The 53,794-nt window shown below is 51.4% G+C and carries 47 protein-coding genes and 2 rRNA genes (1 of these 49 running past the window's edge); 32 read left to right on the top strand and 17 right to left on the bottom strand.

Features of this window, described 5'->3' with window-relative positions; genetic code table 11:
- From BLW37_RS06255 to BLW37_RS06240, 3 genes are all read left to right on the top strand, one after another.
- Window positions 1-147: ribosomal RNA gene (locus tag BLW37_RS06255) — 23S ribosomal RNA — on the top strand; the annotation flags it as partial.
- Window positions 148-221: 74 nt separating this feature from the next.
- Window positions 222-336, top strand: a 5S ribosomal RNA gene (gene rrf / locus BLW37_RS06250).
- A gap of 590 nt (window positions 337-926) precedes the next feature.
- On the top strand, window positions 927-2,534 hold the full coding sequence (locus BLW37_RS06240; RefSeq protein ID WP_091341033.1) for a serine hydrolase: 1,608 nt from the start codon (window positions 927-929) through the stop codon (window positions 2,532-2,534).
- Window positions 2,535-2,540: 6 nt separating this feature from the next.
- Here the strand turns inward: BLW37_RS06240 and trpA are convergent, their stop codons facing one another.
- The 6 genes from trpA to BLW37_RS06210 are packed head-to-tail and all read right to left on the bottom strand — an operon-like array spanning window position 2,541 to window position 9,097.
- Window positions 2,541-3,347 (bottom strand): tryptophan synthase subunit alpha, encoded by an 807-nt coding sequence (trpA, locus tag BLW37_RS06235; RefSeq protein ID WP_091341031.1) that lies wholly within the window; start codon window positions 3,345-3,347, stop codon window positions 2,541-2,543.
- Window positions 3,344-4,549 (bottom strand): tryptophan synthase subunit beta, encoded by a 1,206-nt coding sequence (gene trpB / locus BLW37_RS06230; protein ID WP_091341030.1) that lies wholly within the window; start codon window positions 4,547-4,549, stop codon window positions 3,344-3,346. The genes trpA and trpB overlap by 4 nt, the downstream gene beginning before the upstream one ends.
- On the bottom strand, window positions 4,536-5,921 hold the full coding sequence (trpCF, locus tag BLW37_RS06225; protein ID WP_091341028.1) for a bifunctional indole-3-glycerol-phosphate synthase TrpC/phosphoribosylanthranilate isomerase TrpF: 1,386 nt from the start codon (window positions 5,919-5,921) through the stop codon (window positions 4,536-4,538). The genes trpB and trpCF overlap by 14 nt, the downstream gene beginning before the upstream one ends.
- On the bottom strand, window positions 5,914-6,924 hold the full coding sequence (trpD, locus tag BLW37_RS06220; RefSeq protein WP_091341027.1) for an anthranilate phosphoribosyltransferase: 1,011 nt from the start codon (window positions 6,922-6,924) through the stop codon (window positions 5,914-5,916). The genes trpCF and trpD overlap by 8 nt, the downstream gene beginning before the upstream one ends.
- The gene (locus BLW37_RS06215; RefSeq protein ID WP_091341025.1) at window positions 6,921-7,514 is read right to left on the bottom strand and encodes an aminodeoxychorismate/anthranilate synthase component II; all 594 of its coding nucleotides are present in this window, start codon (window positions 7,512-7,514) and stop codon (window positions 6,921-6,923) included. The genes trpD and BLW37_RS06215 overlap by 4 nt, the downstream gene beginning before the upstream one ends.
- On the bottom strand, window positions 7,511-9,097 hold the full coding sequence (locus tag BLW37_RS06210; protein ID WP_091341023.1) for an anthranilate synthase component 1: 1,587 nt from the start codon (window positions 9,095-9,097) through the stop codon (window positions 7,511-7,513). Before BLW37_RS06210 ends, BLW37_RS06215 begins: the two co-directional genes overlap by 4 nt.
- Window positions 9,098-9,503: 406 nt before the next feature.
- Here BLW37_RS06210 and BLW37_RS06205 point away from each other — a divergent pair, with 406 nt between their 5' ends.
- The 6 genes from BLW37_RS06205 to rluB all read left to right on the top strand — a co-directional run bounded on the left by BLW37_RS06205 (window position 9,504) and on the right by rluB (window position 14,136).
- The gene (locus tag BLW37_RS06205; protein WP_139243671.1) at window positions 9,504-10,127 is read left to right on the top strand and encodes a hypothetical protein; all 624 of its coding nucleotides are present in this window, start codon (window positions 9,504-9,506) and stop codon (window positions 10,125-10,127) included.
- A gap of 51 nt (window positions 10,128-10,178) precedes the next feature.
- Window positions 10,179-11,039 carry an RNase RNM gene (gene rnm / locus BLW37_RS06200; protein ID WP_091341019.1) on the top strand — a complete coding sequence of 287 codons (861 nt, stop codon included), beginning with the start codon at window positions 10,179-10,181 and terminating at the stop codon, window positions 11,037-11,039.
- Window positions 11,040-11,109: 70 nt separating this feature from the next.
- Entirely contained in the window at window positions 11,110-11,730 is a 621-nt protein-coding gene (locus BLW37_RS06195; protein WP_091341017.1) for an L-threonylcarbamoyladenylate synthase, read from the top strand.
- An 8-nt stretch (window positions 11,731-11,738) separates the two neighbouring features.
- Complete coding sequence (locus BLW37_RS06190; protein WP_091341015.1) at window positions 11,739-12,566, top strand: segregation and condensation protein A; 828 nt, start codon at window positions 11,739-11,741, stop codon at window positions 12,564-12,566.
- On the top strand, window positions 12,563-13,180 hold the full coding sequence (gene scpB / locus BLW37_RS06185) for an SMC-Scp complex subunit ScpB (protein WP_091341013.1): 618 nt from the start codon (window positions 12,563-12,565) through the stop codon (window positions 13,178-13,180). Before BLW37_RS06190 ends, scpB begins: the two co-directional genes overlap by 4 nt.
- The gene (gene rluB / locus BLW37_RS06180; protein WP_091341011.1) at window positions 13,177-14,136 is read left to right on the top strand and encodes a 23S rRNA pseudouridine(2605) synthase RluB; all 960 of its coding nucleotides are present in this window, start codon (window positions 13,177-13,179) and stop codon (window positions 14,134-14,136) included. Before scpB ends, rluB begins: the two co-directional genes overlap by 4 nt.
- Window positions 14,137-14,190: 54 nt before the next feature.
- Here the strand turns inward: rluB and galE are convergent, their stop codons facing one another.
- Together galE and BLW37_RS06170 are read right to left on the bottom strand one after the other, a co-directional pair.
- Window positions 14,191-15,207, bottom strand: a complete 1,017-nt coding sequence (gene galE, locus BLW37_RS06175) for a UDP-glucose 4-epimerase GalE (protein ID WP_091341010.1) — start codon at window positions 15,205-15,207, stop codon at window positions 14,191-14,193.
- Between the two features lie 9 nt (window positions 15,208-15,216).
- Complete coding sequence (locus tag BLW37_RS06170; protein ID WP_091341008.1) at window positions 15,217-15,516, bottom strand: YciI family protein; 300 nt, start codon at window positions 15,514-15,516, stop codon at window positions 15,217-15,219.
- Window positions 15,517-15,672: 156 nt separating this feature from the next.
- Between BLW37_RS06170 and BLW37_RS06165 the strand changes: the two genes are divergently transcribed.
- Both BLW37_RS06165 and BLW37_RS06160 read left to right on the top strand, forming a co-directional pair.
- Window positions 15,673-17,082 carry a sodium-dependent transporter gene (locus BLW37_RS06165; RefSeq protein WP_091341006.1) on the top strand — a complete coding sequence of 470 codons (1,410 nt, stop codon included), beginning with the start codon at window positions 15,673-15,675 and terminating at the stop codon, window positions 17,080-17,082.
- A gap of 266 nt (window positions 17,083-17,348) precedes the next feature.
- Window positions 17,349-18,971: a methyl-accepting chemotaxis protein gene (locus tag BLW37_RS06160; RefSeq protein ID WP_091341004.1), complete on the top strand. Its 1,623-nt coding sequence runs from the start codon at window positions 17,349-17,351 to the stop codon at window positions 18,969-18,971.
- A gap of 105 nt (window positions 18,972-19,076) precedes the next feature.
- On the opposite strand, the gene rne is transcribed toward BLW37_RS06160, so the two are convergent.
- Window positions 19,077-22,373, bottom strand: coding sequence for a ribonuclease E (gene rne / locus BLW37_RS06155; protein WP_091341002.1), 3,297 nt, complete (start codon window positions 22,371-22,373; stop codon window positions 19,077-19,079).
- A 495-nt stretch (window positions 22,374-22,868) separates the two neighbouring features.
- On the opposite strand from rne, the gene rluC reads away from it, so the two are divergent.
- Together rluC and BLW37_RS06145 are read left to right on the top strand one after the other, a co-directional pair.
- Window positions 22,869-23,822: a 23S rRNA pseudouridine(955/2504/2580) synthase RluC gene (rluC, locus tag BLW37_RS06150; RefSeq protein WP_091340999.1), complete on the top strand. Its 954-nt coding sequence runs from the start codon at window positions 22,869-22,871 to the stop codon at window positions 23,820-23,822.
- A gap of 1 nt (window position 23,823) precedes the next feature.
- Window positions 23,824-24,501 carry an HAD-IA family hydrolase gene (locus BLW37_RS06145; protein WP_245785629.1) on the top strand — a complete coding sequence of 226 codons (678 nt, stop codon included), beginning with the start codon at window positions 23,824-23,826 and terminating at the stop codon, window positions 24,499-24,501.
- Window positions 24,502-24,507: 6 nt separating this feature from the next.
- Here BLW37_RS06145 and BLW37_RS06140 read toward each other — a convergent pair whose 3' ends face one another.
- Window positions 24,508-25,104: a Maf family protein gene (locus BLW37_RS06140; RefSeq protein WP_091340997.1), complete on the bottom strand. Its 597-nt coding sequence runs from the start codon at window positions 25,102-25,104 to the stop codon at window positions 24,508-24,510.
- Window positions 25,105-25,236: 132 nt separating this feature from the next.
- Between BLW37_RS06140 and yceD the strand changes: the two genes are divergently transcribed.
- The 8 genes from yceD (at window position 25,237) to fabF (ending at window position 31,468) form a co-directional block, all read left to right on the top strand.
- Entirely contained in the window at window positions 25,237-25,761 is a 525-nt protein-coding gene (yceD, locus tag BLW37_RS06135) for a 23S rRNA accumulation protein YceD (RefSeq protein WP_091340994.1), read from the top strand.
- 17 nt (window positions 25,762-25,778) lie between these two features.
- Entirely contained in the window at window positions 25,779-25,943 is a 165-nt protein-coding gene (rpmF, locus tag BLW37_RS06130; RefSeq protein ID WP_091340992.1) for a 50S ribosomal protein L32, read from the top strand.
- Window positions 25,944-25,949: 6 nt separating this feature from the next.
- A complete protein-coding gene (gene plsX, locus BLW37_RS06125; protein WP_171907561.1) occupies window positions 25,950-26,990 on the top strand; it encodes a phosphate acyltransferase PlsX in 1,041 nt (346 codons plus the stop codon).
- 6 nt (window positions 26,991-26,996) lie between these two features.
- Window positions 26,997-27,956 (top strand): beta-ketoacyl-ACP synthase III, encoded by a 960-nt coding sequence (locus tag BLW37_RS06120; protein WP_091340990.1) that lies wholly within the window; start codon window positions 26,997-26,999, stop codon window positions 27,954-27,956.
- Between the two features lie 41 nt (window positions 27,957-27,997).
- Complete coding sequence (gene fabD / locus BLW37_RS06115; protein ID WP_091340988.1) at window positions 27,998-28,933, top strand: ACP S-malonyltransferase; 936 nt, start codon at window positions 27,998-28,000, stop codon at window positions 28,931-28,933.
- An 18-nt stretch (window positions 28,934-28,951) separates the two neighbouring features.
- Window positions 28,952-29,698 (top strand): 3-oxoacyl-ACP reductase FabG, encoded by a 747-nt coding sequence (fabG, locus tag BLW37_RS06110; RefSeq protein WP_091340986.1) that lies wholly within the window; start codon window positions 28,952-28,954, stop codon window positions 29,696-29,698.
- Window positions 29,699-29,825: 127 nt separating this feature from the next.
- Window positions 29,826-30,062 carry an acyl carrier protein gene (acpP, locus tag BLW37_RS06105; protein WP_091340984.1) on the top strand — a complete coding sequence of 79 codons (237 nt, stop codon included), beginning with the start codon at window positions 29,826-29,828 and terminating at the stop codon, window positions 30,060-30,062.
- Between the two features lie 167 nt (window positions 30,063-30,229).
- Window positions 30,230-31,468 (top strand): beta-ketoacyl-ACP synthase II, encoded by a 1,239-nt coding sequence (gene fabF / locus BLW37_RS06100; RefSeq protein WP_091341108.1) that lies wholly within the window; start codon window positions 30,230-30,232, stop codon window positions 31,466-31,468.
- Between the two features lie 65 nt (window positions 31,469-31,533).
- Here fabF and BLW37_RS06095 read toward each other — a convergent pair whose 3' ends face one another.
- The 3 genes from BLW37_RS06095 to acs all read right to left on the bottom strand — a co-directional run bounded on the left by BLW37_RS06095 (window position 31,534) and on the right by acs (window position 34,508).
- Complete coding sequence (locus tag BLW37_RS06095; protein WP_091340982.1) at window positions 31,534-31,785, bottom strand: DUF1289 domain-containing protein; 252 nt, start codon at window positions 31,783-31,785, stop codon at window positions 31,534-31,536.
- The gene (locus tag BLW37_RS06090; RefSeq protein ID WP_091340980.1) at window positions 31,772-32,452 is read right to left on the bottom strand and encodes a LuxR C-terminal-related transcriptional regulator; all 681 of its coding nucleotides are present in this window, start codon (window positions 32,450-32,452) and stop codon (window positions 31,772-31,774) included. The genes BLW37_RS06095 and BLW37_RS06090 overlap by 14 nt, the downstream gene beginning before the upstream one ends.
- A gap of 100 nt (window positions 32,453-32,552) precedes the next feature.
- On the bottom strand, window positions 32,553-34,508 hold the full coding sequence (acs, locus tag BLW37_RS06085) for an acetate--CoA ligase (protein WP_091340978.1): 1,956 nt from the start codon (window positions 34,506-34,508) through the stop codon (window positions 32,553-32,555).
- A gap of 257 nt (window positions 34,509-34,765) precedes the next feature.
- Between acs and BLW37_RS06080 the strand changes: the two genes are divergently transcribed.
- From BLW37_RS06080 to BLW37_RS06065, 4 genes are all read left to right on the top strand, one after another.
- The gene (locus BLW37_RS06080) at window positions 34,766-35,929 is read left to right on the top strand and encodes a DcaP family trimeric outer membrane transporter (RefSeq protein ID WP_091340976.1); all 1,164 of its coding nucleotides are present in this window, start codon (window positions 34,766-34,768) and stop codon (window positions 35,927-35,929) included.
- Between the two features lie 75 nt (window positions 35,930-36,004).
- A complete protein-coding gene (locus BLW37_RS06075) occupies window positions 36,005-36,676 on the top strand; it encodes an RluA family pseudouridine synthase (protein ID WP_091340974.1) in 672 nt (223 codons plus the stop codon).
- A gap of 139 nt (window positions 36,677-36,815) precedes the next feature.
- The gene (locus BLW37_RS06070) at window positions 36,816-39,287 is read left to right on the top strand and encodes a S9 family peptidase (RefSeq protein WP_091340972.1); all 2,472 of its coding nucleotides are present in this window, start codon (window positions 36,816-36,818) and stop codon (window positions 39,285-39,287) included.
- Between the two features lie 174 nt (window positions 39,288-39,461).
- Window positions 39,462-40,262 carry an NF038132 family protein gene (locus BLW37_RS06065; RefSeq protein ID WP_091340970.1) on the top strand — a complete coding sequence of 267 codons (801 nt, stop codon included), beginning with the start codon at window positions 39,462-39,464 and terminating at the stop codon, window positions 40,260-40,262.
- Between the two features lie 40 nt (window positions 40,263-40,302).
- On the opposite strand, the gene rrtA is transcribed toward BLW37_RS06065, so the two are convergent.
- A complete protein-coding gene (gene rrtA, locus BLW37_RS06060) occupies window positions 40,303-40,899 on the bottom strand; it encodes a rhombosortase (RefSeq protein ID WP_091340969.1) in 597 nt (198 codons plus the stop codon).
- A gap of 108 nt (window positions 40,900-41,007) precedes the next feature.
- Between rrtA and ggt the strand changes: the two genes are divergently transcribed.
- Window positions 41,008-42,747, top strand: coding sequence for a gamma-glutamyltransferase (gene ggt / locus BLW37_RS06055; RefSeq protein ID WP_091340967.1), 1,740 nt, complete (start codon window positions 41,008-41,010; stop codon window positions 42,745-42,747).
- Window positions 42,748-42,762: 15 nt separating this feature from the next.
- A complete protein-coding gene (locus tag BLW37_RS06050) occupies window positions 42,763-43,506 on the top strand; it encodes an enoyl-CoA hydratase (protein ID WP_091340965.1) in 744 nt (247 codons plus the stop codon).
- 28 nt (window positions 43,507-43,534) lie between these two features.
- Here BLW37_RS06050 and BLW37_RS06045 read toward each other — a convergent pair whose 3' ends face one another.
- On the bottom strand, window positions 43,535-43,984 hold the full coding sequence (locus BLW37_RS06045) for a hypothetical protein (RefSeq protein ID WP_091340964.1): 450 nt from the start codon (window positions 43,982-43,984) through the stop codon (window positions 43,535-43,537).
- A gap of 126 nt (window positions 43,985-44,110) precedes the next feature.
- Window positions 44,111-45,079 carry a cysteine synthase A gene (cysK, locus tag BLW37_RS06040; RefSeq protein ID WP_091340962.1) on the bottom strand — a complete coding sequence of 323 codons (969 nt, stop codon included), beginning with the start codon at window positions 45,077-45,079 and terminating at the stop codon, window positions 44,111-44,113.
- Window positions 45,080-45,268: 189 nt separating this feature from the next.
- Here cysK and BLW37_RS06035 point away from each other — a divergent pair, with 189 nt between their 5' ends.
- The 3 genes from BLW37_RS06035 (at window position 45,269) to BLW37_RS06025 (ending at window position 48,567) form a co-directional block, all read left to right on the top strand.
- Window positions 45,269-46,108 (top strand): AAA family ATPase, encoded by an 840-nt coding sequence (locus tag BLW37_RS06035; protein ID WP_091340960.1) that lies wholly within the window; start codon window positions 45,269-45,271, stop codon window positions 46,106-46,108.
- Window positions 46,108-47,280, top strand: a complete 1,173-nt coding sequence (locus BLW37_RS06030) for a vWA domain-containing protein (protein ID WP_091340958.1) — start codon at window positions 46,108-46,110, stop codon at window positions 47,278-47,280. The genes BLW37_RS06035 and BLW37_RS06030 overlap by 1 nt, the downstream gene beginning before the upstream one ends.
- A gap of 153 nt (window positions 47,281-47,433) precedes the next feature.
- On the top strand, window positions 47,434-48,567 hold the full coding sequence (locus BLW37_RS06025) for a beta-ketoacyl-ACP synthase III (RefSeq protein ID WP_091340957.1): 1,134 nt from the start codon (window positions 47,434-47,436) through the stop codon (window positions 48,565-48,567).
- Here BLW37_RS06025 and BLW37_RS06020 read toward each other — a convergent pair.
- Window positions 48,516-50,483: an ATP-binding protein gene (locus BLW37_RS06020; RefSeq protein WP_171907560.1), complete on the bottom strand. Its 1,968-nt coding sequence runs from the start codon at window positions 50,481-50,483 to the stop codon at window positions 48,516-48,518. The genes BLW37_RS06025 and BLW37_RS06020 overlap by 52 nt on opposite strands.
- A 344-nt stretch (window positions 50,484-50,827) precedes the next feature.
- Between BLW37_RS06020 and BLW37_RS06015 the strand changes: the two genes are divergently transcribed.
- Complete coding sequence (locus BLW37_RS06015) at window positions 50,828-52,030, top strand: efflux RND transporter periplasmic adaptor subunit (protein WP_091340953.1); 1,203 nt, start codon at window positions 50,828-50,830, stop codon at window positions 52,028-52,030.
- Between the two features lie 3 nt (window positions 52,031-52,033).
- On the top strand, window positions 52,034-53,794 hold the 5' portion of the coding sequence (locus tag BLW37_RS06010; protein WP_091340951.1) for an efflux RND transporter permease subunit. It continues 1,410 nt past the right edge of the window; 1,761 of the gene's 3,171 nt are visible here — the first part of the coding sequence; the start codon lies at window positions 52,034-52,036; the stop codon falls past the right edge of the window.

Genomic DNA, 53,794 nt, shown 5'->3' with positions numbered 1-53,794 from the left:
AGCGGGAAGCCGGCCACAAGATGAGTTATCCCTCAGACTTTAAGTCTGCTAAAGGGTCGTTGGAGACCACAACGTTGATAGGCAGGGTGTGGAAGCGTGGCGACACGTTAAGCTAACCTGTACTAATTGCCCGAGAGGCTTAACCATACAACGCCCAAGTGGCTTGTATGCACGCTATCGAAATCAGCTTGCTAGTTAAAGACAGACAAAACCAGTTTACGCCTGGTGGCAATAGCGCTGTGGAACCACCTGACTCCATTCCGAACTCAGAAGTGAAACGCAGCTGCGACGATGGTAGTGTGGCATTCGCCATGCGAGAGTAGTACACCGCCAGGCACCTTATTCAAGCAAAAGGCCTACCCTCACGGGTAGGCCTTTTGCGTTGAAGCGCCTTACGGCGCACAGCACTCCCACGCCGGCCACAGCGGTGGCATTGCGAAACACTTCCCTGTGTTTCGCCCTTCGGGCCGTCGCTTCGCAACGTCCAAATTCGTTCCTGACGAATTTGTCGCCATGCGAGAGTAGTACAGTGAGGCCGGGATTTCGACAAGCCAACAATTTGGCTTGGCGCCGGCAGAACGCCCCGAGCTCTGCGAGGGGCATGAAGGCACCTTATAAAGCCAAGAGCCCACTCATTCGAGTGGGCTTTTTGCGTTGAACCGCCTGACTCCCATCTATCCGCGAAGGCTGAGGCCTCGTTCAGATCGACATCAACATGTTTGAGCGCTAGCGACAAATGTGCCGGGAGCACATTTGAACAGCTTTAGCTGGCACGAAGGGCGCAGGGCAGGATGCCCGGAGTAGTTGTTGTGGCGAGCCTGAAGGAGTGCCTCAGCCAGAAGCCGTCAGATGATCACCAGGATGCACTGGATTGCATTCATCCTGCTGTGATAAGCTGGAATTATTCGTAATAATTTATTCTTATCATGAAATATTTAATTCCTACTTTAAAGCTGGTAACTGCAGCTGTCTGGTTGTCGGCCAGTTTTGCCCAGGCAGAGCCTGCTGTGGAACTGTCGATCTCTGACTTAGTGACACAATCTATGCAGGCGTTTGATACACCTGGTATGTCGGTTGCTGTGGTGCATCGGGGCGAGGTGGTGCACCTGGCTGGCTATGGCTACCGGGTGTTGGAAGCGGAGTTACCGGCTACTGCTGAAACTTACTTCCGGCTGGCTTCTGCCAGTAAAGCCTTTACTGCTGCCAGTGTGGCCATCCTGGTGGATGAGGGCAAGCTGAGCTGGGATGACAAGGTGGTTGATCACTTGCCGGAGTTTCGCTTGCAGGATCCTTGGGTGACCGCCGAGTTTACCATTCGCGACTTGCTTTCACATCGCAGCGGCCTGGTTGGTGGGGCTGGCGATAGCATGATTTGGCCTGAGCCATCCGGCTTTAGCCGCCAGGAAGTGATCCATAACCTGCGCTACCTGACCCCCGAGTTTAGCTTTCGCAGCAACTATGGCTACAGCAATGTATTCTATATTACCGCCGCTGAGCTGGTTGCGCGCTTAGCGGATCAGCCCTGGGAAGACTTTGTTGCCCAGCGTATTTTTGCCCCGCTTGGCATGGACTGTTATGCCGGTGATATGCCGGCAGAGGTGGTGGCCAACAGTGCCTTTGGCTATGGCATGCGCAATGGTGATTTTTTTAGTATTCCGCGCAATGGCATTGATGGCAAAGGCCTGATGTCGGCCGCAGCGGGTGGTTTGGTGTGTAGCGCCGCGGAGATGACCAAGTGGCTGCAGTATCTGCTCGGTCAGTACCAGCAGGCTGAGATGCCAGCTACGGTGTTTAGTCGGCAGCAACAGCTGCAGATGTGGTCACCCATGACGGTAATGACGGTGACCAATCGGACACAAGCGTTGCATCAAACCAACTTCAGTGCGTACGGTCTGGGTTGGCGGATGCAGGATATGCATGGCCACAAGGTGGTGCATCATACCGGCACCTTATCCGGCTATCAGGCCTATGTGGCCCTGGTACCAGAGCTGGAGCTGGGTGTGGTGGTGCTGAATAATGGCTCGGACAGTGGCGCCAGGACGGCTGTGATGCAATCAATTCTGGATAGCTATCTGGCAGTGGCTGAGCCGCAAAACTGGATTGCTTTTTTACAACAAGAACGCGAAGAGCGCGAGCAAAGAGCTGCCCGCCGAGCGCCGGATTTGCCGGTTGGGACAGGCGAGGTATTGTTGCCATTGAGTGCTTATGCCGGTTATTTCAAAGATCGCTGGTTTGGTGGTATTGAGATCCTGCATAGTCCTGAAGGCCTGAGCTTTCGCTCTGAGCGGATGGTGAATAAAGTAGGCAGCATGGAGCCCTTTGCTGATCATAGTTTTGTCATTCGCTGGCAGGATCCCAATGTAGCAGCGGATACATTGATCCAGTTTGAACTGGATGCAAAGCGTCAGGTTATTGGCTTTGAATTGATGCCGCATCGGGTGCAGGTTGGCAGTCGCCATGCCTACCGTGATATGGCCTTTAGCAAGGTAGCGGATTCAGCCCCGGCAGCTGCCGAGGCTACCGGGGATGACTAAGCTAAGTTAACGCTGAGTTGCCGCTTTCATTTGCCGGACGAAAGCGGTGAGCTCTTGCAACAGCGCTGCTGGCTGCTGTTGCAGCTTTTCAATCCGTTGCACAATGGCTGAGCCTGAAATAGCGCCTGCAGCCCCACTGTCCAATGCATCTTTGACATGCTCTGGTGCTGAGATGCCAAAGCCGAGTAAGGTTGGTGCTGCATGGTACTCGGCCAGTTTCTCAATCAAATGATGAGCCGGAGCCGCTGCTTTAGTTTCAGTACCTGTGACACCTGCCCGGCTTAACAGATAGGTATAACCACGGCCATAAGAGGCAACCTGACGCAAACTCTCATCATCGCAGTTGGGTGGCACGATAAAAATAGGGGCTACACCATGCTGCATGGCGGCCTGGCGAAAGCGTTTGCTTTCATGCAACGGCACATCGGCAATCAGCACAGAATCGACGCCGGCAGCGGCTGCTTGCTGGTAAAATGCATCAATGCCTTTGGCCATTACCAGATTGCTGTACAGTAACAGGCCAATGGGTAAGTCCGGGTATTTGGCGCGCAGCTGGCTGATCAATCCCAGAGCGCTGCCTGGGGTTACCCCTGCGGCCAATGCACGGATATTAGCACCTTGAATAGTGGGGCCATCGGCTACCGGATCGGAAAATGGAATACCCAGCTCCAGTGCATCAGCGCCCCCTGCGATCAGTGCTTCAATGATTTGATACGACAGCTCAAGGTTTGGATCCCCGATGGTGACGAAAGGGACAAAAGCGCCTTGTTTTTGCTGCTCCAGGCGATTAAACATCTGCTGATAACGGCTCATGCCTGCTCCTCCTGTGCGCTTTGCGCAGTTAAAATGCTATGCACATGGGTTAAGTCCTTATCGCCCCGACCGGATAAATTGACCAGCAGAATTTGCTCCTTATCCGCTTGCTGAGCCAGCTTCAGGGCATAGGCCAGTGCATGCGAGCTTTCCAGAGCTGGGATAATGCCTTCGTGTCTGGCCAGTGATTGAAAGGCGGCCAGTGCTTCGTCATCGTTGATGGCGACGTAACTGGCCCGGCCGGATTGTTGCAAATGGGTATGCTGTGGCCCTACAGCCGGGTAATCGAGGCCAGCGGAAACTGAGTAAGACTCTTCAATCTGGCCATCAGCCGTTTGCATAATAGCGGTATAGGCACCATGCAGGATACCATAGCTGCCGGTGCTAAGCGCTGCACCGTGCTGATGTGTATCGATGCCCATCCCGCCGGGTTCAACGCCAATCAGTTGCACCGATGGCTCATCAATAAAATCAGCAAACATGCCAATGGCATTGGAGCCACCACCGACACAAGCGATCACCGCGTCCGGCAGCCGGCCTTCTTCAGCCAGAATTTGTTGTTTGGCTTCTTCCCCAATCATGCGCTGGAATTCACGTACGATGGTTGGGAAAGGGTGTGGGCCAGCAGCGGTGCCCAGCAGGTAATGGCTTTTTTCGTAGGTAGCGGACCAGTCGCGCATGGCTTCATTGACCGCATCTTTTAAGGTACCTGAGCCCGAGGTGACCGGGATCACGGTAGCACCCATTAACTTCATGCGAAACACGTTGGGTTGTTGTCGCTCAATGTCTTTCGCACCCATGTAAATGCGACACTTTAAGCCCAGTAAAGCACAGGCCAGAGCCGTAGCTACACCATGCTGACCAGCTCCGGTTTCGGCAATGATGTCATGTTTGCCCATGCGCTTGGCAAGCAAAGCCTGGCCCAGTACCTGATTGGTTTTATGCGCACCGCCATGCAGCAAGTCTTCACGTTTCAGGTAAATCTTGACCTTAGGGTTGGGTGAAATATTGCGACATAAGGTTAATGGTGTTGGCCGGCCAGCATAAGTGGATAACAGCCGCTGGAACTCGGCCTGAAAATCAGGATCCTCCTGAGCGTCCATAAAGGCCTGCTCCAGTTGCTTTAAGGCTGGTACCAGTAATTCTGGGACAAACATGCCGCCATAATTGCCAAAGTAGGCAGGTAAACTACGCTTTGTCATAAGAAAACTCTCTGATCCGGTTAAAAGCAGTAAATAATTGGTCGTGATCTTTGATGCCAGGTGCCTGTTCAATGCCGGAGTTGATATCGAGCCCGGCTACCGGCAAGGCCAGTGCATCGGTAATATTGTTCGGGTTTAAACCACCCGCCAGCATTACTGGGATCTTACTTTGCAGGTTGCTCAGCAGTTGCCAGTTAAAGCGCTCGCCGGTACCGCCAGCAACGCCTGGCTGATAGGTATCAAGCAGCAAGCGGTCGGCTTTGCTGGTAAAAGCTGGCAGCTTGTCGGCTATGCGGTAAGCCCGCCAGATTTCGGTTCCGGCTGGCAGCAAGGGCCGCAGGCGCTCAATGTAAGCATCGTCTTCGTCACCATGCAGCTGGACTGCTGCCAGGGACAGCTCGGTGGCGATGGCAGCCACTTGCTGTTCGCTTTCATTGACAAAGACACCGACAAATTGCAGAGCCGCTTGCTGTACCAGGGTTTTGGCCTGATCAAGGCTGACCGCCCGTGGTGACTTGCTGTAGAAAATCAAGCCGGCATAACAGGCGCCTGCTTGCTGCACGGCCTGCACATCTTCGGGGCGGGTCAGGCCGCAGACCTTGTGCTCACCGCGGGTCAGGCGTGTGCAGGCCAGCGCTAAATCGCTTTCTGCCATTAAAGAGCTACCGACCAAAAAGGCATCGGCCACCTGGCTAAGCTGACGTACCTGCTGATTGGTGTAAATGCCAGACTCCGACACCACCGTCACATCGGCCGGCAACAGCTTGCTCAGGCGAAAGCTGGTGTTAAGATCGGTGGATAAATCACGCAAATTGCGGTTGTTGATGCCAATCAGCTTGGCACCAAGGCTGACAGCCCGTTTGGCTTCCTCTTCATTACTGACTTCGGTTAATACCGTCATGGCGAGCGCATCGGCCACCTGATGCAGCTGTTGGTATTCGTTATCGGTCAGCACTGACAGCATCAGCAAAACGGCATCAGCACCACTGAGGCGGCCGAGGTAAATCTGATAACTATCGATAATAAAGTCTTTATGCAGCAAAGGCTGCTCGACCTGAGCGCGGATCTGACTCAGGTTATCGTAACTGCCTTGAAAAAACTCGGCATCGGTCAGTACCGAGATGCAATCGGCGTACTGGCCATACACTTCAGCCAGCTCATCCAGATCAAAGTTTGGCCGGATAAGCCCTTTGGATGGAGAGGCTTTTTTGCACTCTAAAATAAAACGAGGCCCAGCTTGTTGCAGTGCTGCCAAAAAGTGGCGTGTGGTGGGTTTCACCTGGGATAAAAAGCTTTCCAGTGGGCGCTCGGCTTTAAACCGGGCCACTTCCTGACGCTTGTAATCAATGATCTTGTTTAAAATATCAGCCATGGGACGCCTCCTTCATCAATTGCAGGGTGCGATACCCCTTGTCGCTGCTAAGCAGTTGTTTTATATGCACCACATTGTCTTTAAGATCAGCATTTACCCCAGTAATGGCCATCATGGCAGCTACGTTGGCGGCAATGGCATCCTGGTGCGCCTCCTTGCCTTTGCCTTGCAAGATAGCCAGGCTGGCGGCGGCATTTTCAGTTGGGTTACCCCCAGCCAGTTCTGCAAGGGCGCGTTCAGGCAGGCCAAAATCGGCGGGTGTTAGTGTGAACTGGCGGATAGCACCATCTCGTAGTTCAGTCACTTGTGTCGGGCCATGTAATGCAATTTCATCGCAGCCGCTGCCATGCACCACCCAGGCTGTGTTCACATCCAGCTGTGTCAAAGCCTTTGCCATTACAGGCCCTAACGCCGGATCATAGACACCGAGCAGTTGAAAACCAGGAGCGGCTGGGTTTAGTAACGGGCCAAGCACATTAAACAGGGTGCGGGTTTTCAGTTGTTGGCGCACTGGCATCGCAAAACGGATACCGGCATGGTACAGAGGCGCGAATAAAAAGGCACAACCAGCCTGCTGCAAGCTCTGCGCGGCCTGTTCGGGCGATAGTTGAATATTCACCCCCAGGCTTTCCAGCAAATCGGCCGAGCCGGACTTGCTGGAAACACTGCGATTGCCGTGCTTGGCCACCGAAAGCCCGGCTGCGGCGGCAACGATTGCGGCAGTGGTGGAAATATTGATGGTATTGCTGCCATCTCCACCGGTGCCACAACAATCGATGCTGTTGCTTGCTGCTATTGGAAAAGGCGTGGCAGCAGCGCGCAGGGCTTGAGCCGCTCCAGCCACTTCGTCAGGCTGAATGCCTTGCAGCTTGCCGGCAACCAGTACTGCGGTCAGATCAATGGGATCGACGTCTCCGGCGACCACAGCCGCAAAGAATTGCTGGGCTTCTTGCTGCGTGAAATGGCCGCCGTTCAGGCGCTTTTGCACCAGTTCTGCAATCATACAGGGCTCCTTGACATCAGATAGTCCAGACTCTGCTTTAGCAAGGGTTTGCCAAGCGTCGTCAGGATGGATTCGGGATGAAACTGAAAACCGAGGATCGGTAAACTGCGGTGCGCGATGGCCATCGGTATGGTGTGAAAGCGGGCAATTACCTGCAAAGAGTCCGGCACCGTGGTGGCAATCAGCGAATGATAGCGCGCTACCGGGAAGGGCTGAGGCAGGCCGGCAAAGACCGGATGGTCGCTCAATGCAATCGCCGAGGTTTTACCATGGACGGTTTCACCGGCCTGACCCACCACGCCGCCAAAATGTTCCACCAGTGCTTGGTGGCCAAGGCAGATGCCAAGCAGAGGCACTTTGCCTGCAGCCAGGCGAATCAGTTCTGGCATGCAGCCGGCATGCTCAGGAGCACCTGGACCAGGGGAGAGTACCAGGGCGGTGGGGCCTGTCTCGCCGTTAATTTGTTGCATAATAAAATCAGCCGGCACGGTATTACGGTATAGTTTTAGGTGATAGCCCAGTTGCTCAAACTCATCCACCAGGTTGTAGGTAAAGGAGTCGACATTATCGAGCATATACAAAGTGGTCATAGCGCCTCCTGCTGAGCGGCTGTCTGAATGGCGCGGATTACGGCCTGAGCTTTATTGCGGGTTTCATCGGCTTCAGCCTGGGGATCGGAGTCAAACACGACTCCGGCGCCGGCCTGGATAGAGGCCATCCCGTCCTGCACATAGGCGGAGCGGATCACGATGCAGCTATCAAAGCTACCATCACCGCTCAGATAGCCAACAGCGCCACCATAACTGCCACGGCGTTTTTGTTCTACCAGCCGGATTAGCTCAGCAGCTTTGACTTTCGGTGCACCCACCAGGGTGCCCATATTCATGCACGCTTGGTAGGCATGCAATGCATCCAGCTCCGGTTTCAGCGTGCCGATGGCCCGGGAAACCAGGTGCATGACGTAGGAGTACCGATCCACTTTCAGCAGCTCTTTGACATAGCGGGTGCCTGGCACAGAAATCCGCGCCACGTCGTTGCGTGCTAAGTCTACCAGCATCAGGTGTTCGGCTTTTTCCTTTTCATCCTGGCGCAGCTCAAGCTCGATGCGGCTATCCAGATCGGCATCAATGCTGCCATCGGCATGAAAACCACGGCGGCGAGTGCCGGCGATGGGGTAAATTTCGACCTGACGATTGCTGGCATCGAATTTAAGCGCCGACTCGGGCGAGGCACCAAACAGGGTGAAGGTACGATCCTGCATGTAAAACATGTACGGGCTGGGGTTCAGCTGTTTCAGCCGTGCATAAGCAGCCAGGGGCTCAGGGCAGGGCAGCTGGAAACAGCGCGATGGCACTACCTGGAAAATATCGCCACAGACGATGTGTTGCTTTAACCGTGTGACCTCGGCCTTGAAGTCCTCATCGGTCACATCGACCTGTACTTCGTCGGTGCTAGCTTCTGCAGCTATCCGTTGAAAGGGCTGCTGTTGTTGGGTCAGTTGCTTGAGCTGTTCCAGGCGTTTGCCAATGGCAAAGCAGTTGGCAGCGGCTTGCTCACCACAGAACACGTTACCTATCAGTTTGCTGCTGCGGCTTTGATGATCAGTTATCAGCAGGGTTTCGGCCAGATAAAACAGATAGTCCGGGCATTGGTTATCCCCGGCGGCCACCTCTGGCAATTGTTCGACATTGGCAATCATGTCGTAGCCAATAGCGCCACCTAAGAAAATAGCGAATTGTTCATCGCTCTGATTGTTCAACTGCGATTGAATGCATCGCAGCACACTGAAGGGGTTGGCAACCTGCAAGCGGCTGACTTCATCCAGCAAGGGATCGGCTTTGGCGTAGCGCACGGTTAATTGCTCTGGCTGCTGCATCACCTCGGCTTGGGCTTGCAGCTTGTCGGCCAAAAAGGGCAGTAAGGTGATGCCATTGGCACTGAGTGCTTCGATCAGCACGGTATCGGCATTGCACTCAATCCGCAGAGCAGCATCAATCAGCAGCAAGCTCTTCAGATTGTCTTTGCTGTCGATTTCAGCCGACTCGAGCAGCAAAGAGCATGGATTGATGGCCGCCAGCTGCTGGTAACAGGCCAACGGATCCTGTTGGTAGTCGATGGCCATAGCGATGCTGGCGACTTCTCCGGCTTGTTCTGTTATGTGACTGAAAATCATAGTATTCTCTGAATTTGAAGCAAAAAAAAGCCCGTTTCATCGAAACGGGCTCAGGTTATTAAAGCTAAAACAACGCCTACAACACACGCCCGTTGGGAGTGTGCCACCACCAGTTGATTGCAGTGAATGAACAAGCATTGAGAAGTTGCATTAGCTTTAATCACGTTCTTGATTATCGTTTGTGCTATCAAACCGCGATTTTCAACTCAGGTCAAGAGCTCTGCAGAAAAAAAACGGTTTATTGTATGTCCAGCATTATAAACCTATAAATGTCTGGATGGCTAATATGTTTTAAAGCATGTTCAGATTCCATTCAGTAAACAGCAATTAATGTGCATTTTTTTACAATTGTATGGAAACTGTTGTTATTCTTGTGTTGTTTCGATTACTTGTTTGGAGTAGCTGCTTGTCCCTGCCGCTGACGCTTGTTGCTGGCCCTACCGACTCTCATTCATCCGTGTCATCACGGATTCAAGATGCACATGGTTTTCACGCCCGGGACGCTATTACTCCCTATGTACGTTATCGGGCCAGCCCTATCCAAAAGAAGCGACGCTTTCATGGAGTTGTGGGCGTAAGCGCTGATGTGTTGGATGATACTTTGCATCCGGGTGGCTATCTGGCGGTACAAGGCCGCTCAGATGACTTCTTTACTGAAATTGGCGTGCTGGGGCAGCGGCTACCGCGCTCAGGCACCGAGCAGCCGGATAAAACCCGGTACTTTATGACGGTGCGTTTGAGCATGAATCAGCCCATTGGCCCTTACGGTATGATTGGCTTTAATCCTTTGCAATGGTTGCAGTGGTTGGATAGTGAAGAGGACATGCGTCTTGATTTGCATGCCCAGGCAGGCCTGAGCTGGCAGAGTTCCGGTTCCTTATTGCGCCTTGATGCTTATGGTGCCATGTACTCTTTTGAAAGCCGCCGGCCTTATGACCCAACGGAATCCAGGTTTGATCGGGACCGAAAAGGTGACTTTGTGCGCAGCACTCAATGGGGTGCAGGGCTTCGGTTCAGCCTTATGTTTTGAATCGTTATTAACCCCAAAGTGTGCGATAATGCAAGCTCGACAGGAGTTTGTATGAAAATCGATTTGCATAGCCACACCCGCCATTCTGATGGCCTGCTCACGCCACAGGAGCTGCTGCAAAGAGCTGAGCTGCGTGGTGTGGATGTGCTGGCCATAACCGACCATGACACCGTTGCTGCCATCCCTGAAGCACGCCAGTATCTGGCAGAGCACGGAACTGGTTTGCAACTGATTGCCGGGGTGGAGCTGTCTACCAACTGGCAAAGCTTTGAAATTCATGTGGTCGGTCTGAATATCGATCCGGATTGCGCTGTGCTGCAAGGTCGCTTGCAACAGCAATTGCAAAAACGCACCGAGCGGGTCGCTGCCATTGCTGAGCGGCTAAGCCGCCGTTGTAAGCTCCCTGATATTTATGCCGGAGTTGAAGCCATGGCCAATGGCGCCGCCATAACCCGGGCCCATGTGGCGCGCTATCTGGTGCAACAAGGCATGGTGGAGCATATGGGTAAAGCCTTCGATAAGTACCTGGGACGGGGCAAGCCTGGTTATATGCCGCCAAGCTGGGTTGAGCTGGCCGAAGCCATCGGCTGGATCCAGCAGGCCGGTGGGCAGGCCGTGCTGGCGCATCCGCTGAAATACAAGTTATCCGGCAAATGGTTGCGTCGCCTGATAGTCGATTTTGCGGCTGCTGGCGGTGATGCGATGGAAGTAGTTTCCCCCCAGCAAACACCGCAGCAACGCGCTGAATTATGGGCTTTGTGCCAACAGTATGGTTTGTTGGCATCGGTTGGCTCGGATTTTCATCAACCAACGCCTTGGAATGAGCTTGGAAAAAATCTATATTTAACCGAAGAGATGACCCCAGTCTGGGCCAACTGGCCATTGGCAGGGCAGCAGGCACTTCCGCTGTAATCAGCATGGTCGCGATTGTGCCTTATTACCAATAAATTGTGCCGTTTTACCAACAATAAGAAGAACCAGCATGAGTCAGTTTTTTCATATTCATCCCGATACACCCCAACAGCGCCTGATCAAACAAGCGGTGCAGATTATTCAGCGTGGTGGTGTGGTGGTGTATCCAACCGACAGTGGTTATGCACTGGCCTGCCATCTGGGCGATAAAACTGCGCATGATCGCATTTTGCGCATCCGGCAAATCAGTGGCGACCACCATTTCACCCTGATGTGCCGTGATCTGTCGGAGTTATCCATTTTCGCCAAAGTGGACAACACTGCGTTTCGACTGATTAAAAACAATACCCCGGGCGCTTATACTTTTATTCTGAAAGGGACCAAGGAAGTGCCGCGGCGCTTTTTAAACGAAAAAAAGAAAACCATTGGTTTACGGATCCCGGAAAACCGCATTGCGCTGGCGCTGCTGGAAGAGCTGGGCGAGCCTTTGATGTCCACCTCATTATTACTGCCGGGCCAGCAGTTTGCTGAAGCCGACCCAGATGAAATGCGACCGCAGCTGGAAAAGCAGGTCGATTTGATTATGCACGGTGGTGTGATTGCAGAAGCTCCAACCACAGTGGTGGATTTGTCGGATGGCGATCCTGTGATAGTGCGTGAAGGCATGGGTGATCCCAGCCCCTTTCGTTAAGTACTGCAATGGATGAGCAGACACTGCCAGAGCCGTTAACCATGCAGCACCCTTTGCCACTGGCTTTTGTTCGTGGCGAGGCGGTGCTGGAGCGACCAGAAGATTTATACATCCCACCCGATGCGCTCGAGGTGCTGTTGGATGCTTTCGAAGGACCGCTCGACTTTCTGCTTTACCTGATCCGCAAACACAAGTTCGACATTGTGCAGTTGCCGGTGCTGGAAATTACCCAGCAGTACATGGAATACATCGAGCTGATGCAGGAAATGAACTTTGAACTGGCAGCTGAGTACCTGGTGATGGCAGCTATGCTGGCCGAGATCAAGTCCCGCTTGTTGTTACCAAGGCACCAGGAATCTGATGATGATGAGGCGGATCCCAGAGCTGAGCTGATCCGCCGGCTGCAAGAATACGAAGTCTTCAAGCAAGCGGCCAGCGATCTGGATGCATTACCCCGCCAGGAGCGGGATTATTTCAGCGGTCAGGCCAAGCTGGCCGATAACTTTCAGCCGCTGGTGATCCTGCCGGAGGTGGCGGTGGAAGATCTGGTGTTGGCACTAAAAGATATTATGAAGCGGGCCAAGGATTTTCAGCATCATCATATCCAACGCGAGCAGATGTCTACCCGCGAGCGGATGAGCCGGATCCTGGCGCTGTTGCAGCAAAAAGACTATGTGCCCTTTGAAGCGTGTTTTGAGCTCGAAGAAGGTCGTGAAGGCGTGGTGGTGAGTTTTCTGGCAATCCTGGAGTTAAGTAAAGAAAAACTGATTACGCTTACTCAGGTGGCACTGTTTGGCCCGATCCACCTGAAAGTTGCCACCGGAGCCGAAGCATGAAGCGGGCCATTTCCGACAGTCAATTGCTGCAATTGGTAGAGGCGGCTATTTTCACGGCCGAGCAACCCTTGTCGCTGGAAGATTTGCAACGCACGGTACTGGAAGACTTTGCCCCCAGCAAGAAGAAATTGCAGGCGATTCTGGCGCAAATTACTCAGGATTATGCCGGCCGTGGTGTACAATTACTGGAAACTGCTTCAGGTTATCACTTTCAAAGTCGGCCAGAGCTTAGCGAGTATCTGGCGAAGTTATGGCCTGAGCGCTCGCCCCGTTACTCACGGGCAGTGCTGGAGACGCTGGCATTGATCGCCTATCGTCAGCCCATCACCCGTGGTGAGATTGAAGATATCCGGGGTGTCAGTGTCAGCTCACAGATCATGCGTACCTTACTGGACCGGGGCTGGGTTAAAGTGGTTGGGCACAAAGAAGTGCCAGGCCGCCCGGGGCTTTATGCCACCACAGCACAGTTTTTAGACTACTTTGGTTTACAAAGTTTAAGCCAGTTGCCAGAGCTAACCGCTTTTCGGCAACTATCCATAGCAGAAAATGAGTCAGCTGCCGAACACGGCACTGGCAGCACACCACCGTCGGGACGACAGGAGAGCATCGAATGAGTGAAAAGTTACAGAAAGTATTGGCCCGGGCCGGCGTAGGCTCTCGTCGGGAAATGGAAACCATGATCAGTGCCGGCCGGGTTTCGGTCGATGGTAAGGTGGCTTACTTAGGCGATCGGGTCGAGCCGCAGCAGGTGATTAGAGTCGATGGCCATGTGGTGAAAACCATCAGTGAAGATGCGCAAATCTGCCGCGTACTGGCGTATCACAAGCCGGAAGGCGAAATTTGTTCGCGCCACGATCCGGAAGGGCGGCCAACGGTGTTTGATCGCTTACCTAAGTTGCAGGGCTCGCGCTGGATTGCCATTGGCCGGCTGGATATCAATACCTCGGGCTTGTTGCTCTTTACTACCGATGGTGAGCTGGCCAACCGGTTGATGCATCCCAAGTTTGAAGTAGAGCGTGAGTACGCGGTACGGGTGTTTGGCGAAGTGACCGATGCCATTATTCAGAAGCTGCGTACTGGCGTGATGCTGGAGGATGGCCAGGCCAACTTCAAGAAAATTAAAGTACTGCCCGGTGAAGGTTTAAACCGTTGGTTTCATGTGATGCTGACTGAAGGACGCAACCGAGAAGTACGGCGGATGTGGGAATCGCAGGGCACTGTGGTCAATCGTTTAATACGGGTGCGCTACGGTGATTTGCATTTGCCCAAGCACATACCTGCCGGTGGTTACGCCGAGTGCAGCCTGGATGAAGTCAACTATCTGCGGGAGTTGGTGAAATTACCGGCTGAAACCCAGAGTTTAATTAAAGCCGAAGATCGCAGTGAGCGTCGCCGCCGTATTGCCGGCATGCGCCGTGCGGTGCGCAAACACCAGATTGCTGAAAAAACACCGGGGCGTACCACTGAAACAAAAGCCAAGCCAAAGCCGAAGGTAAAGGAAGAGAAACCAGCTAAGCGTCCTGCTGCAAAGCCGGTGAATAAAAAGCCCAGTCGTGCTGGTCGGGGTTAACTCTTACAGCGCTTTGCACCAAAAACGTGATCGGTATTTTGGTGCATTGCCAGGCTACTCTTGGTAGCCGTGAGGGTTTTGCTGCTGCCAGCGCCAACTGTCCTGCACCATATCATCCAGGGTCAATTGCGCTTGCCAGCCCAGCAGTTGCCTGGCTTTAGTTGGGTCAGCGTAGCAGCTGGCAATATCGCCAGGACGGCGTGCTACGATGCGGTAGGGTACTGGCACTTTATTTTTATCGGCAAAGGCCTGCACCATATCCAGTACGCTGTAACCAACACCGGTGCCCAGGTTAAAGGCATCAATGCCTGCGTGCTGCTGCACGTATTGCAACGCTTTTAAATGCCCATCGGCTAAATCGACCACATGGATATAATCCCGTACGCCAGTGCCATCTTTGGTGGGGTAATCATTACCAAAGACACTGAGCTCGGTGCGTTTACCCACCGCCACCTGGCTGATAAATGGCATCAGGTTGTTGGGGATGCCGTTGGGATCTTCACCGATTTTGCCGCTCTTATCGGCGCCGACCGGATTAAAATAGCGCAGCAAAGCGATCGACCAGTCTGGATCGGAGGCGGCTAAATCCTCCAGTATCAGCTCTATCATCAGCTTGCTCTGGCCATAGGGGTTGGTCGCTGAGCGGGGAGCGCTTTCAGCAATGGGCATGGTTTTGGCATCACCGTACACGGTGGCAGAAGAGCTAAATACCAGGCGTTTGACACCGGCTCGCTGCATTACCCGGCATAGGGTAATGGTGCCAGCAACGTTATTGTCGTAGTAAGCCAATGGCTGCGCGGTGGATTCACCAACCGCTTTCAAGCCGGCAAAATGCACCACAGCGGAAATGCGGTGTTGCTGGAACAATGCGGTTAAAGCCTGCTCATCACGGATATCCATTTGCAAGCTTTGCAAGCTGCGCCCGGCCAGCTGCTGCACCCGCTGTAGTGACTCATCATTGCTGTTGCTGTAATTATCAATGCTGATCACATCAAAGCCTGCCCGTAGCAGGGCCAGCGCGGTATGGCTGCCGATGTAGCCTGCGCCACCGGTCAATAAAATTGCACTCATGCTGGCTCCTTAGGGCAACACTTTTTTAAATGGCTTTACCGTCGAGCGTGCGTATACGCCAGCTGCCAAATAAGGATCAGCATCAGCCCAGGCTTGGGCGTCTGCTAAAGATTCAAATTCAGCCACTACCAAAGAGCCGGTAAAACCAGCTTCACCTGGTTCCAGGCTGTCGATGGCGGGCAGTGGGCCGGCCAGCAAAAGTCTGCCTTCTGCCTTAAGTGCTTCCAACCGTGCCAGGTGGGCAGGGCGGCTCGCCAGCCGCTTGCTCAGGCTAGCCTGAACGTCTTCCGAGTAAATCATATAGAACATGGTCTTTCCTTGGGTAATAAGTCGGTTTGCGTTTGAAAAAACGATGGCTGCCTTCATGCAGCGACCGAAAAGCTAGGATTTCAGTACGGGCCCTGTTAGCATGCTGAAAAAACGAAAAACAATTCTAACAATAAATGTCAGGGAGTCCCAACCAAAATGAAACGCGAGCTGTTTAGTTCTAAGATCGGCTTTATTCTTGCGGCAGCAGGTTCAGCTGTCGGTATCGGTAATCTGGTCGCCTTTCCGGTGATGGCCAGCCAGAATGGGGGTGCCGCTTTTTTAATCATGTACGCTTTTTTTGTGTTTTTTATCTGCTTGCCGGTGATGTTGGCAGAAATGAGCCTGGGCCGACACACCCGGCAAAACCCGCATGGTGCCTACAGTAAAATAGGCCAGAGCCCGCTTTGGAATGGCGTGGGCTGGCTGGCAGTGATTACGCCCTTTATGATAGGGGTGTTTTATCTGGTGATTACGGTCTGGATTTTTGGTTATTTAGCCAAAGCCGTGATGGGGCAGCTCGATACCCTGGCGCAGGATGGTGCTTTCGGTGTGTTTATCAATAGCAATGAGCTTTATGTCTATATGGCAGTGGTGATTGGCCTTACGTTCTTAATTTTACAAAGTGGTGTGAAGCAGGGGATCGAGCGTGCGGCCACTTACTTAATGCCTGCGCTCTTCGTGATGCTACTGCTGTTGGTGGGCTATGTGCTGACGTTAGACAACGCCATGCTCGGGGTACAGTTCTTTTTGATCCCTGACTTTAGCAAGATCAATGTGCAGGTATTAACCGACTCCTTGGCGCAGGCCTTTTTTTCCTTATCCCTGGCCATGGGTATTTTAATTACGTATGGTTCCTACATTCAGAAAAACAATGACATTGTCGGGGCCGGTAAGATGGTGGCGGGTTTATCCTTGCTGGTGGCCTGTTGTGCTGGTTTGTTGATTTTGCCAGCGGTATTTTGGTCGGATCCATCCATTGATCCATCCCAGCTGACGGACTCCAGCATTGGTATGATTTTCATGGTGTTGCCAAAAATCTTCTTGGCACTGCAGCAGGATATCGGCTTTTTCGGCGCCTCTTTTGTTGCTTCATTCTTCTTTTTGCTGGTGTTCTTCGCTGCCATGACCTCGCTGATTTCCATCATTGAAGTACCGGTGGCAAGCCTGATGGACACCAAAGGCATTTCTCGTCGTCGCTCCCTGATTACTCTAGGCGTGGTGATGATTGCGCTCTCAGTGCTGTCGGCTTTGTCTTTTGGCCGGGTCGAGTGGCTGACCAGCTTCCTGAGTTACGGCGGGGCAGATAAGTCGTTCTTTGATGTGATTATGGATGTGTTTTACTACAGCATCCTGCCACTCAATGGCTTATTGTTGTGTTTATTTGTGATTTATCGCTGGAAGAAAGTGAGTCTGCACGCAGAGATGCGAGAAGGCAACCCTGGCTTTGAGGGTAGCCTGATGCAGAAATACATTGATGTCTCGCTGGGTACCTTTATTCCTGCCATCCTGGCGGTGATCTTCGTACTAAACGTGCTGGGCCGCTTTTTTGGGGTGCAGGTGTTTTAAATAGCATACACGTATTACTTAGGCCTGCAGCAATGTTGCAGGCCCTTGTTTTTGTCGTTCGTAATTTTAAGTATTCTTAAATTTTGTATTATCCTCATCATTTTTAGAAATACCTACTTGGTGGTATCTGGCATACCGATTAATTTTCGTAGAAAACCATTTTTTTAAGTTGAAAGCACTTCATCAACTCTTGCTTTTAGGTCCATACTACTTCTAAGTTTCAGTCACTTAATGAAGCACCATGATAGTAAATTTAAGGAACTATAATGATACGAACCATAAAAATTGGCTTTCGCTTAGCGATATCCTTTGGTGTCATTGTTGTACTCATAGTGGCATTAGGTATTTTTTCAATGTCACAATTGAATCAACTGGCTGAAGAAATCACATTAATCGATGAGCAAAGGATCCCAGCGCTAGATGTTGTAGGGGATATGGATCATGAATTTTTAATTACGCGGTTGTACACAGGTAATTATATTGGTGCGCTTAACAACGATGATAGGGCTCGTTATGAAGCTAGAATTAACGCTAGTAGAGATCTTTTTAGTGCAGCCAGAAACCGGTTTAGTCAACTGGTTAGAAGTGATGAGGGCCGGCGTTTACTCGATAATGTGATCTCGCTTGAGGAGCGATATTGGATTGTCAATGAAGAGTTAAGGGAACTAGCCAGGAATAATGAGATGCAGGTTGCACTCAACTTTCGCCAACAAAGTCTCGATCCACTAGCTGTTTCATTGAGTGATGCCATCGAAGCTTTACGAAGATATCAAGCTCAGCTTATTTCTGAAACTGCCACTGAAGCGAATGAGCTGTACCAGGCCTCTGTCTTCATCTTAGTGATGTTCATTATTTTTGCTGTTGCCTTAGCTTCATTGGTGGCATTAATTATTACTAAAAGTATCAATAAACCACTTAGGTTTGCAGTCGATGTTGCAACAACAATTGCTGCGAATGATTTAACTCAGAATATTCATCCAGAAGGGAATGATGAAGTGACGGAGTTGATAGAGGCTCTGGATCGAATGCAGATCTCTTTACGTGATAACTTAACCAGAATTTCTTCATCGTCGGATCAGTTAGCTGCATCCTCAGAAGAGTTAAGTGTGGTTACCCATGAAACCAACGAAAACTTAAGAAGCCAAAATGATGAGCTGGAGCAATCTGCTACTGCTGTCAATGAGCTGACCGTTGCGATTGAAGAGGTAGCAAGGAATGCGGTAAAAACGGCAGAAGAGTCAGAGAAAGCACAGAGCCAAACTGAAGCAGGCTCTGAGAAAGTTGAGCGAACGGTCAATGCGATTAAGAGCCTGGCATCTATTATTAATCGTACTGCCTCTAATATGGAGTCACTGTCGCAGCGTGTCACAGATGTTGCTTCAGTGCTGGATGTTATTCGTACCATTGCTGAACAAACGAATTTGCTTGCGCTAAATGCTGCTATTGAAGCCGCTCGGGCTGGTGAAGCGGGTCGAGGATTTGCTGTGGTGGCAGATGAAGTTAGGGCTCTGGCCAGTCGGACCCAGACTTCTACCAAAGAGATAGAAGAAATCATTGCTGCAGTTCAGGCCGGAACAGCAGAAGCCGTCGCAGCTATGCGAGAGAGCAATGATAGCGCGACAAGGACGCTTACGGTTGGTCAAGAGGCTGGTGAAGCACTTACCATCATCGCGGAGCTGATTAGCCTTATTAATGATCGAAACTCTGCTTCTGCAAGTGCAGCTGAACAACAAGCGCATGTTGCAAGGGAGGTTGACCGAAGCTTGGTAAAAATTAGAGATCTGGCTGTTCAAAACAGTACTGGTGCTGTTCAAACAAGTTCATCCAGCCAGGAGCTTGCTCGTTTGGCCGAAGAGTTGAATACCCTTGTTGCGCAGTACCAAATTTAGTTGCGCAGTACAAAATCTAGAGGGAGCTACTTGTTAGGGTATAAAAATGCCAGTCATAATCGACTGGCATTTTTATTTTAAAGGCTGAACGCCACTAACCTCAGGTTATTCTGAGTCAGTTTTGCTCATAGGGGCTGATGCTGCCTGCCGGGCAGAGCCGGTGCCTGCTTTGCGCTCTGAGCTTTGTACTGCCGGTCGTGCTTCCGCTGGCATGGCTGTTGGCAGCTCGGTAGCTGGCTCGTCAGACACCTTGACTGGCTTGGCCATCTGCGATACCACCATTTGCTGATAGCGATTAGCACGGGCCGAAGCTGCCGGGGGGCTGGCAGCAGGAGCGGCTTGCTCTGCTTCTGGCGTTGCAACAGCGGCTACAGCGGCTTCGGTCAAAGCAGTGGCTGCTTTGTTTTCTGGCACTGCTTTAGTGGCGACAGGCTTGGTCGCTTCAGCTTGTTCAGCCTGCTCAGCTTTCACCTCAGTTTTCTCAGCTTTCACCTCAGTTTCTGTGGCTTTCACTGGTGCAGCCTCAGCTTGTTTAGTTGCAGCTTTGTCCGCTGTTGACTCAGTTGCTTCGGCCGTTTCTGCTGGTTTTGCTTTGGCTTTACGAGCAGGGGCACGTTTGCGTGGTTTTTTTACCTGCGCATCGTCTTGCGGCTTATTCACTGCTGCTGCAGCTTCAGCGTCTGCAGTGGTGGCAGTTGGTTCTTCTTTCGAGACCGCTGGTTTGGCAGGCTGCTCAGCGCTTGCTTCATTGCTTACTGCCGTTTCAGTGCTTTGAACCGTTTCAGCCGGCTCTGCTGACACTTTGGTATCCGCTGCATCCGTTTGTGAGCTGGCCAGTAAGTCGAGCTGCTCGGTGGCTGGCTCTGCGGTAACTTCTTCTGCATCACCGTTTTGCTCTTTCTTGCGCTTTTGCCCGGCTGCACGCAAGTGGCGTGGCGAGCGGCGGGCGCGTTTGCGCTGATCGCTTTGCTCTTTGTCTTCCAAATCACTGTCGACCGTGTCGCTGCTTTTTGCCTGTTCAGCATCAACTGTCTCGCTAACCGGTTGCGCTTTCGCGGTCGCTTTGGCATCGGTTTCTGTCGCAGCCTGTACTTCGCCGCCTTGCTCAGCAGCTTGCTGTGGCTCTTTGCTTGCTACTGGCTGATGCGGTATCGCTTCAGCTGCCGCGTTTTGCGGTGCTTGTGCTGCATCCGTGACTACGCTGTTGGCTGAAGCTTGCTTGGCTGTTGGCTCTGTCGGAGCTTCGGATTTTGCAGGCACAGCAGCTTTAGCCGTCTCCTGGCTCGTTGCCGTGCTGGCCTGGGGATCAGCGGCTGCTTTTTCCATGCGGACAGACTTTTGCATTTGACGCCGCTGGCGACGCTCGGCGGCTTTACGTGGTTGGGCTGGCTTATCCTCGGTGCGCTCGGTAGCGACTTTGGTATCCGGCTTGGCGTCTTGCTTAGCTTCAGCTTTTGGCTCTTGTTTTCTCGGTTGCTCTGCAGCTTTGCTTGGTTTGGTAGCTTGCTTTTGCTGCGGCGCTGCTTGCTGAGCTTGCTCTTGCTCACCAGAACGAGCACGACCATCCTGACCACCACGGCGACGGTTGTTGTTGCGACGGCGGTTGCTGTTTTGGTTCGGGCGGCGATTTTGTTCGCTGCGCTGCTCGGCTGCTGGTTTTTCAGCTGGTTTGGTTTCCTTGCTGTCGCTGCTGCCAAACAGTTGGCTAAACCAGCTTGACAGGCGTTCCAGCAAACTCGGTGTTGCTTCTGCGTTGACGGCTGTAGGCTGAGCAACAGGAGCTGCTGCTGGAGCAGGTGCTGGCGCGGCAGAGTCTAAAATACTGATGGCCGCCAGGGCAGGCTTTTCTCGGGTGATGCTTTCCTGAGTCAGTGGCTGATACAGATCTTTACTCAGATCCGGTGTTTTCACCATCTGATAACTGCTTTCATCCAGCTCTTCATCAATCCGAACCCGGATCACTTCAAAGTGGGGGGTTTCCATGTGCTCATTTGGAATAATGAACACATCGATGCCATGGCGCTTTTCAATACGGCGCACGGCATCACGCTTTTCATTCATCAGGTAGGTTGCCACCGAAATAGGCACCTGAGCCTGAATCTGGCTGGTGTTGTCTTTGATCGACTCTTCTTCAATCAAACGCAGAATGGACAAGGCGGATGATTCGGTGCTGCGAATGGTACCGCGGCCGTGACAACGTGGACACAGATGGCCGGCAGACTCGCCCAGCGATGGACGCAGGCGCTGACGGGACATTTCCAGCAAACCAAAACGCGAAATCCGGCCGATCTGAACCCGGGCCCGATCCTGTTTCACGGCGTCTTTTAAACGATTCTCCACTTCACGCTGGTGTCGTACTGGCGTCATGTCGATGAAGTCGATAACAATCAAACCGCCCAAATCACGCAAGCGCAGTTGACGGGCAATTTCATCGGCTGCTTCTAAATTGGTATTAAAGGCGGTTTCTTCGATATCACCACCCTTAGTGGCTTTGGCCGAGTTGATATCAATGGCCGTCAGGGCTTCGGTGCTGTCGATAACAATGGAGCCGCCGGATGGCAGACGTACTTCACGGTGGAAGGCAGACTCAATCTGGTTTTCAATCTGGAAGTGCATAAAGAGTGGCACGTCACCGGTGTACAGTTTGACTCTGTGGGCAAAGTCCGGTCGGAACTGCTGGATATAGAGGCGTGCTTCGTCGAAAATTTTCTGGCTGTCGATCAGGATCTCGCCAATGTCACGACGTAGGTAATCGCGGATGGCGCGAAACACCACATTGCTTTCCTGATGAATTAAAAACGGTGCCGGGCGGTTGGCGGCTGCATCGCTGATAGCAGCCCAATGTTTCAGCAGGGACTTTAAATCGTAATCCAATTCCTCAAAAGATTTACCGACACCAGCGGTACGTACAATCAGGCCCATGCCATCTGGCATGCTCAGCTGGCTTAATGCATCTTTTAAATCCTGCCGCTCGTCGCCTTCAATGCGACGGGAAATACCACCGGCACGGGGGTTGTTTGGCATCAGTACCAGATAAGAACCGGCCAGGCTGACAAAAGTAGTTAAAGCGGCGCCTTTTTGGCCGCGCTCTTCTTTGTCGATCTGAATAATGACTTCCTGGCCTTCTTTGACCACTTCTTTGATATTTGGGCGGCCATCGAATTTGTAGCCATTGGGGAAGTATTCACGGGAAATTTCTTTCAGAGGCAGGAAACCATGACGGTCGGCACCGTAATCAACAAAAGCGGCTTCCAGGCTGGGCTCAACCCGGGTGATTTTGCCTTTGTAGATGTTGGCTTTCTTTTGTTCATGACCTGGGCTTTCAATATCCAGATCAAACAAACGCTGGCCATCGACCAGCGCAACGCGGATTTCTTCTTCCTGCGTTGCATTAATTAGCATTCTTTTCATTGTGTAGTGACTCTGCATTCAAGCCACAACGCAAGGACTCCGATAAACGGGTGCTCAGACGCTTTCAAACATCGAATGGTGCAGTCTCACGACTGGAATGCTTGAGGAAACCTATTGTAAAAATTGACAGTTATCGCTGTAATTCATCAAATCTGAAACACACCGCATTTCGCTGCGCTGCGTTATAGCATTATTTATTCAATTTTTGCTCTGCTGACCGGATCCTGTGTTTTGTCGGTGTTGGCAATAAATTACTCAACATTACCTCAGACAAAGTGGCGATTAATTTGCGCTGGGGGTGGAAAAACGTTGGTTTTCACCACGATTTCGGTATGATCCGCCCAGGTAGCGGTGCCGCACAGCATCTCTTATGTCGCTCAGAGCGCCCTAATTGCCATCATTCTGGCTGAATTAGCCCGGGCATTATCCCACTAATCAACCGGCAATAGCAACTAAATTGTAATTTTAGCAGAGTTCAAAGCCTTCATGACAGAAGACATTAAATTAGGTGTGCAAATTGTTGAAATCGAATTGGAATTTTCTGGCCAGCGGGTAGATAACTTCCTGATTGCCCGGCTGAAAGGTGTCCCTAAAAGTGTGGTTTATCGGGTATTGCGCAAAGGTGAGGTCCGAATTAACAAAAAACGGGTGAAACCTGAATACAAATTACAAGCCGGTGATCTGTTGCGAATCCCACCGATCTCGGTACGTAAAGAGCCTGATGCCGTGTCTACCCAGCTGGCAGTAGTGAAGCAGCTGGAGCACAAGATTCTGTTTGAAGATGAGCATCTGCTGATCATCAATAAACCGTCTGGTATGGCAGTACATGGTGGCAGTGGTCTTACTTTTGGTGTGATTGAAGCGCTTCGTGCACTGCGCCCCGATGCCCGCCATCTGGAGTTGGTACACCGATTGGACCGGGATACGTCGGGCTGTCTGATGATTGCCAAAAAACGCTCGGTACTGCGTCATTTGCATCAGCAACTGCGTGATAAAACCGTAGAAAAGAAGTACCAGGCACTGGTTGCAGGCGACTGGCCAGCTAAGCTGCGTAAAGTTACAGAGCCGCTGCGTAAAAATACCCTGCAATCCGGTGAGCGGGTGGTGCGGGTCGATCCACTGGAAGGCAAAGAGTCTGAAACCCGCTTTCGGATTTTGCAGCGTTACCAGCAGGGGACTTTAATCGAAGCCTTCCCGGTGACCGGTCGTACTCACCAAATTCGGGTGCACACAGCCTGCAAAGGCCATCCTATTGCCTGTGATGACAAATACGGCGATAGTGACTTTACTCAGCAGATGAAGGCGTTGGGGCTGTCGCGTTTGTTTTTGCATGCCTTTAGTTTACGAGTGATGCATCCGATCACCGAAACGACCTTAAGCATTGAAGCACCACTGGATGATGATTTGGCCATGCTGCTTGAGCAGTTGCAGAGGGTTTAGTATGACGCTTGACATTGAACGCATCGAATTGGTGATTTTTGATTGGGATGGCACTGTGATGGACTCGGTGGGGCGCATTGTCTCTGCCATGCAAACCGCAGCGCAGTTGGCAGAATTGCCCGTGCCATCAGCTCATGCTGTGAAACAGATCATTGGTCTGAGCTTGGATCTGGCGTTTACCACCTTATTCCCAACCATGACCGCAGCACAGCATCAGCGACTGTTTGAGCATTATCGTGAACAGTATGTGGAACGCGATCCAACGCCAACGCCAATGTTTGCCGGTGCTGAAGCACTGTTTTTGCATTTACGCGCGCAACAAAAGCGCCTGGCGGTCGCAACCGGCAAGGCACGCAAAGGACTGGACCGAATTTTTGCCGAAACCGGCCTGGCGCATTATTTTGCTATCACACGCTGCGCTGATGATGCCAAATCCAAACCCGATCCGGATATGCTTTTGCAAATTCTGGCTGAAACCCGGCTGGCTCCAGAGCAGGCGCTGATGGTCGGGGATACCAGCCACGACATGCTGATGGCCCAGCAAGCTGGTATAGCGCGGATTGGAGTCACCCACGGTGTGCATGGTGCCGGGGTGCTGCAGCAGTTTCAGCCGTTGGCAATCGTCGATGATTTAACTCAGTTGCAGAACTTGTTGTCTGGCAGGCCGCTGCCGGCCTGATTGAGTTTAAAGCAGGGGGTTGACCCCATGCTGACGCAGCATCTGAAGCAAGCGGATCAGCGGCAAACCTACCAGTGCATTCGGGTCGGCCCCTTCAAGCTTTTCAAACAAGCTGATCCCAAGGCCTTCGCTTTTAAAACTTCCGGCGCAATCAAGTGGCTGTTCAAGTGTTACATAGCCGGCAATTTCATCAGGGGTTAACTGGCGAAAATGCACCTTAAATGGCTCGCAGCAGAGCAGGCTTTGGCCAGTGGCAGCATCGAGCAGGGCAAGCCCGGTTAAAAAGGTGACGACATTGCCACTAAATGCCTGCAACTGGGCAATGGCTCGTTCAGCCGTATGGGGTTTACCAAGCATGTCCTCATTAAAAACCGCGACCTGATCCGAGCCAATGACCAGTCCATGGTTTAGTGTACTTGCCACTTTGCTGGCTTTGGCCAGAGCTAGTCGTTGCACCAGTGCCTCTGGCGCTTCGCCAGCCAAAGGGGTTTCATCAATATCTGGGGCGGCTACCTGAAATGGCAACCCTGTTTTTTGCAGTATTTGCTGACGGTAGGGCGAGGTAGAGGCCAGCCATAGCTCAGCTTGAGAGGTTATAGTCATACTTCTATCCTGAACGAAACAACATCTTCAGCGGCCACTATACGGATCTGGCCCGACAAATGCGATAAAATAGCCTAAAAGCATGCAGAATCCTTTGACAGCTTTGCGGTGGATCTATATGATGCGCGCCTTATGCAAAAAGTAAAAATTCCTGTTACCTTAGACCCGGTTCGGGCGGCCCAAAAACGTTCATCTTATGATGGCGTGGTGCCGCTTAAGAATTTAAGCCGGTTGTCAGAGCAGCTGCTGGATACCAGCGGTGAGGTAACTGTTCGGATTGATTGCGATATCGACGAACAAAAACTGGTGGTGTTGTCGGGTGAGGCGCATTGCGATGTGCAGGTAAGCTGCGAGCGTTGTCAGCAACCAATGAACCTTTCATTGCATTGTCAGTTTGCGTTTACACCGGTTCGCAGCGATAATACAGCGCTGGATCATATTCCTGAGCGCTATGACGTGGTCGTCCCGGACGAACACGGTGAAGTGAATTTGCAGCAAATGGTGGAGGATGAGTTAATCCTGACCCTGCCGATGTATCCGGTGCATGATGAAAGCTTTTGTTCGGCACCTGATCAGCTTAACAGCTTTGGTGTGGTGATTGATGAACCGGAAAAACCAAACCCTTTTGCAGTATTGCAAGAATTAAAGAAAAAGTGATTTATTAGGAGAAAGCCATGGCTGTTCAGCAAAACAAAAAATCTCGTTCACGGCGTGATATGCGTCGCTCACACGACGCTCTGACAGGCCCTACGCTGTCTGTCGACGCAACTACCGGTGAAACGCATCGTCGTCACCACATGACTGATAGCGGCTTCTTCAAAGGCCGTAAAGTCAAGTAAGTCCGGATGCACCTGGTGCAACCAACACAAATACATATCGCGTTAGATATGATGGGGGGCGATCACGGCCCCCTTATTACTTTACCTGCCGCCATTCAGGCCGTGCAGGAAATCCCCAATCTGCTGCTTACTCTTTGCGGTGATGCTGCTGTGTTGCAACGCGAGCTTAGTCAGGCTGGTTGTGGCAATCACCCACGTTTACGAATTCAGCCTTGTTCCCAACAAGTCAGCATGTGCGAAAAGCCCAGCTCAGCCTTGCGCAATAAACGCGATTCGTCGATGCGGGTTGCTTTGGAGCTGGTGGAGCAGGGCCAGGCCTCCGCCTGCGTCAGTGCCGGCAATACCGGTGCGCTGATTGCCATGGCGCATTTTGTTCTGAAAATGCTGTCCGGTGTCGAACGCCCGGCCCTTATTAGTACCTTGCCTTCGACTGCAGCTCAGCCTGTATACATGCTTGATCTAGGTGCTACCGTCAATTGCGATGCAGATACTTTATTCCAGTTTGCTGTGATGGGCTCGGTGATGGCGGAAGAAGTCGAAGGTTTGCAGGCCCCGCGACTGGCATTACTCAATATGGGCGAAGAAGAGATTAAAGGCACCGATCAAATCAAACAGGCAGCAGTACTACTCAGTGAGTGCGATGAACTGAACTACATCGGTTTCATTGAAGGCAACGATATTTTTTCTGGCAAGGCCGATGTGATTATCTGCGATGGTTTTGTCGGCAATGTAGCGCTGAAGACCTGTGAGGGCGTGGCTAAACTCATCATCAATCAAATTCGGGCCACACTGCTTAGTAGTCTGGTTGGACGAATTGTCGGCAAAGTCGCGCAACCCTGGCTGAAAAGCATGGTCAAAGGGGTGAACCCCGACCAGTATAATGGCGCAAGTCTGATAGGATTGCGCGGAATTGTCGTGAAAAGCCATGGAAATGCTTCCAAAGAAGCCTTTCTTAGCGCTATCCGTCAAGCTGTCCGAGAGGTTGAACGTCAGGTCCCGGCCAAAATTAAAGATCGGCTGGAACAGGTATTAATTGGAAAAGCGTAGGTTGCCATGTATTCTCGCATTATCGGAACCGGAAGTTATTTCCCGTCTCAAGTAAGAACCAACACCGATCTGGAAACCATGGTCGAAACCACCGATGAGTGGATCATCGAACGCACAGGTATTCGTGAGCGTCGTATCATAGGTAAAGATGAAAGTGTTGCTACGATGGGAGCTGCTGCGGCCCGTCAGGCTATTGATGCCGCGGATATCGATAAAAACACTTTGGATATGATCATTGTCGCTACCACCAGTGGTGCACGCTCCTTGCCAAGCTCTGCCTGCGAGGTACAACGTGAGCTGGAGATTCCAGCCATCCCAGCTTTTGATGTCGCTGCTGCCTGTGCCGGTTTTTGCTATGCGCTAAGTGTGGCCGATCAATACATCAAAAGCGGTATGGCGAAACGTATTCTGGTGATTGGCTCTGACTGCTTGTCGCAGTTGGTGAGTCCGGAAGATCGCAGCATGGTGATCTTGTTTGGCGATGCTGCAGGTGCCGTAATTTTAGAAGCTTCCGAGCAGCCAGGCATTTTATCTACTCATATCCATGCCGATGGTAAATATTCTGAATTGCTGTATGTGGATAATCCGATCCGTGGCGATGTTGAGTCTGTTCACAACTCCTGGGGCTCGATGAAAGGGAACGATGTATTTAAAGTTGCCGTCACTAAGCTCTCGGAAGTGGTTGAGCAAACCCTGGCAGCAAACAAGATGGATAAATCCGAAATTGACTGGCTAGTCCCGCACCAAGCCAATCTGCGTATTATTGCTGCTGTGGCCCGTAAATTGAACCTGCCGATGGAGCAGGTGGTGATCAATCTTGACCGCTATGGGAATACCTCTGCCGCAACGGTACCAACTGCGCTGGATGAAGCTATTCGAGACGGTCGGATTAAACGCGGACAAACCTTGTTATTAGAAGCCTTTGGCGGTGGTTTTGCCTGGGCTTCAGCACTGGTAAAGTACTAGACTTTCCAACCAAGCGCCGGTTTTTAAACAGGATTCACACGATGACAAAGAAAATAGCTATTGTTTTTCCGGGGCAGGGGTCACAAAGCCTTGGTATGCTCAGTGAACTCTATGCTGCCCATGACGTGGTACGCGATACTTTTTCCGAGGCTTCGGCTGCTTTGGGCTACGACTTATGGCAGCTTATCGCTGAAGGACCGGAAGCTCAACTGAACGAAACCGATAAAACTCAACCTGCCTTATTGACCAGTTCAGTAGCCTGTTGGCGCTTATGGCAGCAGCAAGGTGGTTTGGCTCCAGCCTATCTGGCCGGCCACTCCTTGGGTGAGTATTCGGCTTTGGTTTGTGCTGGTGTATTAACACTTGCCGATGCGGTTGTGCTGGTTGCCAATCGTGGCCGTTACATGCAGCAAGCGGTGCCCGCTGGCACTGGTGCCATGTATGCCATTATCGGTCTGGATGATCAGACTGTGGCTGAGTGCTGTGCTCAGGTTGCCAATGATGAAGTGGTGGCACCGGTGAATTACAACTCGCCAGGTCAGGTGGTGATTGCGGGTCACAAAGCTGCGGTAGAGCGCGCGGCAGAAGTATGCAAAACAGCCGGTGCGAAACGTGCACTTCCACTGTCCGTCAGCGTGCCTTCGCACTGTGCATTGATGAAGCCCGCAGCGGCTAGTTTGGCTCGTGATATGGCAGCGATTACATTTCAGCTCCCAGGGTTGGCGGTTGTCAATAACGTGGATGTCGCGGTTTGTAGTGATGCCGCTTCGATTCAGGATGCATTGGTACGTCAGCTTTATAGCCCGGTGCGTTGGACAGAGACCGTTGAGTGGCTGGCACAGCAGGGTGTGACGGATGTGATCGAACTGGGCCCTGGTAAAGTATTAGCGGGGCTTGTCAAACGTATTGATAAATCCCTTTCTGCTAGCTCAGTCAATGACAGTGCATCTCTTGCACAGGCTCTGGCTGGTGAATAACACAACAAAGGTTTTTTTATGACAGCTTTATTTTCTTTAGAAGGCAAGGTTGCACTGGTAACTGGTGCCAGTCGTGGTATTGGCCGTGCTATTGCTGAGCAGTTAAAAGCGCAGGGTGCTACTGTAGTCGGCACTGCGACCAGTGAAAAAGGGGCAGCGGCTATTGCCGGGTATCTCGGTCAGCCAAACGCAGGCCTGGTATTGAACGTCACCGATACCGACTCAATCGAAGCTTGCCTTGCCAGTATTAAAAATAATTTTGGTGATATTGATATTCTGGTCAATAATGCCGGTATTACCCGTGATAATCTGTTGATGCGCATGAAAGACGAAGAATGGTTTGATATCATGCAAACCAATCTGACCTCGGTATTTCGTCTGAGCAAGGCGGTGTTGCGCAGCATGATGAAAAAGCGTTATGGTCGTATCATCACCATAGGCTCTGTGGTGGGCAGCATGGGTAATGCGGGTCAAACCAACTATGCAGCTGCTAAGGCAGGTGTGTTAGGCTTTACCAAATCGCTGGCGCGCGAAGTCGCCTCCCGCGGTGTGACGGTGAATGCTGTGGCTCCGGGGTTTATTGATACGGACATGACTAAAGAGTTATCGGATGACCAAAAAGAAGCTATTTTTGGCCAGGTGCCTGCTAATCGTTTAGGGCAACCGGCTGAAATTGCTGCAACTGTTGCTTTTTTGGCATCAGAACCAGCAGCCTACATTACGGGCGAAACGATTCATGTCAACGGCGGTATGTACATGGTGTAAGCCCTGCATGTCAGACCAGCAGAAAAATGCCGGTTCGACGACTTGCAACAACGCAGGCTTACGCATAAACTAGCGCCACATAAAATTGCACGAACTGTTGCGATTTAAATGAAAAAAGGAAGAAAAGATGAGCAACATCGAAGAACGCGTTAAGAAAATTATTATTGAACAGCTGGGTGTTAAAGAGGAAGAAGTTAAGCCAGAAGCTTCCTTTGTTGATGACCTGGGTGCAGACTCTCTGGATACCGTAGAGCTGGTGATGGCTTTGGAAGAGGAGTTCGATACTGAAATCCCTGATGAAGAAGCAGAAAAAATCACCACGGTACAATCTGCTATTGACTACGTAAAAGCCAACGCAGAATAAGCCGTTCTGGCTCAAAACGGGTAGCCTGGCTACCCGTTTTTTGTTGGGTGCTCCAATCCGGCTACTCTTGCATCAAGGTAAGTACCGGTCCAAAATAAATTCTACTGCAGCATCGAATCTCGATGCTGCAGTAGAATTTATTTTCATCAGCTCCATTGGAGGATGCAGTGTCTAAACGTCGAGTCGTAGTGACGGGGCTGGGTTTGCTCACCCCGGTTGGGAATGATGTAACCACCAGCTGGCAAGCCCTGCAACAAGGTAAAAGTGGTGCTGGCTTGATTCAGCACTTTGATACCGAAGCCTACAGCACTAAGTTTGCTGCTATGGTCAAAGACTTTGATGTCGATCCTTACTTCCCGGCGAAAGAAGCCAAGAAGATGGATTTGTTTATCCAGTACGGTGTTGCCGCAGGGATACAGGCATTTCGTGATGCGGGTATCGAAGTCACCGAGCAGAATGCTGGCCGTATTGGCGCTGCCATTGGCTCAGGCATTGGTGGCCTTGGTCTGATTGAAGAAAATCACACCAAGTTATTAAACAGCGGCCCACGTCGTCTGTCGCCATTTTTTGTGCCGTCTACCATTATCAACATGATCTCTGGGCAGTTGTCCATTATGCTGGGCTTGCAAGGGCCTAATATCAGCATCGTTACAGCTTGTACCACTGGCGTGCACAACATAGGTCAGGCTGCTCGGATGATTGCCTATGGCGATGCCGATGTGATGCTGGCCGGTGGTGCTGAGAAAGGCTCCACACCACTGGGTATGGGTGGCTTTGGTGCAGCCAGAGCACTTTCGACCCGCAATGATGCTCCTGAGCAGGCCAGTCGGCCTTGGGATAAAGACCGTGATGGTTTTGTGCTGGGTGATGGTGCTGGTGTGGTGGTGTTGGAAGAATATGAGCATGCCAAAGCTCGCGGTGCCAAGATTTATGCCGAACTGGCTGGTTTTGGCATGAGCGGGGATGCCTTCCATATGACATCACCGCCGGAGAATGGTCGTGGTGGTGCTATGGCCATGCAGAATGCGCTAAATGATGCTGGGGTGAACCCTGAGCAGGTTGGCTACATTAATGCGCATGGTACTTCAACCAATGCGGGCGACTTGGCTGAAACCTGCGCGATTAAGTCGGTGTTTGCCACCAATAAAGACAGCATTATGGTGAGCTCGTCCAAGTCGATGATCGGCCACTTGCTGGGAGCTGCTGGTGCGGTTGAGTCCATCATCACTATTTTATCGCTGCGCGATCAATTGGTAACGCCAACCATCAATCTGGATAACCCGGATGAAGGTTGTGATTTGGATTATGTGGCGCATACTGCCCGTGATGCCAAGCTGGAATATGCGCTGTGTAATTCTTTTGGCTTCGGTGGTACCAACGGTTCCATCCTGTTCAAGAAAGTGTAAAACCAGTCTTGCTGATACAAAGCCCGCAGAATGCGGGCTTTGTTGTATCTGAATGCTTTGTGCGGTTAACTTAATCGGGCTTTAATTTTGGCAGCCTGCCACTCGGCCTGCGTAATAGGACTGGTTTCAATGCTGTGATGGTTCATATCGGCATACTGCCGTTTGCGCCTTGCTACCTGCTGCATAATAGCATCGAGCTCGGTATCGGTTTTTCGGTTCCAGTTGGCAATTTCACTAATATGTCGATAACAGCCGATGCAGATTTTGTCCTGATCTAGCTTACAGCTGGCAATACAGGGAGAGTCAATCCTGCTCATGGCCAGATAAAGCTTTATTAACCGGTGGTTCCAACGTTAAGCGCTGAGCCTGGATCACCACCTGGGTTCGGTTGGTGCAACCCAGTTTGCGGAAAATAGCTGTGATGTGCGCTTTCACCGTCGCTTCAGAGATATGTAGATCATAGGCAATCTGTTTGTTCAACCAACCTTCGGTCAGGTAATACAGTACCTTGTACTGCTGATTGGTAAGTTGTGCCACCCTGGCTGCTAAATCCAGGTCTTCTTCTTGACTTGCTTGCTCTTGCAGCGCTTTTTGCATCGAGGCGGGTACCCAGAGTTCGCCAGCCAAAACCTCTTTTAAAGCGTCACTGATTTGCGCTGGGTTGGCCGACTTAGGGATATAGGCCGAAGCACCGAAGGAGATCACCCGCTTAACCACATCCAGCTCTTCACTGGCTGAAATCACCACAATTGGCAAGCTGGGGTAATTTTTCCGTAGCTGAATTAAGCCCAAAAAACCACAGTTGCCTGGCATGTGTAAGTCAAGCAGCAGCAAATCGGTGTCTGGATGTTGCTCCAGCGCCTGACAAGTTGATTCAAACGAATCGGTTTCGATGGTGGCCTTGGTGCTAAAGGTATTGCTGATGGCATTGATCAGCGCATTGCGAAACAGAGGGTGGTCGTCTGCTACGATCAATTTAGCCATGGTTCCTCGTCTTTATTATTTTATTTTCTTCGGCTTAGTATAGAACCAAAGGCCGCAAAATGCGGCCTTGATGTATACAGCGTGAGACAATGAACTGTCCCTATGAGCGATTTAACCTGTTTTCAATCAATTGATCAACCACTGATGGGTCGGCCAGGGTAGAAATATCACCCAGTTGGTCGTGTTCATTGGCCGCAATCTTGCGCAGAATACGACGCATGATTTTTCCAGAACGGGTTTTTGGTAGCCCTTGCGGTGCCCACTGAATAATATCAGGGGAGGCAATCGGAGAAATCTCTTGCCGTACCCAGGCGCGAACGGCTTTGGTCAGTTCCTCTGAGGGGTCTACACCCACCCTTGGGGTGACGTAGACATAAATTCCCTGGCCTTTGATATCGTGCGGATAGCCCACCACTGCCGCCTCAGCGATGGCATCATGCGCGACCAGGCAACTTTCGATTTCTGCAGTACCCAGACGATGCCCGGAGATATTCAACACATCATCGACCCGGCCGGTCAGCCAATAGTAACCATCTTCATCGCGACGGGCTCCATCGCCAGTGAAGTAGGTACCTTGGTAGGTACTGAAGTAGGTTTGCTCAAAGCGTTCGTGATCGCCAAATACAGTCCGCATCTGCCCTGGCCAGCTATCCAGGATCACCAGATTACCTTCCGCTTTTCCCTCCTGCAATTTGCCATCGTTATCGACGATGGCCGGTTTGACGCCAAAGAATGGCCGGGTGGCAGAGCCAGGCTTTAAGGCTGTAGCACCCGGCAGTGGCGTAATCAGAATGCCGCCTGTCTCGGTTTGCCACCAGGTATCCACAATCGGGCAGTTGCCATGACCAAACTTTTCATGATACCAGCCCCAGGCTTCCGGGTTGATAGGCTCACCCACACTACCCAAGGTGCGCAGTGAATTGAGCTTGCTGCCCTCAACCGGGGTATCTCCGTGTGCCATCAGTGCCCGGATAGCTGTTGGTGCTGTGTACAGAATATTGACCTGATATTTATCGATGATTTGCGCCATCCGTTTCACGGAAGGGTAGGTCGGTACCCCTTCAAACAGAACGCTGCAGGCACCATTGGCCAAAGGCCCATAAACAATGTAGGTATGGCCGGTCACCCAGCCAACATCTGCGGCACACCAGTAGATGTCGCCTGGATGGTAATCGAACACATACTGATGGGTCATTGAGGCCCAGACCATGTAACCACCGGTGGTGTGCAACACACCTTTGGGTTTACCGGTCGAACCAGAGGTATACAGGATAAAGAGCGGATCTTCTGCATTCATTGGCTCCGGCTCGCAACTTTTCGGTTGCTTGGCCAGCAGCTCGTGGTACCAGACATCGCGGCCTGGGTGTTCGTCGACATTCTCACCGACATGTTTCACCACTATCACATGCTGTACCGGGCTGTTTTTGCCTAAGTGACCAAGCGCCAAGTCAGTGTTGTCTTTCAATGCGGTTAAGCGACTGCCGCGCGGTGCCTGATCAGCGGTGATGATCAATTTGGAGTCACAGTCCTGCACCCGGCTACCGAGTGCGTCCGGTGAGAAACCGGCAAATACCACGGAATGCACAGCGCCAATCCGGGCGCAAGCCAAAATGGAAATAACCGCTTCTGGGATCATCGGCAAATAAATGGTGACCCGATCGCCTTTGCCCACGCCCAGCGACTTCATGCCATTGGCGAGCTGACAGACTTGCTCATACAGTTCTTGATAGGTCACATTCTTCTGCACACCAGGTTCATCGCCTTCCCAGTAATACGCGATGTCATTGGCTTTATGCGGCAGATGGCGGTCCAGACAGTTGTAGCTGGCGTTTAGTACGCCATCTTCAAACCATTTGATATTGATATTGCCCGGTTGATAACTGGTATTCTTCACCTTGGTGTAAGGGGTAAACCAGTCAATGCGTTTGCCGTGCTCTGCCCAAAAAGACTGAGGATCCTGCACCGACTGCTGATACATACGTTGGTAGGCTTCGTTATCAATCAAACAGCGCGCTTCGGCGGCAGCTGGAACCGGGTAAAGGCCTGGCTGTGTCATCACTGTGTCCCCATAGGTTTCAATTTAAATAAAGTAGTTATGTTCTAACCAATTGCAGACTGGAAAGAAATTAGACCATTGTCTAGCCTGTAAGCTTCATTGGGTTAAAACAGTTGCTTGAATCCGGTGAAATGACTGTAGCAGTTGATGCGACTAAAGGCTAATTGCACAAAATGAGCCCCTGAACCAACCTTGTCGGTGATAGCAGCTCAGAAAATAACCAGAGACCGCACAACAAGAAAACCAGGGAGCACTGCATGAAACAACTACCATTTGCCTGTACCTTACTGGCAGCAAGTATGACGCTCGGCCTGAGTCAAGCCCAGGCATCCTTTACCGTTGGCAACACAGACATCAGTTTTGGCGGCTTTATTAAGTTGGATGTCATGCTGAACGATACACCAGATGGCAATCTGGCTACCGGTATTGGCCGGGATTTCTATGTTCCATCTTTAACTCCGGTGGGCGGTGATGGTGAAAGTACCAAGTTTGATATGCATGCCCGTCAGTCACGGTTCTTTTTTACCACCAGTACCCAACTGGAAAATGGCAAAACCCTGGCAGGTCGCTTTGAGTTTGACATGATGTCCACCCCGGGTGGGGATCAACGCATTTCCAATGGCTACTCCCCGGGCATTCGTCATGCTTTTTTCACCTATGACAAATGGTTGTTTGGCCAGACCTGGTCCACCTTTATGGACTTGACCTCTTTACCAGAGAGTGTGGACTTTGTTGGTAATACCGATGGCCAGATTTTCGTACGCCAACCACAGATTCGCTACACCCATGGCAACTTCCAGTTTGCCATTGAGAACCCGGAAAGCACCATCACACCTGGACCAACCGGTGGTCGGGTAGTCAGCGATGACAACACCATGCCGGATCTGGTGGCGCGCTATAACCATAAAGCGGATTGGGGCAGTCTGTCGGTGTCAGGGTTAGTCCGTCAATTGGCTTATGAAGACCGGGCACTGCAAATCGATGACAGCGTGATGGGCTATGCGGTATCGGTGACCGGTAAAGTGATGGTGTCTGAAAGCAATGACATTCGTTTCACTTTCAACACCGGTAAAGGTTTAGGGCGCTATATTGGGTTAAACACCTCGAATGGGGCTGTGCTGGATGCCAATGGCGAGCTGCAGGCGATCAAGTCGACTGGCTTTACGGCTGCCTACCGTCATGTCTGGGACGCACACTGGCGTACCAACCTGATCTACGCCACCTTGCGGGTTGATAACGACACAGCATTGACCGGTATCGCGGCAACCAAAAGTACCGAGAGCTTGGCGGCTAATATGATTTATCAGGCTTCACGCCACCTGCAGTTTGGTTTGGAGTTTCGTCATGCCACCCGCAAACTGGAATCTGGTACCGATGGTGATTTAAATCGGCTGCAGTTTATGGCCAAATACGACTTTTAAAACACGATGATTTCTCAACGTGCTTGATTTTTGCAATAATAGCGGCTGATGCCGCTATTATTTTGATGATGCCTTATGACGCCTGCTGTCACCGAACTTACTGTCTTGCCTGCCACCCATCAAACCTACCAGGTGTTGTTTCAGGATGACCATCTGTTAGTGGTGAACAAACCCTGCCATTTGCTAACGGTTCCAGGCCGGCATCCGGACAATCAGGATTGTTTAATCAAGCGGGTGCAGCAACAGTTTCCATCGGCTTCGGTGGTACATCGGCTGGATTACGACACCAGTGGTCTTTTGGTATTGCCACTGACCTCAGCAGCTTTATCGGCCATCAGTAAGCAGTTTCAGGCTCGGACTGTGACCAAGAGTTATCTGGCGGTAGTTGCAGGCCAGTGGCCGCAGTCTCATGGCCGGATTGATTTGGCTATAGCTCCGGATGCCGACAATCGGCCGCGTTATAAAATTTGCTCGCAAGGCAAGGCATCGATCACTGATTTTGAGTTGCTGGCGTATGATGCGAAGGCAGATACCAGCCGTATCCGACTGAAGCCCGTAACAGGGCGCTCCCATCAATTGCGGCTGCATACTGCAGCATTTGGGCATCCGATCTTAGGCGATCCATTTTATGCCCCGAAGGCGGTACAGGCACAAAGTGATCGTTTGTTGCTGCACGCCGCGACCCTGACCTTCCTGCATCCGCTAAGCCAACACCCTTTAACCTTTGAAGCGGCAGCAGATTTTTAATCGCTGCTGTTCGAAAAGCCACTGGCCATGAAGTGAGCTGGTCGCACAGAATGAGCCTTTGGCCTTCACCGCATTGTCGCAAGCACAAGAGCTTGTTAGCATAGCTTTGCATTGTGTTACTTAAAATGAGAGCACCCCGATGATCCGAGTTTTCGTTACTATCACCTTACTGTTGTTTGTACTGCCGAGCTTTGCCCAAAGCACAGCGGCTCCAGTTCAAGCTGAGCAGGTGCTGTTTCTTGGCCCTTTACCGGCTTTTGCCTCTGACTCGCTGCACCAAAGCGGTAAAGCCAAAGAACAGCGTCAGCAACTGCTGCGCTTATTGGAGCGACAACCTGTTCCGGTAGCAGGCCGCACCGTGGAACTGTTTGGTCAGCGCCTGCAATGGCGTCAGTTGACACCAACCGAAGCTGCTGCAGCGGGCCCAGGTGTTTGGTTTGCACAGTTGCAACAGGATGCTTTTTTCAAGGGCAGATTGGAAGTGACTGGTGTAAAAGCAGCACAGCTGTATCTCAATTTCCAAGCGAAAAATGGCAGCAGTACCGAGCTGGCTTTGGCGACCGGTTGGCAGCAACTGCTGATCTTTACCGATGGTCGTAAAGACGATGACGAGGTACTACTGCAAGTCACCAGTAGCAATGAAGTGCCAGCCGCCTTTCGTTTAGCGGCCAAAGAGCCGGTCAATAATCGGTTGCTAACCAATGCAGAAACCATCACCCAGTTAGCGCTATCGCCGGATACCAACTGGATGCTGCTCAGCTTTAGCGGTCGCTCCGATGTCAGCGATACTCAGTTGCAGCGCACTGAGCTGCGTGATGTCAGCCGCAACCAGGTGCAGCGCAGCTGGAGCGGGCAGGTGCTGAGTCGCGCTGCTTTTAGCCCGGACAATCAATGGCTGAGCTACATGGCCAATAATACGCTGTGGTTGATGAACCTGAATACCGGTGAGTTACGGTCACTGCTGGAGAACCAGACTGGTTTAGGCAGCTATCGCTGGGCACCTGATAGCAACAGCATCGTCCTGCAATGGACGGAAGCGGATACCAGTCTGCAGCAATCCAAGGCGAAAATGTACCGGGCGCTGGAAGATCGCTGGCGTGGTCACCGCGATATCAGCCGCTTGTTTCAGCTCGATATTGCCAGCGGCCTGGTGCGGGTACTAACCACCGATAGGCGCAGCAGCGTATTAAGCGATATCCGGCCGGATGGCAATGCTTTGCTGTATACCCAGCGGGTCAATGATCGCACAACGCCGCCACATGCCAGCTCAGCCTTGTTTGAGCTGGATTTAACCACCTTGCAAAGCCGTGAAATTGGTACTTTTGCACATCTGAATCAGGTGCTTTACCACCGAGACCAATTGCTGGTTGTTGCCGGTCCTAATTTTGCCGGTGGTGCCGGGGTAAACCTGCCGTCGGATGATTACATTGCTAACGATTACGATGGTCAGCTGTATCTGATGGATAAGAATGGCGAGCATATTCAGCCTTTGTCGAAGGACTTTCATCCAGCCATCAGTTCGGTTGCGGTGAATGCGCGTGGCCAGGTGATTGCACAGGTGAGCGAGGGGGATCGTTCCGCGCTATACAGTGTGGATACCAATCGGCAGCGTTTTCAGAAGCTGGCGTTATCGCTGGATGTTATAGAACGGTTTGAACTGGCCAATGATCGTGGCGCCACTGTCCTGGCGGTTGGCTCTGGGGTGGCGACACCGCAACAATTAGAGCTGATTCGTCCAGGGCAGCGCCGCTCCACCGTGCTGCATAGCAGCGCTGCGTTGTATCAACATATTCAGCTTGGCGAGGTGCGCGATTTTCATGTGGAGAATCCGCAGGGCGATCGCATTGAAGGCCGTTATTACCTGCCACCGGATTTTGATGCCAGTAAAAAATACCCAACCATCGTTTATTACTATGGTGGCACCACCACGGTGAATCGTCAGTTCACTGGTCGCTATCCGTTTCACCACTGGGCAGCCAATGGTTACATCGTCTATGTAGTGCAACCTCGTGGAACCATTGGCTATGGCCAGCGCTTTTCGGCGCTGCATGTCAATGCATGGGGCAAATACACCGCTGACGACATCATCTATGCAACAGAGCGCTTTGTAGCCGAGCATGACTTTGTCGACGGCAAGCGGCTTGGCAATATTGGCGCATCGTACGGAGGCTTTATGACCATGTATCTGGCCACCCAAACGGATCTCTTTGCTGCCTCTACCTCGCATGCAGGTATTAGTGCGCTTAGCTCTTACTGGGGGCAGGGTTGGTGGGGTTTCCTCTACTCTGGCATCGCCAGTCGGGACAGCTTCCCCTGGAACAATCATGAGCTCTATGTTGGTCAAAGCCCCTTGTATATGGCTGATAAGATCAATACGCCATTGCTGCTGATCACCGGGGATTCCGATGTTAATGTGCCGGCCGGCGAGTCACAACAGATGTTCACGGCCTTAAAGTTGTTAGGGCGTGAGGTGGCTCTGGTCGAGATCCCGGGCGAAGATCACCACATTATCGATCGTGAAAAACGCTATGTCTGGTGGGATCATCTGTTGGCATGGTTTGATAAGCACTTAAAAGATCAACCTGATTGGTGGCAACATTTAAGTCATTAATAGCTACACATAAAAAAAAACCAGCTCAGGCTGGTTTTTTTGTGTCAGGAAAATTAACAATGACCGAATAAAAATATGATAAATTTATTTAAATTTATGATTTTAAAGTGTTTTAATATATGGCGCGCTCTTTGCATAATGTGGTCGACAACTTAAATATGATAAGGACATGTCATGTTAACAAAAAAAGCAAAAACAATGATTTATAGCTGCGCCTTGTTGGGTGCATTAGCATTTAGTTCGACTGCCAGTGCTTCACTGTTTGACGCTGGCGTGCCGGCTAACTGGAATTGTGTTGGCTCTTGTGGTGCCATGGGCGCAAATGGTGATGTGACTTTGGCACCGACCAGTGCGACCCAGTATGGGTATGTGACTACGAGCAATGGCATCACTGGTGTAGGTCTTCCAGGATTAACGTCAGATGCTACTACTGGTTCTACCCTGACTTCGGCGCTGTTTTCAGCTCAGGCCGGTGATGAACTGAACTTCTTTTTCAATTACGTTTCATCCGATGGCGCTGGTTATGCAGATTATGCATGGGCCCGTCTGTTGGATGAGTTAAACAACGAAGTAGCCATTTTATTTACTGCCCGTACGACACCCAGTGGCAGCATTGTACCTGGTTTTGATATGCCAGATCCTACCGCGACTTTAAACCCGAATGAAGTCTTGATGAATCCAGGAGCGCCGATCTGGTCGGCACTTGGCTCCGATAGTGGTAGATGCTGGAGTACTGGCTGCGGTTATACCGGCTGGATCAGTTCCAGTTACAATATCGCGGCTACAGGCAATTACTTTCTTGAGTTTGGCGTGGTGAACTGGTCTGATACCAACTATCAGTCTGGTATGGCGTTTGATGGTATCACTGTTGGTGGGACGCCAATTGGTGATATTAATCCAGTACCAGCACCGGCCACCCTTGGCCTGTTGGGCTTGGGCTTGTTAGGTGCCCGTTTGGCTCGCCGTAAAAAGTAAGTCTATCTTCTGAAGTGAGGGCAGGCAGTCATGTCTGCCCTTATTTTTTGTGCAGGTACCACCAGAGTGGAAATAATAAGGCACCGGCTACGGCGCCAGCCAGGTGGGCATCTACCGCCACCTGAGCGGCAATTAATTCGGCCAATCCTTCATCCGGTCCACGGATTTGTTCATAAGCAACTTTAGCTAGCACCAGGGCAAGCAATAGCCAACCAGTACTGTCTTTGTGCCGGATATCCGCCAGCGCGCCCAGCAGCACCATTGCATGCAAAGCGCCAGACAACCCCACCATCCGATCCAGCTGTGGCATGGTCAGCAACAACAGCAGATTGGTCAGGCTTCCCGCCAGCAATAACCATAGCAAATAGCGATTGGTGTTAAAATGTCGTTGATGCAATAGCCAAAGTAAGCCAAGTCCAGCCAAGTTAAGTAGCAAATGCCAGTGATTGGTGTGTAGCAGGTTGGCTGTCAATAAACGCCACCATTCACCACTCAATACTGCTGTCGGTTGATAATTCAGCCGATTGACCCAGCTATCAGGCAATGTTAACAGCAGCATCAGACCAAGCAGGAAAATACCTGCTGCCAGCAGCGACTGCCTCGGAGGAATTCGATGTAAGAAGGAAAGATTCTGCATTTGGCTAGTCTAGCAGAGTCTTTTGTTCTGTCATGAAGAATCTGGATTGATCTTTGGCGCGCTTCTGGGTAGGGTAAAGTTCGGTACAAGTTGCAGTAGCAGGTGCTTATGAAGTTTCTTCTTCCATCGCTTTATCTTTTGTGCAGTTCGCAGCTGGCATTGGCTGCAGTGCCGATGCAAGCCGATCGTGAGCCGGAGGCGGCAACGGGTTACTACCAACAGCAATTGGTTCACGCTGAACAGTTTATGGTGTCCGCTGCGCATCCGCTTGCTTCGCAAGCCGGGATACGCGTACTGGAGCAAGGTGGCAGTGCCATGGATGCGGCGATTGCGGTGCAGTTGGTGCTGGGGTTGGTGGAGGCACAAAGCTCAGGCATTGGCGGTGGTGCTTTTATTTTGCATTGGGACCAGGCACAGCAGCAGATGATCACCATTGATGGCCGTGAAACAGCGCCCAAAGCAGTCAATGAACAGTTGTTTATGCAAGGGGACAGCGCCATGCCTTGGCGAGAAGCCTATGTAGGAGGGAAGTCTGTCGGTGTGCCTGGGCTCTTTGCGGCGATGTATCAGGCGCATCAGCGCTATGGTAAGCTTGCCTGGACTCAGCTGTTTGACGATGCGATTAGGTTGGCCAGTGAGGGCTTCCCGGTGTCCGATCGCATGGCTCGTCAGTTGGAAGTCGGCTGGAATCAGGGCATTTCGCACAGTCCGGAAGCCAGCAGTTATTTCTATCCGGATGGCAAGCCGCTGCAAGCGGGTGCTGTGATTACCAATCAGGCTTATGCCGACATTTTACGCCAGGTTGCCGAGCAGGGCCCGGTTGCTTTTTATCAAGGGAATAATGCTGCTGCTATGGTCAAGACGGTGCAGCAAGCCAAAGTCAACGCCGGAACTTTGGCCTTAACCGATTTAGCCGCCTATCAGGCAGTTGAACGCGAGCCAGTGTGTGGCAGCTATCGCAGTTACACCATCTGTGGCATGCCTCCGCCAAGCTCTGGGGGCATAGCGGTAGTACAAATTCTTGGTCTACTGGAACGTTTTGAGCTCGGACAGCTTGCTCCGGATAGCGTTGAAGCTATTCACTTATTTGGGCTGGCTTCACAACTGGCTTTTGCCGATCGCGATCATTACGTTGCCGACAGTGACTTTGTTGAGGTGCCAACTCAGCAATTGATCGATCCTGCTTACCTGGCGACACGCAGTGCACTGATACAAACCGATAAAGCTCTGGTTGAAGTAAGCCCGGGTCAGCCAACTGAAGAGCTGGTCCGGTTAAGCAGCCCGAGTCCGGAGCTTAGCAACACCACCCACTTTTCCATCGTCGATGCCGATGGTAATGCGGTAAGCATGACATCCAGTATAGAAAATGTGTTTGGTTCCGGCTTGATGGTGAATGGCTACTTGTTGAATAACCAGTTGACCGATTTCTCATTGTCGCCCGAACTGAATGGTGACCTGGTAGCAAATCGGGTGCAAGGCGGCAAGCGACCTCGTTCATCAATGTCACCTGTGATGGTGTTTGATGGTGATGGCAAGCTGCGCATTGTGTTGGGTTCTCCTGGCGGAAGTCGCATTATTAACTATGTGGCTCAGACACTGGTTGCGCTGATAGACTGGCAGCTGGACATTCAGGCTGCCATTAACTTACCCCGGGTGACGCACCGTAACGACTTTCTTGCACTGGAAAAAGGCACTGCCATTGCACAGCATCAATCGGTTTTAGAGAAAATGGGCCATCAAGTGCGGCTGATTGATTTAAACAGTGGCTTGCATGGTATTGTCTTGCTTGATACAGGCTTGCAGGGTGGGGCGGATCCGCGCCGTGAAGGTCAGGTCCTTGGGCATTAAATGAAGGAAACAAAAATGGCAGGCGTGGAACAACAACTGCAGGATGGCGTTCTGAGTTTAACTTTGCAGCGTCCGGACAAAAAGAATGCACTGAACCAACAGATGTACCAGCAGTTGGCTGATGCGTTAAAGCAGGCGGCCGAGGATGATCAGGTCAAAGTGGTGTTGCTGCAAGGGCAGGATGATTGCTTTACCGCTGGCAATGACCTGCAGGATTTCATTGATGGTGGTGAATTGAATCAGCAACATCCGACGGTTCGCTTCCTCTATCAGTTGGCTGAATTTCCGAAGCCCATTGTGGCTGCTGTGGCTGGCCTCGCGATAGGCATTGGCACCACCGCTTTGTTGCACTGTGAATTGGTGTATGCCACTGCCGACACCCGCTTTCAGCTGCCCTTTACCAAGCTAGGTCTCTGCCCGGAGGCGGCATCCAGCTTATTATTACCACAGCTAATTGGTTATCACCGTGCCTGCGAATACCTGCTGTTGGCAGAACCATTCGATGGGGTTGCTGCTGAGCGAATGGGGCTTGTCAATCGTTTGCTACCACACGATGAGCTGTTGGCCTTCGCCGGGCAAAAAGCCCGTCAGTTGGCAGCAATGCCAACTCAGGCTATCCAAAGCAGCAAGCGTTTGCTCAAAGCCAATCAGCAGGAAGCTTTGCATTATACCTTGCGCGAAGAGCTCAATGAGTTCCAGCAACTGCTGCAAAGCGATGCCTGTCAGCAGGCTGTACAGCAGTTTTTCCAAAAGAAATAACAATGCCAGCTGAGCAGGGCTGTCGTGGTTAGCTGTGGCCCCGACTAAAGGGATCGTTTTTTATTTCAGCAACCAGCCAGCGTCCCCGTACCCGGACCATACGTACCACTCTCATTTCATTGACGATACGGCCGTCAAAAGGCCCGGTAAAAACCAGCATCACATCGGTTTCATTGCCGTATTGTTCGCGCAGGTTCTGGCCGGCCCGGTTCACATTGATGGTAACTTCATCGTACGACATATTGATTAAAGTGCGAGCGACCTGGCGTGGGGTGCCGTAGTGCGCAATCAGTTCGGCCAGCTCTGGCGTGCTCAGGCTTTTGGCAAGCTGCAGATCATTCTTGTTATAAATGGCATCAAAAAACTCAGCCGCGGCGTGTTCAGGTGCATGGAAGGTGCCCGACAGAGCTTCATTTGGCTCAGAGCAAGCACTCAACAAAAGTAACAGCCATGGAGCAAGCAGTAAGCGTATCAGCATCGTTGGTAAGACTTTTAAAAAGCATTCAGACTCCCAGTTTGGGCTTTGAAATGCATTCTGTAAAGTCAAACGGGTAACAAAAAAAGGTCGCCGCGGCGACCTTTTGGATAACGAACAGTGTTGTCCTTATGCCTGCAGCTCTTGCTCGGTAAAGACATCGGCAAACAGCGGGCTCGACAGATAACGCTCTGCGGAGCTTGGTAAAATCACTACGATGTTTTTATCGGCAAATTCCGGCAGTTCTGCCAGGCGCTTGGCTGCTACCACAGCTGCTCCGGACGAAATCCCAGCCAGAATACCTTCTTCTTTCATTAAGCGGTGCGCCATCGCAATGGCCTCATCGTTGCTGACCAGCTCTACCCGATCGATCATTTCCAGGTCCAGATTGCCTGGGATAAAGCCAGCGCCTATGCCTTGAATTTTATGTGGGCCAGGTTTCAGCTCTTCACCGGCTCGTTGCTGACTGATGACCGGAGAGTCGGTTGGCTCTACTGCAACGCTAATCAGCGGATGCTTTTTCTCCAGTTTGATGAAGCGGCTTACCCCGGTGATGGTACCACCGGTGCCAACACCGGCAACAAATACATCAATCTTGCCATCGGTATCGTTCCAGATTTCCGGACCTGTGGTTTCAAAGTGAATTTGCGGGTTGGCTGGGTTGTCAAACTGCTGCAGCAACACGTATTTTTCCGGGTTAGAGGCCTGAATTTCTTTTGCCTTTTCAATCGCACCTTTCATGCCTTTAGGGCCTTCAGTCAGAACCAGGTTAGCGCCCAGCGCTTTTAAAAGCTTTCGGCGCTCCAGGCTCATGGTCGCAGGCATCGTCAGAGTCAGTTTGTAACCACGGCTGGCGGCAACAAAAGCCAGTGCGATGCCGGTGTTGCCTGAGGTTGGCTCAATCAGCTCTTTGCCCTCGGTCAGCAAGCCTTTTTTCTCTGCATCCCAGATCATAGCTGCACCGATACGGCACTTTACACTAAAGCTTGGGTTACGCGCTTCAATCTTGGCGAACACCTTGCCACCAGTTACGCGATTCAGTTTGATCAGTGGGGTACGGCCAATCGACAATGTATTGTCATCAAAAATGTTTGCCATTACGCAGACTCCAGTTTCCTAGCAGAATTTGAGCTAAATTAACGCCTGGACGGCCAAAAGCAAAGAAGCGTTTTGCTATAAGTTATTCCCTGTTTAAGTGCACCCCTTGGTAGCAATTCGTGCAGACACACTGGCACGACCAGCATCAACACGGTAAAGTAGTCGCAAGCAATCAAAGCAGGACAGATCATGTCGTTTCAAAGTACCGAGCATTATATCGTTTCCGACGAACTGGCCTTAGCAGTCAATGCGGCCGTCACCCTGGAAAAACCTTTGCTGATAAAGGGCGAACCAGGCACTGGCAAAACCCGGTTGGCGGAAGAGTTGGCTCAAACCCTGGGCGCTGAGCTTATCAGCTGGCCGATTAAATCCACCACCAAGGCCCAGCATGGCCTGTACGAATACGACGCTGTATCCCGCTTGCGCGACAGCCAGCTTGGTAGCGACAAGGTTCACGATATCGGCAACTACATTCGCCCGGGCAAGCTATGGCAGGCCTTTACCGCAGAGCAGCGGCCGGTGTTGTTGATTGATGAAATCGACAAAGCCGATATTGAGTTTCCCAATGATCTCTTGTACGAGCTGGATCGCATGGCGTTTTATGTGCATGAAACCGGTGAAGAGGTAGCTGCTAAACAAAGACCCATCGTGATCATTACCTCGAATAATGAGAAAGAACTGCCGGATGCATTTTTACGGCGTTGTTTTTTCCACTACATTCGTTTTCCGGATGCAGCCCTGCTGACCGAGATTGTCGGTGTGCATTTCCCGAACATTCAACAGCAGCTGCTTAGTACAGCTCTGGAAGTGTTCTTCGAACTGCGCGAGCTGCCAAATCTGAAAAAGAAACCATCCACTTCAGAGCTACTGGATTGGTTAAAACTACTTTTGGCAGAAGATATCCCCGCCGAAGTGCTGCAGGACAAGCAGCAAAAAGGTGGTTTAATGCCGATGTTTGGTGCCTTGCTGAAAAATGAGCAGGATGTAGCTTTGGTAGAGAAGCTGGCCTTTATGGCCCGACGCCGCTGATGCTGATCCAGTTTTTTCAAACCCTGCGCAAGCATGGTTTGGCGGTGAGCCTGACCGAGCTGCTTGATCTGCTGGCGGCACTGGATAAGCAGGTGGTGTTTGCCGATACCGAAGCCTTTTATTACCTGGCTCGCTTGGTGCTGGTGAAAGATGAGCGCAACTACGACAAGTTTGACCGGGCCTTTGCCGAGTATTTTGAAGGCGTTGCTGCCGTGGATATCGCCAGTCGGATCCCGGATGACTGGTTGAAACCCGATGTAATTCGCCAGCTTACCGATGCGCAAAAGAAAGCTTTGAAAGGGTTAGGCAGTCTGGATGAGTTGCTGAAGCAATTTAAAGAGCGTCTTGCAGAGCAGCAAAAACGTCACGCTGGTGGCAACAAGTGGATAGGCACCGGCGGTACCTCACCCTTTGGCGCCTATGGCTACAACCCGGAGGGGATCCGCCTTGGCCAGGAAGGATCAGGCGCCCGACGGGCCGTTAAAGTTTGGGATAAGCGTGAGTTTCGTGATCTGGATGGAGATGCCGAGCTCAATAATCGCTCCATGAAGCTGGCGCTTAGGCAATTACGCCGTTTTGCCCGCAGTGGTGCCAGTCAGGAGCTGGATTTGCCAGAGACCATTCGCGCCACCTCACAGCAGGGCGGCTGGCTGGACTTACAATGGCAGCCCGAGCGGCACAATGCCATCAAGGTACTGTTATTTTTTGATGTGGGTGGCTCAATGGATGATTACATTCAGGAATGCGAGCAACTGTTTGCTGCTGCCCGGGCCGAGTTTAAACAGCTGGAGTTTTTTTATTTCCACAATTGCGTGTACGAAGGGGTCTGGAAACACAATCAACGCCGGCGCGAGCAACAAACCAAGGTGTTGGATCTGATCCATACCTATGGTTCTGATTACAAAGTAATCTTTGTCGGCGATGCCACCATGGGGCCTTATGAAATTGCCTGGCCTGGTGGCAGTGTCGAGCATTACAACGAAGAGGCCGGTGAAGTCTGGCTAAAGCGCTTGCTGGCACAGTATCCAAAAGCCGTGTGGCTGAATCCGCAACCCGAGGCCTGGTGGCCGCACTATCAGTCGATTGGCCTGATCCAACAGATTATGGCCAAGCGCATGTATCCACTGACTCTGGATGGTTTACAGCAAGCCATGCGTACTTTACTTAATTAGTGGTATGAGCTGTCTCGCCTGGCGATTCCGTTTGATGGCAGCTCGAGCATGAATTAACACCAGATTTGTCGTGTCAGCTTTTGCTGACAGCGCTATAATCGGTAGATAACGAGCAGATCTGATTGCACAGATCGACCCAGACAAGGTTAGGCTATGAAAAAAGTTGTGATTAGTGGCTCAGGTGTTTTTACACCAGCCGATAGTATTTCCAACGAAGAACTGGTTGCCAGCTTTAACCAGTATGTGGATAACTTTAATCAGCAGCATGCTGCTGAAATTGAGCGCGGTGAGCTGGAAGCTTTAGGGCACTCCAGCTGCGAGTTTATCGAAAAAGCTTCCGGTATTAAGTCGCGCCATGTGCTTTACAAAGAAGGTATTTTGGATCCGGCTGTGATGCACCCGGTCTTTCCGCGCCGTGGTGAAGAACAGGTGCCGGAAATGGTGGAAATGGCATTGAACGCAGCCAAAGAAGCCATGGCCGAGGCCGGTAAAACTGCCAGCGATATTGATCTGATCATCTGTGCAGCTTCCAATATGCAACGGCCTTATCCTGCTTTGTCGGTGGAGCTGCAGCAGCAGCTGGGCGCTGCTGGTTATGCTTTTGATATGAATGTAGCCTGTTCATCCGCTACCTTTGCCATCAGCAATGCAGTCAATGCCATTCGTGGTGGTACCGCCAAAGTGGTGCTGGTGGTCAACCCGGAGTTTGCTTCTCCACAGGTCAATTACCGCAGCCGCGATAGTCACTTTATTTTTGGTGATGTTTGTACGGCCACCATTATTGAAGCCGAAGACACCTGTTGCGCACCACTGGCGTTTCGGATACTGGGCATGCGGCTAAAAACCGAGTTTTCCAACAATATCCGTTGCGACATTGGATACACTGAGCATTGTTTTTCGACACCAGAGCCAGAGGTTGCCTTTTTCCGCCAGCAGGGCCGCAAAGTCTTTAAAGAGCTACTACCGCTGGTCGCCGATGTGATTGCTACTGAAATGGCAGCGCAGCAAGTGACGCCGGCTCAGTTAAAGCGTCTATGGCTGCATCAGGCCAATATCAATATGAATATCTTTGCCGCTAAAAAAATTCTTGGCCGGGATCCGTTGCCGGAAGAAGCGCCCTTAGTATTGGATCGCTACGCCAACACCGCATCCGCTGGCTCCATCATTGCTTTTCACCAGCATAAGGCAGGTTTGCAAGCGGGCGATAGAGCCATTCTGTGCTCTTTTGGGGCTGGTTACTCCATAGGTTGCCTGGTACTGGAGCAACTGGCTGCTTCGGGTGCATAGCAAAGTATCGAGATCGGGAAGTGCAGTAATAACTCAAAACCAGTTTGGGTGGCCGTGAGCTCAACACTGCCGCCAAAAGCGTGAGTCATTAGGTTATACACCAAGTTTAATCCAAGGCCTGTTTGTCCTTTGCCTCGAGCTGTCGTGTAAAAAGGTACGAATACATGCTCGCGTTCTTTAGCGGCAATGCCACAGCCATTATCGGCATAACGTAACAGCAACTGTGTTGGCTGCTGTTCTGCTTCCAAGCGGATTTGTGGTGTTTCAACCTGAGTCAGGCCATGTTGGAGGGAGTTTTGAAATAGCTCCAGCAGTATCATTTGCAGTTGTTGGCTACTGCACAGCAACATCCGATCGGTGCCACTTTCCTGTACATCAACATGATGCAGCTGCACTTTGAGTAATGTTCGTACGTTAGCAATCAAATTGCTAAGGTTCACACTGGATTCTTTTTCCGGTTGTATGGCTAACTTCTTAATATTAATGACCAGATTGGAGCAGCGATGTACTGTGTGCTGGCTAATTTTCAGTGATTCGGTTGTTTTATCACAAAAAGAAATAAACTTTTGCTGGGTCAACTGCTTAGATTGTGCTGCAGCCGTGAGTGTGGCTAATTGTTCGTCCAATACCGACAAGGCGGTGGTTAGGATCCCGAGCGGGGTATTCATTTCATGCGCAAGACCTGCGACCAAGGAGCCGAGTGATGCCATCTTTTCAGACTCGATCAGTTGTTGTTGGGTCTGCTGCAATTGTTGCAGTGACTGACGCACCTGTCGGGTCAATTGTTCGGCCTGAATACGCTTTTTTTGTTGCTGCCAAAAGAAAAATACCAGCAGCAAACTTATAGCACTGAGTGAGCTGATGATGGTGATATTTTGCTTTTGTTGGTGCTGAGATTTCAGCTTTGAAACCAGCAACTGATTTTCCAGCGCAGTGATGGCTTGTTGTTGTTGCTGGAACTGCAATTGATCACGTAGCCGTAACACATTACGGTGCGACTGATCATTTTGGCTTTGGCTGTATAACTCGCTGTAGCGCTGCATGGCTTGCAAGGCCTCTTCATAGCGTTGCTGTTTTTGATACAGCTGGCTTTGCAACAGGTTAGCTTGCAGCTCAACACTGGGTAAGTTGTGCTCTGACAATTGCTGCCAGACCAGGCCTAGCTGTTGCTCCGCTTCAGCTACCTGGCCGCGTACAAATGCCAGTTCGGCCTGCAGCAGATAAAGCTGACTGATGGAGTGGGGATCATCCCGTTGCAGATAATAGGTAAGCGCTTGCCTGGCAAAGTCAGCAGCAGCATCGTATTGCTGCAGTGCCAGGTGACTGCTTGCCAGAGTGCGCTGAACAAAGGCAATGTCATCTTGCTGAAAATAATCCAACTGCAACGATTCATTCAAATGCGCAATGGCCGCTTCATGCTGCTGCATCAACATCAACAGGGTGGAGTGATTGTTGCGGCTAATCGCTTTGGTGGCGGCACTTAAGTTATGTTGCTCTGCGAGTTGTTCTGCCTGTTGTAAAAGCTGGATAGCTTCATTGTACAAGCCAATCCCACCCACTAATAACGCGCTGTTGATGTGAATAGAGGCAAGGCGATTATAGTCCTGATGCTGTTGTGCCAGTTGGTGCGCATGCTGCAAGTGATACTGAGCCACGCCAAACTCGTTGCGGCGATATGCAAACAATCCGAGCAGCTCATAACTGCGAATATGCCATTGTGTATGCTGTGACGGCACCTGCTCAAGCCAGTTCTGGATCAGTGCTTCCCCTTGGTCGATATTGGACAAGATAAGCAATTGATAGCCGAGCGCATTGGTCAGGTGATAGCGTCGCTCCCAGTCTGACTCTGCGGTTTGTGCCAGTAATTCCAGGGTTTGCAGTTTAGCCGACTGTGGTTCTAGTCTACTGTGTTGCATCAACTCCCTGTACCAATCCGGCTCGGACGCGTGCAGCAGGGCTGAAGCTGAAAAGCAGAGCAAGAAAATAACTACATTTCTAACCATGACAGGGGAGGCCCCAAATTGCCCGAGCAACTGATTGCTTTGTAACAAAGTATGTCTGCTTCCGGCGGTTTTCTCCAGTTGCGAGCGATGCTAAACCCAGGTTGGCTTAATAAGATTATGAAATTAAAGATTTTTATTTATTACTAATTTATGCAATGCGGCGGCTTTAAATTTGAGCTGTAACATTTAGCACAACCAATCCGGCTTTTTTTTCGTTACTATAGAAACTACTGATAAAACAAGCTGTAGAGTGTTTCATGGCAAAGCAAAAACTAAAAATTATCTTGCCGGTACTGATCCTGTTCGTGGCCATAGCCTTAATGCTGGGCCTGATGAAAGGCCGGCAGCCAGCGGAGCAGCGAGAAGACTTACCTGTTGGGGTTCTGGTTGATACCATTACGGCCCAACCAGAAACGCTGATCTACCGGATTGGCTCCCAGGGCACGGTGCGGCCGAAACTAATGACCAGCCTGGTCTCTGAAGTGAATGGCCGCATTATTGAGGTTTCTCCCAACTTTGTTGAAGGAGGCTTTTTTGCTGCCGGCGAAGTACTGGTCACGGTAGAACAAGATGACTACCTGACTGCCGTGAAAGCAGCCGAAGCCAACCTGGCTCGTGCCACAGCAGCACTGCAGGAAGAGCTGGCCAGGGTCCGGGTCGCCGAAGAAGAATGGGCATCTTTTACCGAAGGGGATGCGCCTGAGCTGGGTTTGCGTCGACCACAACTGGCACGTGAGTTGGCTAACGTTCGCTCTGCAGAAGCCGACTTGGAGCGGGCAGCCCGGGATCTAAGCCGGACTGAAATTCGTGCTCCTTATGCCGGTTTGTTGCAAAGCAGAGCTGTGAATCTGGGTCAATTCATCAGCCGTGGCACTGTGCTGGGCAGTATTTTTGGGACCGATCTGGCTGAGGTTCGGTTGCCGCTCAGTGATAACGATTTGGCTTTTATGCATCTGCCCTCTGGTGAGCAACCACAGTTTCCGGCCGTTGAATTGAGCGCTTTGGTTGCAGGCCAACAACAACAATGGCAAGGCAAGCTGGTGCGCACGGAAGGCGTGCTGGACGAGCGTAGCCGGGTGATTTATGCCGTGGTGCAGGTAGATGATCCCTATCGCCTGCAGACCGATGGGCAGCAGCCTCTGCGTTTTGGCCGCTTTGTCCATGCCAGTATTGATGGCATCTCTTCTGAGCAAGTGATCCCGGTGCCTCGCAACTTGCTACGACCAGGCAATCAAATTTTGCTGGTAAACAGCGACAAGCAGCTGGAATTTCGAACGGTTCAGGTACAGCGTACCGATGAGCGTTACGCCTATGTTGTCGCTGGGCTGGATGCTGGCGATCATCTGGCTGTATCGGCGTTACCCAATCCTTTGGCTGGCATGCAGGTCCGGCTTGGCAGAGTGAATGGCGAATGGCTGGACAGTCCGGCCGCAGCTGGCAGTGACATGGCGGGGGATTAAGGCATGGATACACATAAAGGCATAATTGCCTGGTTTGCCCGGAACAGCGTCGCCGCCAATTTGCTGATGGTGGTGCTGATTATTGCCGGCGCCGCCTCTTTGATGACCATCAAGAAACAGATTTTTCCGGAAATTGCGCTGGATGAAGTGACCATTCGGGTGCCTTACCTGGGTGCTGCGCCGCAGGAAGTAGAAAGCGCGGTGATCGATAAAATCGAAGAGCGACTGCGTTCGATCAATGGCATCAAGCGTATCCGCTCTACCGCTGTGGAAGGGTTAGGCACTGTGCGTGCTGAGATTTCGTCAAGTTACGACATCATGGAAGTGATGGACGAAATCAAAACCCAGGTGGCGGCTATTGCTACCTTCCCTGAGCAGGCTGAACGTCCTGTGGTCTATCGACAGCGGTTTCAGAGCAATGTGATTTGGTTGTCGCTCTATGGCAATGCCGATGAGCGCAGCATGAAAGAGCTGGCCAAGCAGATTCGCGATGACTTGAAAAAACGCTACAGCATCAGTCAGGTGGAGGTAGTCGGTGCCCGCGATTATGAAATTTCCATCGAATTATCCGAAGCGGTGCTACGAGAGTATCAACTGACCTTCGATCAGGTGGTGCAGGCGATCCGAGGCAGCTCGGTCGATATTCCGGGCGGCTCTATCCGTTCTGACTCGGGCAATATTTTGCTGCGTACCAAGGGCCAGGCTTACCGGGGCCATGAGTTTGCCGACATTATCCTGCTGCGTTTTAACGATGGCACCCGTTTACGCTTAGGCGATATTGCCAGTATCAACGATGGTTTTATTGAGCGCGATGGCGAAGCCACCTTTGATGGCATGCCCTCAATATCCATTCGGGTCGATGCGGTGGGAGATGACAACAGCCTGCAAATTTCGGAGAACGTGAAGCGCTATGTGGAAGAACAGCGCGAGATCTTGCCGGCCGGTATTTACCTTGATCACTGGGGGGATAGCAGTTACTACCTGCAGGGCCGCATTGAGCTGATGACCAGCAACCTGCTGTATGGCGTTTTACTGGTGCTGCTGGCGTTAACCTTATTCCTGGAGTTTCGCATTGCGTTTTGGGTCATGGTGGGGATCCCTGTTTGCTTCCTCGGGGCCCTGGCGCTGATGCCATTGCCGATGTTTGGTGTCTCCATCAACATGATCAGCTTGTTTGGCTTTATTCTGGTGCTCGGTATTGTGGTGGATGATGCCATTATCATTGGCGAAAGTGCCTTTAGTGAAATCGAGAAAAAAGGCAAGTCGATGGACTCGGTTATTGCCGGTGCCAAGAAAGTGGCTATGCCAGCCACCTTTGGTGTGCTGACTACCATCGCCGCATTTCTCCCCATGCTAATGGTAGGTGGCTCCATGGGGCCGATTTGGGAGTCCATTGCCTGGGTTGTGATCCTGTGTCTGGCTTTTTCTATCGTCGAGTCCAAGCTGATTCTGCCTACCCACATTGCCCATATCGATATGAAGCCTTGGGACCCAAACCGGCACGGTCTGTTCTATGCCAGTGGGCGTGGTGCCAGTAACTTTTTACGTGGCATCCGTGAGTGGGTGGCCGGTAAACTGCAGCATCTGATCCATCAGCACTACCGGCCTTTTATTCGACGTTGCATTGAGTTCCGCTACCTCACCCTAGTCAGCTTTTTCTCGCTGATGCTGTTGATGATTGGCTTGCTTGGCGGAGGCTTTGTCCGTTGGGTCTTTTTCCCCGATATTCCAAGCGACTTTATTCAGGCCAGTATTTTGATGGAA

It is taken from the genome of Alkalimonas amylolytica (assembly GCF_900107845.1).
Classification (GTDB): Bacteria; Pseudomonadota; Gammaproteobacteria; order Enterobacterales; family Alteromonadaceae; genus Alkalimonas; species Alkalimonas amylolytica.
This window is presented reverse-complemented; position numbering and strand designations above follow the sequence as displayed.

What these genes read in the sequence shown, in the direction of transcription:
- BLW37_RS06240 (WP_091341033.1), top strand. Translation starts at nt 927, where the DNA reads ATGAAATATTTAATTCCTACTTTAAAGCTGGTAACTGCAGCTGTCTGG.
- trpA (WP_091341031.1), bottom strand. Translation starts at nt 3,347, where the DNA reads ATGAGCCGTTATCAGCAGATGTTTAATCGCCTGGAGCAGCAAAAACAA.
- trpB (WP_091341030.1), bottom strand. Translation starts at nt 4,549, where the DNA reads ATGACAAAGCGTAGTTTACCTGCCTACTTTGGCAATTATGGCGGCATG.
- trpCF (WP_091341028.1), bottom strand. Translation starts at nt 5,921, where the DNA reads ATGGCTGATATTTTAAACAAGATCATTGATTACAAGCGTCAGGAAGTG.
- trpD (WP_091341027.1), bottom strand. Translation starts at nt 6,924, where the DNA reads ATGATTGCAGAACTGGTGCAAAAGCGCCTGAACGGCGGCCATTTCACG.
- BLW37_RS06215 (WP_091341025.1), bottom strand. Translation starts at nt 7,514, where the DNA reads ATGACCACTTTGTATATGCTCGATAATGTCGACTCCTTTACCTACAAC.
- BLW37_RS06210 (WP_091341023.1), bottom strand. Translation starts at nt 9,097, where the DNA reads ATGATTTTCAGTCACATAACAGAACAAGCCGGAGAAGTCGCCAGCATC.
- rnm (WP_091341019.1), top strand. Translation starts at nt 10,179, where the DNA reads ATGAAAATCGATTTGCATAGCCACACCCGCCATTCTGATGGCCTGCTC.
- BLW37_RS06195 (WP_091341017.1), top strand. Translation starts at nt 11,110, where the DNA reads ATGAGTCAGTTTTTTCATATTCATCCCGATACACCCCAACAGCGCCTG.
- BLW37_RS06190 (WP_091341015.1), top strand. Translation starts at nt 11,739, where the DNA reads ATGGATGAGCAGACACTGCCAGAGCCGTTAACCATGCAGCACCCTTTG.
- scpB (WP_091341013.1), top strand. Translation starts at nt 12,563, where the DNA reads ATGAAGCGGGCCATTTCCGACAGTCAATTGCTGCAATTGGTAGAGGCG.
- rluB (WP_091341011.1), top strand. Translation starts at nt 13,177, where the DNA reads ATGAGTGAAAAGTTACAGAAAGTATTGGCCCGGGCCGGCGTAGGCTCT.
- galE (WP_091341010.1), bottom strand. Translation starts at nt 15,207, where the DNA reads ATGAGTGCAATTTTATTGACCGGTGGCGCAGGCTACATCGGCAGCCAT.
- BLW37_RS06170 (WP_091341008.1), bottom strand. Translation starts at nt 15,516, where the DNA reads ATGTTCTATATGATTTACTCGGAAGACGTTCAGGCTAGCCTGAGCAAG.
- BLW37_RS06165 (WP_091341006.1), top strand. Translation starts at nt 15,673, where the DNA reads ATGAAACGCGAGCTGTTTAGTTCTAAGATCGGCTTTATTCTTGCGGCA.
- BLW37_RS06160 (WP_091341004.1), top strand. Translation starts at nt 17,349, where the DNA reads ATGATACGAACCATAAAAATTGGCTTTCGCTTAGCGATATCCTTTGGT.
- rne (WP_091341002.1), bottom strand. Translation starts at nt 22,373, where the DNA reads ATGCTAATTAATGCAACGCAGGAAGAAGAAATCCGCGTTGCGCTGGTC.
- rluC (WP_091340999.1), top strand. Translation starts at nt 22,869, where the DNA reads ATGACAGAAGACATTAAATTAGGTGTGCAAATTGTTGAAATCGAATTG.
- BLW37_RS06145 (WP_245785629.1), top strand. Translation starts at nt 23,824, where the DNA reads ATGACGCTTGACATTGAACGCATCGAATTGGTGATTTTTGATTGGGAT.
- BLW37_RS06140 (WP_091340997.1), bottom strand. Translation starts at nt 25,104, where the DNA reads ATGACTATAACCTCTCAAGCTGAGCTATGGCTGGCCTCTACCTCGCCC.
- yceD (WP_091340994.1), top strand. Translation starts at nt 25,237, where the DNA reads ATGCAAAAAGTAAAAATTCCTGTTACCTTAGACCCGGTTCGGGCGGCC.
- rpmF (WP_091340992.1), top strand. Translation starts at nt 25,779, where the DNA reads ATGGCTGTTCAGCAAAACAAAAAATCTCGTTCACGGCGTGATATGCGT.
- plsX (WP_171907561.1), top strand. Translation starts at nt 25,950, where the DNA reads ATGCACCTGGTGCAACCAACACAAATACATATCGCGTTAGATATGATG.
- BLW37_RS06120 (WP_091340990.1), top strand. Translation starts at nt 26,997, where the DNA reads ATGTATTCTCGCATTATCGGAACCGGAAGTTATTTCCCGTCTCAAGTA.
- fabD (WP_091340988.1), top strand. Translation starts at nt 27,998, where the DNA reads ATGACAAAGAAAATAGCTATTGTTTTTCCGGGGCAGGGGTCACAAAGC.
- fabG (WP_091340986.1), top strand. Translation starts at nt 28,952, where the DNA reads ATGACAGCTTTATTTTCTTTAGAAGGCAAGGTTGCACTGGTAACTGGT.
- acpP (WP_091340984.1), top strand. Translation starts at nt 29,826, where the DNA reads ATGAGCAACATCGAAGAACGCGTTAAGAAAATTATTATTGAACAGCTG.
- BLW37_RS06095 (WP_091340982.1), bottom strand. Translation starts at nt 31,785, where the DNA reads ATGAGCAGGATTGACTCTCCCTGTATTGCCAGCTGTAAGCTAGATCAG.
- BLW37_RS06090 (WP_091340980.1), bottom strand. Translation starts at nt 32,452, where the DNA reads ATGGCTAAATTGATCGTAGCAGACGACCACCCTCTGTTTCGCAATGCG.
- acs (WP_091340978.1), bottom strand. Translation starts at nt 34,508, where the DNA reads ATGACACAGCCAGGCCTTTACCCGGTTCCAGCTGCCGCCGAAGCGCGC.
- BLW37_RS06080 (WP_091340976.1), top strand. Translation starts at nt 34,766, where the DNA reads ATGAAACAACTACCATTTGCCTGTACCTTACTGGCAGCAAGTATGACG.
- BLW37_RS06075 (WP_091340974.1), top strand. Translation starts at nt 36,005, where the DNA reads ATGACGCCTGCTGTCACCGAACTTACTGTCTTGCCTGCCACCCATCAA.
- BLW37_RS06070 (WP_091340972.1), top strand. Translation starts at nt 36,816, where the DNA reads ATGATCCGAGTTTTCGTTACTATCACCTTACTGTTGTTTGTACTGCCG.
- BLW37_RS06065 (WP_091340970.1), top strand. Translation starts at nt 39,462, where the DNA reads ATGTTAACAAAAAAAGCAAAAACAATGATTTATAGCTGCGCCTTGTTG.
- rrtA (WP_091340969.1), bottom strand. Translation starts at nt 40,899, where the DNA reads ATGCAGAATCTTTCCTTCTTACATCGAATTCCTCCGAGGCAGTCGCTG.
- ggt (WP_091340967.1), top strand. Translation starts at nt 41,008, where the DNA reads ATGAAGTTTCTTCTTCCATCGCTTTATCTTTTGTGCAGTTCGCAGCTG.
- BLW37_RS06050 (WP_091340965.1), top strand. Translation starts at nt 42,763, where the DNA reads ATGGCAGGCGTGGAACAACAACTGCAGGATGGCGTTCTGAGTTTAACT.
- BLW37_RS06045 (WP_091340964.1), bottom strand. Translation starts at nt 43,984, where the DNA reads ATGCTGATACGCTTACTGCTTGCTCCATGGCTGTTACTTTTGTTGAGT.
- cysK (WP_091340962.1), bottom strand. Translation starts at nt 45,079, where the DNA reads ATGGCAAACATTTTTGATGACAATACATTGTCGATTGGCCGTACCCCA.
- BLW37_RS06035 (WP_091340960.1), top strand. Translation starts at nt 45,269, where the DNA reads ATGTCGTTTCAAAGTACCGAGCATTATATCGTTTCCGACGAACTGGCC.
- BLW37_RS06030 (WP_091340958.1), top strand. Translation starts at nt 46,108, where the DNA reads ATGCTGATCCAGTTTTTTCAAACCCTGCGCAAGCATGGTTTGGCGGTG.
- BLW37_RS06025 (WP_091340957.1), top strand. Translation starts at nt 47,434, where the DNA reads ATGAAAAAAGTTGTGATTAGTGGCTCAGGTGTTTTTACACCAGCCGAT.
- BLW37_RS06020 (WP_171907560.1), bottom strand. Translation starts at nt 50,483, where the DNA reads ATGCAACACAGTAGACTAGAACCACAGTCGGCTAAACTGCAAACCCTG.
- BLW37_RS06015 (WP_091340953.1), top strand. Translation starts at nt 50,828, where the DNA reads ATGGCAAAGCAAAAACTAAAAATTATCTTGCCGGTACTGATCCTGTTC.